The sequence below is a fragment of the Leifsonia aquatica H1aii genome (genome assembly GCF_000633535.1).
In the GTDB taxonomy this organism is placed as follows: Bacteria; Actinomycetota; Actinomycetes; order Actinomycetales; family Microbacteriaceae; genus Leifsonia; species Leifsonia aquatica_A.
Genome location: NZ_AYMR01000011.1, coordinates 225558 through 280327, shown reverse-complemented (window position 1 = coordinate 280327; position 54770 = coordinate 225558). Strand labels below are relative to the sequence as shown.

Here is a 54770-nt window from a genome sequence, read left to right as displayed (position 1 = left end):
GGTCGGGCGTCATCGCCCAGCGCATCCGCGAGAAGGCGGAGGAGGAGCGGGTGCCCATCGTCAAGGACATCCCGCTCGCCCGGGCGCTGCACGCCGGCTGCGCGCTGGGCGACGAGATCCCGGTCGAGCTGTACAACTCGGTGGCGCGCGTGCTCGCGTTCGTCCTGTCGCTGAAATCGCGCGGTGCGGCCACCGGCATCCACACGATGACCCCCACCCCACTAGGAGGGCTCACATGAAGTCGCGCAACGGACTGGGAGCGAAGGTCGCCGTCCCGATCGGCGTCGTCGGCATCATCATGCTGCTGGTGGTCCCCGTGCCCGCCTGGCTGCTGGACACCCTGATCATCGTGAACATCATGCTCGCGCTGGTCATCCTGCTGACGACGATGTTCGCCAAGAAGCCGCTGGACTTCTCCGTGTTCCCGTCGCTGCTGCTCGTGGCGACGCTGTTCCGGCTCGGCCTCAACGTCGCCTCGACCCGGCTCGTGCTGGGGGACGGCTTCGCCGGGCAGGTCATCCAAGCCTTCGGGCACGTGGCGGTCGGCGGGTCGATCATCATCGGCGCGGTCGTGTTCCTCATCCTCGTGGTCATCCAGTTCATCGTGGTGACGAAGGGCGCCGAGCGCGTCGCCGAGGTGGGCGCCCGCTTCACCCTCGACGCGATGCCGGGTAAGCAGATGGCGATCGACGCCGATCTCAACGCCGGGCTCATCACCGAGGAGCAGGCCCGTCAGCGCCGTGCCGAGGTCTCGGCCGAGGCCGACTTCTACGGCGCGATGGACGGTGCGAGCAAGTTCGTCAAGGGCGACGCGATCGCCGGCATCCTGATCATCATCATCAACGTGGTCGGCGGCATCGCGATCGGCATGATCCAGCGCGGCATGGAGATCGGCGACGCCGTCAACACCTACACGCTGCTGACCATCGGCGACGGCCTCGTCACCCAGATCCCGGCGCTGCTCATGGCCGTCTCGACCGGCATGATCGTGACCCGCTCGAACGCCGAGAGCGATATCGGCACCACCGCGAGCGGACAGCTGAGCCAGTCGCGCAACGCCCTGACCATCGCGGGATGCGCGGCGATCGTCATGGCGCTCATCCCGGGCATGCCGCCCATCCCGTTCGTGCTGGTCGGGGCGTTCCTCATCCTGGCCGCCCAGCGCATCAAGACCCGCCAGGCCGAGCAGAAGAAGGTGGAGGCCGCGAAGAAGGCGGTCGCCGCCGCCACCGGGGCGGGGGAGACCACCGACGATCTGATGGACCAGATGCGGGTCCACGCCCTGGAGATCACGCTCGCACCCGACCTCGTCGACATCGTCAGCGGCGCCTCGGACGACCTGCTCGCCCGCGTGCGTGCTCTGCGGCGCAAGATCGCGCTGGAGCTGGGCGTGATCGTGCCGCCGGTGCGCACGCGCGACTCGGCCGAGCTGCCGCCGTCCACCTACGTCATCAAGATCGCCGGGGTGGAGGCCGGTCGCGGGCAGGCGCCCTCCGGCCGCGTGCTCGCGCTCGGCGACGCACTCGACTCGCTGCCCGGAACGCCGACCGTGGAACCCGTCTTCGGCCTGCCGGCCAAGTGGATCCCGAGCGAGATGCGGCACAGCGCCGAGCTCGGCGGCGCCACGGTGATCGACCGGGTCTCCGTGCTGATCACGCACCTGTCGTCCATCATCACCGCGAACGCCGGGCGACTGCTCACCCGGGAGGACGTGCGTCAGCTCACCGAGGGCGTCAAGCAGGTGAACCCGTCGGCGGTGGAGGAGCTCGTGCCGGCCCTCCTGTCCCTCGCCGAAGTGCAGCGCGTGCTGCAGGGGCTGCTGGCGGAGCAGGTGCCGATCAACGACCTCCCGCGCATCCTGGAGGTGCTCGCGCTGCGGGCGAAGGTCTCCAACGACCCCGAGGGTCTGATCGAGGCGGCGCGGGCGGCCCTCGGGCCCGCGGTCGTCGCCCCGCATCTGGACGGCGACGTGCTGCGCGTCATCATGATCGACCCGGGTCTGGAGCAGTCGATGCTGGAAGGTCTGCGGCCCTCGGAGGCCGGGACGCAGATCGTCCTCGACCCGTCGCGTCTGGAGGCCGTGATGGCCTCGGTCAAGCAGACCGCCGGCCAGCTGGACGACCTCGGCGTCTCGGCCGTGCTGGTGTGCGCGCCCGCCCTGCGGCCGGCCATCCGGCGGCTGGTCGCCGGGCAGCTGAGCGGGCTCGCGGTGCTGTCGTACCAGGAGGTCACGGCCGTGCGGGCGGACATCGAGACCGTCGGGGTGGTGAGAGGTGCCGAGTCGATCGCGGCCTGAGTGGCTCGGGCCCGAGTCGGACGACGTCACGCCCGCCGTCTCGACGTCCTCGCACGCGTTCCAGGCCATCCTCGACGACCTCGTGCGGACGCTCGATCCGCCCCTGCCGCCCGTCGCGCCCACGCCGGGGGCCGGGGCCGCCGGAGGCGGAGCACATCCCTCCGCTCCGACCGCCGCCGAGGCCGCCGCTCTCGACGCTGCCCTGCGCGCCGCCGTTCCGGTCGAGCCGGTGCCCGCCGGGCCGCCGCCTGCGCGTCTGGAGGGCAAGGGCGACCTGACCGTGGTCATCGGACTGGGCGCCGATGCGCGCGAGGCCGCCCGCATCCTCGCCGAGGGGGTGGAGGCCGACGTGCACCCGGTCGCCGATCGTCGCGACGCGCTGGCCGCCCGCGCCGACGGTGTGCGTCGCGGCTGTGCGATCGTCGCCCCCGTCGAGCTCGACGCGGTGGACGGGGTGCCCGCGCTCGCCGCGGACCTCGCCGCCATCGCTCCCGACCAGGTCTGGGTCGCCGTCGACGTCTCCCGCCGCCTGGAGGACACCCGCCGCTGGGTCGGAGAGGTGGACGCGGTCCTCGCCGTCGACGGCGTCGCCGCCACCGGAGCCCGCCGCACCGCCGGCCCGCACGGCCTCGCCGGCCTCGGCCGCCCCGTCCTCTGGCTCGACGCTCCCCCCGCCTGACCCGCTCCCTCCGGTGCGCGAGTGGTGAGTCGTTGCGGGTATTCCTGCGGGGATACCCGCAACAACTCACCCCTCGGAGTCCGGCCCCGGCTAGGCTGAAACAATGCTGGTACTGACGCGCAAGCCGGGCGAGCGAGTGCTCATCGGCGACGACATCGTCGTGACGATCCTCGACGCGCGCGGCGACGGCATCCGCATCGGGATCGACGCCCCCCGGGGCATCCGCATCCAGCGCGACGAGGTGGTCAAGGCCGTCACCGAGGCCAACCAGGAGGCCACCGAGCAGGCCGCCGGAACCGACGACCCCGAGGCGCTCATCAAGAAGTCGCTCGGCCTCTGACGCCTCCGGAGCTCGGTTGCACGGGCGGCGTCGCGGGTCTGCCGCTCGCCGAATTCGGATTCCCGGCACGTGTCGCCCGCGGGTTATCCACAGCCCCGCCCCTCCCGCGCCCGTGAAACGACGCGACACGCCCTTTTCCGCGCCGTCTCAGGGCGGAAAAGGGCGTGTCGTGACGTTTCAGCGTCAGTTAGGCGATGCCTCCTCCGTCGACCACGAGGGCGGAGCCGGTGACGTACGACGACTCGTCGCTGGCGAGCCACACCACGGCGGCCGCGATCTCGGTCGGCTCGCCCATGCGGCGCAGCGGCCGGTCGGCGGCCTCTGCGAGGAAGGCGCCCGCCTCCTGGCCGAGCTGGCGGGCCTCGTCGCGCAGCATCCCCGTGTTGACGTCGCCCGGGTTGACCGAGTTGACGCGGATGCCCTGGGGGCCGTGGTCGATCGCGAGGGCGCGGGTCATGTTGACCACGGCGCCCTTCGACGCGCAGTAGGAGATCGCCTGGCCGCCGCCCTTGAGGCCCCAGCCGCTGCCCGTGTTGATGATGGAGCCCTTCCCGGCCGCGGCCATGACCGGCACCACGTGCTTGCACATGAGGAAGATGCCGCGCACGTTGATGCCGAAGACGCGGTCCCACTCCTCGACGGTCGTGTCGATCGCGGTGGTGCGGCGGATGATGCCCGCGTTGTTGAACGCGATGTCCAGGCCGCCGAAGGCCTCGACCGCGGTGGCGACCGCGCGCTCCACGTCGGCTTCGGCGGAGACGTCGGCCGCGATCGCGACCGCCTCGCCTCCGGCCGCACGGATCTCGGCGGCGACGGCCTCGGCGGCCTCCTGCTGCAGGTCGACGACCGCGACGCGGGCGCCCTCCGCGGCGAAGGCGAGGGAGGTGGCACGGCCGATGCCGCCCGCTCCTCCGGTGACGATGGCGGACTTGCCGGCTAGACGCATTCGGGATCTCCTTCGATGGGGGCCGCGGTGGCGGCACTGACAGGGTAGATGCTCGCCGCGGCGGGCCCGGTGACCACCGTGAGGTGGCCGGCCAGCCGCGCGTCGAGCGCGGGGTCGCCGGTGTCGACCAGCAGGGGCCGGCCGGCGAGGTCGATGAGTTTCTGCTCCGTGGCGACCACGAGCAGGGGATGCGGCCCGAGCGCCGCGACCACGCAGGGCGAGAGCTGCTGGTTGCCGCGGCCGAGCACGAAGCCCTGGCCGCCGATCACGGTGACGACCGCCTGGGCGGGGTGCCCGGCGATCGCGGCGAGGGCCTGGTCGGCGGTGACGTCGCGGGCGAGCAGTCGGCCGTCCTCGATGACGTCGACGCCGAGCGGGGTGGTGTCGAGGCCGAGCACGCGGCCGACCTCGACGGTGGTGCCGCCCGGGCCGAGCAGGTAGCGCACGCCGGGCTCCATCCGGGCGACCGCGCCCACCGCGGCGCGGTGCACCGACTCCCGCTCGCTCGCGGGCGTCGAGGCTTTGCGTGCCTGCGTGCGGCCGGGCGCGACGGGGATGGGGACGAGGGCGAACAGGCGCGGGTCAGACCGCCCCGCGCGCAGCGTCTCCTCGTCGAGGTCGAGCACCTCGGCCTCCGCGGTGGGGAGGGGGTGGTCGGTCCAGGACGCGGCCAGCGCCCCGGCCGCAGCCGGCCCGACCGCGAAGCACCCGGAGTACATCTTGACGCCGGCGGGGATGCCGAGCATGGGGGCGCCCGAGGGGAGGCCGCGCGCCACATCCCGGGCCGTGCCGTCGCCGCCCGCGAAGAGCACGAGGGTCGCACCGGCGGCGCCGAGGGCCGCCGCGGCACGCGCGGTGTCCTCCCCGGACGTCACGGAGCCCGTGCCGCCGCCGAAGGGCGCCTCGTGGTCGTCATCCGCGCCGAATGGCCGCAACGACGTGCCCTTCGCCGCACGAGCGGTGCCCGCGTACACGATTCGAGGGGTCAGGCCCGCGGCACGCACCGCGTCCTCGCCCATCGCCCCCGCGGCCGTGAGCACCTCGGCGCCGGGATGCGCCGCCGCGAGCACGGCCAGCGCCTCCTGCGCCCGCACGGACGCCCGCGGGCGTCCACCACGGCGCAGCGCCTCCCGCTGTACGTCCACGCCGTCGCTTCCGGCCAGACCCGCGGGCCCGCCGATCCCCGCGATCGGGTTCACGACGAGCCCGATGGTCACGCGGCGGCGTCCTCGTCGGTCGCCGCGTCGACGGAAGCGTTCGCGTCCCCCGCGCCGAAGTACTTGCGCTGGTACGCCCGCCAGGTGACCGCCCACCGCTCCGGGTCGTCGAGGTCGTCGTGGTGGGTGTGGTGCACGGTCTGGTTGTGCGGGGCGGTGCGCACGACCTCCGGGGTCTCGCGGGCCTCCCGCGCCACCTCGGCCAGCACGGCCGCGTACTCGTCGAGCTCGGCCATCGAGTACGACTCGGTCGGTTCGAGCGTGAAGGGCTGGGGCACGACGTACGGGTGGTGGCTGGTCCAGTAGTGCATCCCGAAGTCGGCGGCGCGGATGCCGATCTCCTCGGAGCTGATGCCGGTCTCTTCGAACAGCTCCTGCCACGAGTAGCGCACCTGCTCGATGCGGCGGCGGCCGGTGGCGTACGGCGCGCTCGCACCCGGGATCTCCAGGATGCGCTTCATCAGGTAGTTGTTGTTGAGCACGGCGGTCTCGGCCACGGCGCGCAGGCCGGGGGCGCCGAGCGCGCGGATCCACGCGTAGGTGCGCACGATGTTCGGGATGACGCCGTAGAACGGCGCGACGGACCCGATCGACTGCGGCCGGTCGCCGTCGAGCACGTACCGGTCGCCGACCTTCTCGACCACCGGGCCGGGCAGGAACGGCACGAGCGCCTCCGACACCGCATTCGCGCCGGAGCCCGGCCCGCCGCAGCCGTGCGGGGTGCCGAACGTCTTGTGGAGGTTGAAGTGGCACACGTCGAACCCGGCGTCGCGTGCCCGCGTGATGCCGAGGATGCCGTTCGCGTTCGCCTGATCGTAGGAGGCGAGGGCGCCGACCGAGTGCGCCAGGTCGACCCACTCGCGGATGCGCGGGTTGTAGATGCCCGTGTCCTCCGGGTTGGTGACCATGATCGCGGCCGTGCGGGGCGAGATCGCCGCGCGCAGGGCCTCCACGTCGGGGTAGCCGTCGGCGTCGGGGAAGATCGTGATCACCTTGTAGCCGGCCATCTTCGCCGCCGCCGCGTTGGAGGGGTGCGAGAAGATCGTCGTGATGACCTCGTCCCGCTGCTCGGCCTCGCCGCGGGAGGCGTGGTAGGCGCGGATCATCGAGATGTTCGCCCAGATCGCCTCCGAGCCGCCGCTGGTCTGCAGCGAGACGCGGCTCATCCCCGAGATCTCGGCGAGCATCCGCTCGGTGCGCCAGACGATCTCGAGCACGCCCTGCGCCGACGCCTGGTCCTGCAGGGGGTGCAGGTCGGTCAGGTCGGGGGTGCGGATGATCGTCTCGTTGACCTTGGGCGCGTACTTCATCGTGCAGGTGCCCTGGCCCACGTCGACGTTGAGGTCGGCGCCGAGGTTCTCCTGGCTGAGACGCAGATAGTGCTTGAGCACGCGCATCTGGCCGATCTCGGGGAGGGCGGGCGGTGCGCTGCGGCGCAGGGAGGCCGGGAGGGTCGAGACGATATCGCCCACGGCCTCCCGTACCTCGGGCTCCGCCTGCGAGGGCAGGACGCCGCGCTCGCCGGGGGTGTGCAGTTCGAAGACGATCGGCTCGTCCCAGCGCGCCTGGTGGAAGCGGCGCAGGGCGGGCTTGGGGGCGATGGGGAGGCTCATGCGGTGTGCTCCTCGGCGGTGGTGGCGGACGCGGTGGTGGCGGATGCGGCGGTCGTCGTGGACGCGGTGCTCGTCGTGGAGGCGGACGCCGTCAGCGCCGCCCCGAACGCGGCCGTGAGGTCGTCGATGTCGGCGCGCGTGTTCTGCTCGGTCACGCACACCAGCAGGCGTGCGTCGTCGAGCGCCAGTCCGGGCTCGAAGCCCTCGGCGCGCAGTGCGGCGACGACCTCCGGCGCCGTCAGCGCGGCGCCGCTCAGGTCGAGCACGAACTCGCGCAGGTGCGCGGCACCGTCGCTGTCGCGGACTCTCGGGAGCGCGGTGAGCGCCTGCCGGGCGTAGGCCGTGCGGGCGAGGAGCGTCTCGCCCAGCTCGGCCATGCCCTGCGGCCCCATCAGCGCCAGGTGCACGCCGGCGGCGATGCCCCAGAGCGCGGCGGCAGTGCCGACCCACTCCTTCCCCTCCTCGCGCAGCGCGAACGAGGTGCGGTCGTAGGCGACGTCACCGAAGCCGTACTCGCCGGGGACGTCCGTCGACGCCAGGCCGAAGAGGCGCGACGGCATCTCCATGACGAAGCGGGTGTCGTCGCGCACGGCGATGAACCCGGCGTGCGCGCCGCCGTACCAGGGGTGGAGGCCGAGCGACTGGATGTCGCCGTGCACGATGTCGGCGCCGGCGTCGGCGGGGGAGGCGAGCACGCCCAGCCCGACCGGGTCGGTCCCGGCCACCAGCAGGGCGCCGGCGGCGTGGGCGGCGTCGGCGAGCTCGGCGACCGCCGTCTCGAGGGCGCCGTGGAAGCTCGGGGTCTCGACCCACACGGCGGCGGTGTCGTCACCGATGAGCGCGCGGGCCGCGGCGACGTCGGCGACGCCGTCCACGGTCGGGACGATCGTCAGGTCGGCGATCGGCTGCACGTAGTCGCGCACCTTGCTCAGCTTGTCGGGGTGCGCGTCGCTGACCAGCAGGATGCCGCGGCGGCCGGTGATGCGGGTCGCCATCGCGAGCGCGGTCGCCGCCGACTGGTAACCGTCATAGGTGGGCACGTTGACCACGTCGAGGTTCAGCAGCTCCGCCATCAGCGACTGGTACTCGAACAGCGCCTGGAATCGCCCGTGGTCCTCGTACGGCTCGCCGGCGTAGGCGGTGAGGAACTCACTGCGGTTGATGACCTCGTCGACGACGGCCGGCACCGTGTGGTTGTACGTGCCGGCGCCCAGGAAGAGGCGGCCCGGATCGACCGCGCGGTTGCGCCGCAGCAGCCCGCCGACGTGGCGCACCAGGTCCTGTTCGGCGATCAGCGGCTCCGGGAGGTCGAGGTCGCGGCCGAGCCGCAGATCGGCCGGGACGTCCGCATAGAACTCCTCGACGCTCGCCGCACCGACGGCGTCGAGCATCGCCTGCCGCGACGCGGGCGCCGTGTTCGGCACGTAGGGATGGACGAAGGGGTGGGTCATGCTTGCCTCTCAGTTGGTCGCAGGGCGGTTCGCGGGATGCGCCACCACGGCGACGCCGAACGCGTCGAGCGGCAGGCCCGCCCCGGCGTCCGCGCCGGTGAGCAGGTCGGTGCCACCCGGGATGCGCGGTGCGGTGCGCGCGTCCCGGCCGTGGTTGAGCACGAAGGTGTAGTCGGTCTCCCCGTCGGTGCGGGTGACGATCTCGAGGGCGGTGTCCGGTTCGCGGGTCGCCAGCCCGGCGGCGGCGAAGACGGAGGAGAGCACGGCGCGCATCCCCTCGTCGTCCAGTCCGGCCGCGAGGTACCAGGCGGCCCCGGCGCCGTGGGCGCGGCGGGTGACCGCGGGCAGCCCGGCGAGGTCGCCGTCGGCGAAGCGGCCGAGCACCTCCGTACCCGCGGCGGTCTCGATCCACTCGCCCCAGACCCGGGTGGAGTGGACGACGCCGTCGACCTCGACCGTGCGGTGCCCGCCGTCCGGCAGCGGCCACCACTCGTCGACCTCGACGCCGAGCAGGGCGCGCAGTGGACCGGGCGCCCCTCCCGCCTGCACCTGTTCGCGGTGGTCGACGACGCCCGAGAACGGCCCGACGACCAGCTGGCCGCCCGTCGCGACGAACGCCTCCAGGGCCGTCGCCTGCTCCTCGGTGGCCGCGTAGAGGTTGGGTACGAGGAGCACGCGGTGCTCGCCGAACGGCCCGGCGGCACGGGCGACGTCCACCGGCTGGCCGAGCGCGAAGGAGGCCGCGTGCCAGGCCCGCGCCTCCGTGAGCCAGTCGAGGCGCTGCGACGGCATCGACTCGCGCTGCGTCAGTCCCCACCACGCGTCCCAGTCGGCGACGAGCGCCACCTCGGAGCAGACGCGCGTTCCGCGCACCGGCTCCAGCCACTTCAGTTCCGCGCCGAACGCCTTCGTCTCCCGGAAGCTGCGGCTGCGCTCGCCGCGGTGGCCGAGCATCGCGGAGTGGAACTTCTCCGGCCCGAACTTCGCCTGCCGCCACTGGAAGAACATGACGCCGTCGGAGCCGTGGGCGACGGCCTGCAGGCTGCCGAGCCGCATCTGCCCGGGCGCTTTCGGCACGTTCACGTCACGCCAGCTGACCGCGCTCGGGGCCTGCTCGAGCAGCAGCCACGGGCGGCCGTCCTTGAGGCTGCGCATCAGGCCGTAGTTGAGGGCGGCGCCGACGTGGGCGAGGGGGTCGGCGGGGTCGGGATACGCGTCGTCGGTGACGAGGTCCTCCGCGTCGGCGAACCGCCAGTAGTCCAGCTCGCGGAACAGGCTCATGAAGTTGGTTGTCACCGCGATCTCGGGGGTGACCTCCCGCAGCACGTCGACCTCCGCCTGGAACAGCTCCAGCAGCGCGTCCGACGAGAACCGCTCGAAGTCGACGATCTCGGCCGGGTTGATCGGCCCGGTCGCCGTCCGGGGCGGTTCGATCTGGTCGAAGCTCAGGTAGTTCTGGCCCCAGCAGCTCGTGCCCCACGCCTCGTTGAGGCCCGCGATGTCTCCGTAGCGCGCCTCCAGCCAGCGGCGGAAGTGGCGGGCCGACTCCGGGCACCAGCAGCGCGAGACGTGGTCGCCGTACTCGTTCGAGACGTGCCAGAGCGCGAGCGCGGGATGCGCGCCGTAGCGCTCCGCCAGCGCCCGGGTCAGCCGCAGCGCGGCCTCCCGGAACACCGGCGAGCTCGGGCAGTACGACTGGCGCGAGCCGAACTCGAGCCGCAGGCCGTCCGCGTTCCACGGCAGCACCTCGGGATGCTCGCGCACCAGCCAGGCCGGCGGCGTCGCCGTCGCGGTCGCCAGGTCGATGCGGATGCCGTGCGCCCAGAGCAGATCGATCACGCGGTCGAGGCCGGCGAAGTCCCAGACGCCCGGCGTCGGCTCCAGCAGCGGCCAGGAGAAAACCGGCAGGGTCACGAGGTTCACGCCCGCCTCGACCATGAGGCGCGCGTCCTCGGCCCAGACCTCTTCTGGCCACTGGTCGGGGTTGTAGTCGCCGCCGTAGGCGAGCGCGTCGAGCCGGATGCTCCGGGGCGCGGGGATCGTCATCGGTCTCCTCTGGTGCTTCGCGTCTTGTGTCGATTCCGTGTCGACTGTATTCTGTATACAGCAACGCTAAGGCGATCGCCACCACGGGTCAACCCCTAAGCTGGCGACCACGGGTCCGGCCGGGAGGGGTCACATGGCGATCGAACGCAAGAATCTGCGTTCCCAGGTGCGCGAGGAGCTCATCGCGCGCATGCGCGCGGGGGACGTCCGCCCGGGGGAGAGCATCAACGAGGTCCAGCTCGCCGCCGAGCTCGGTGTCAGCCGCACGCCGCTGCGGGAGGCCCTGATCGCCCTCGAGAGCGAGGGTCAGATCGAGAGCGAGAACGGCAAGGGCTTCCGTTTCGTGCCGCTGAGCGCGCGCGAGTTCGAAGAGCTCTGCCCCATCATCGTCACACTGGAGGGCCTCGCCCTCGACCTCTCGCCGCTCGACGAGCTCGCCGCCCTCGGCACCCGCCTCGGCTCCCTCGCCGCCGACTTCTCGGACGACGTCGCCCAGCACGCGGTCGTCAACCGCAAGGACGACGAATGGCACAACCTCATGCTGAGCGCCTGCCCCAACCGCAAGCTCCTGGAGCAGATCTCCCAGGTGCGCAGCGCCATCCACCGTTACGAGTCGCTGCTGGTCGGTGGAGAGGTGCTCGTAGAGCGTTCCGCCGCCGAGCACGCGATCATCGCTCGGCACCTCATGGAGCGTGACGTGCCCGCGGCCAAGGCGGCGCTGGCGGAGAACTGGACGAACGGCATGCGCAGACTGCTCGCCGATGCCGGGATCAAGTGGGAGCGGTTGGCGTAGCGGCAACTCATCGGTGACGCTTCGACATCCGTTAGCATGGCGATCGCACCGCTCTCACGGCTGCCGGCGCAGCATGCCGAACACCAGGGAGGCCGCCATGTCCGACCAGACCCTCACCCGACCCGGTGCCACCCTCGCCTACGAGGTCGACGGCACCGGCCCCACTGTCGTGCAGGCCCACGGTCTCACTGCCGGCCGGGACGCCGACCTGGCGATCCTCGATGTCCGCGGTCTGGCCTCAGTCGGTCACCGACTGGTCCGCTACGATGCGGCCGGCCACGGTGGATCCCCGGGTTCGGATGACCCGGAGCGCTACCGCTGGCCTGCGCTGGCCGACGACCTGCTCGCCCTGCTCGACGCCGTCGGTGCGGACGATCCGGTGGATGCCGTCGGCGTCTCCATGGGGACGGGCACCATCCTCACCGCCGCCGTGCGCCATCCCGAACGGTTCCGCCGGCTGGTGCTCGCGCTGCCACCGACCGCGTGGGGGACGCGTTCCGTTCAGGCCGCCGCGTACCGGCAGATGGCAGACATGATCGAGGAGCGGGGCTGGGACGCGCTGGCCGAGTGGATGGCGTCGTCGCCGATGCCGCTGCCGCCGGTCCTGGAGGAACGCGGGGCGGCGCTGCAGACCCAGCTGCGACCGGAGACGGCAGCGACCGTACTGCGCGGCGCAGCTCTCTCGGATCTGCCGGAGCCGTCCGCCATCGCTGCCCTGCGGATGCCGGTGCTGCTGCTTCCCTGGACTGGCGACCCAGGGCACCCGCTCTCGACCGCTGAGCGGCTGCACGAGTTGTTGCCCGCCTCGCAGCTGGTGGTCGCCGAGCACGCGACGGACGCGGACACGTGGCCCGACCGGGTCGCGGCGTTCCTCGAGACGTGATCGGGCGGGATCGGCCTGGTGCACGCTGCCGGTCGACACAGCGCCGAGCAGCGCGCCGTGTGCTCACCTGACCGCGGAGGAGCGGCTCGCTGACGACCGACGCGTCAGTCCGCCGACCCTCCCGGAACGAACGCGTTGCCGGGCCCGTGGAGGCGGCCGGTCGCCGGGTCCACCCAGTTGCCCGATCCCGTGGCCCGGTGCCAGCGCTTGTGGAACGCGAGGTCGGTGTCGGCGGCGTCGACGACGGCCGCACCGCACAGGTCGCAGATGCGCAGGATCACGATGTCGCCGTCCGCGGTCGTGACCGAGACCGCGCCTTCCGGGAATGCGACGCCCATCGAGTCCCCCTTCTCCATAGCCGACCATCGTGCTCCGTAGCCGACCATCGTGGTCAGGTTCCGAGACTGCCACAGCCGGGGCTCTACCGCGACACCTGCACCGCGAGATCCACGAACAGCGCCGCCGACCACCCGAACGCGGTCGTGGCCGTGCGCGCCTTCTCACCCGTCGCCGGGTTGAAGTACTCGTGCGGGCCGCCGCCGTGGATCACGAGCCGCAGCGTCTGCTCGATCAGGTCACGCGCACGCTCGGCCTGCCCCGACACGGCGAGCCCGTCGGCCAGCAGCGCATTGACGTTGACCCACACCGGACCGCGCCACATGCGCTCATCGGAATATGACGGATCGCGGCGCGCCACGGTGGGCACGGTCCAGGGTGTCGCGAAACGGTCGGGGTCGTCGAGCGCGGCGAGGATGCCGGTGACGTAGCGGCCCGGAAGCCGGCCGGTGAGCAGGGGCAGCAGGGAGACGACCGCCTCCGCGCCGACAGGCATCCCCGCGCCCGCCGACCGGAAGAACCCGGCCGACTCGTCCCACATGCCCTCCAGCAGCTCCAGGGTCCGCGCCGAGCGGGCGGCATGGCGGGAGGCGCCGGCGGCGTCGCCGACGACCCGCGCGCGCGTCGCCAGCAGGTCGTCCTGCAGGATCAGGTAGGCCGCGAGATCGGGGGAGGCCACCGGGAGCTCGGCGTCGAAGACAGGGCTGTCGTCGAGGCCGGAGGAATAGGGGTGGCCGTACTCGGGCATCCCGTCACCGTCGAGGTCGGAGTGCGCGAACCACCAGTCCTGGCTGCGCGCGACCGTCGCCCAAGCGGCGTCGAACCAGGCCGGGTCGTCGACGAACCCCTCCAGCCGACGCAGCGCCCAGGCGGCGAGCGGCGGCTTGGTCAGGGGGATGGGCGCCGACGGGTCGGCGATGGCGGAGCCGGCGCGGCGCAGGTTCTCGCGGTCGCCGGGCGGGAGGTCGTCGCTGGAGGCGAGCACGCCTTCGTCGTGGACGACGTCCGGCAGCTGCCCGTCGGCCGTCGGGACGGCGAAGGCGAGTTCCAGCTGTTCGCGGGCGAGCTCGGGGTCGCCGTGGCGGAGGCCGGAGGCGATGAAATAGGCGTCCCACTGCCACAGCCCGACGTAGCCGATCTTCGACGGCACCACGGCGCGTGCGCCGCGGCCGGGCAGCGACACGATGTTGGCGCCGAGCACCCACCAGCAGAAGGCGGTCATGTCGGCCAGGTCGTCGCGCACGACGGGCGTGCGCTCGAACCACGCATCCCACACGCGTGCCGTCTCGTCGAGCGCCCGTCGATGGCCGTCGGCGTCGGGATGCTCCGAGACCTGCCCGGTGAATCGCGCGCCCGGCCGGAGCTCGGCGGAGGCCGGAACCACGGCGATGCGCACCGCGGAGGACGTCCGCACGGCCGGCGCGAAGGCGAGGTCGAGGTCGGCCGACCAGGCGACCGTGCCGTCACCGCCCAGGCTGAGGGCGTCCGGGCCGTCGAAGGTCAGCGTGACGCCCGCCTCCCCGAACTCGATGCGGTCGGGGTGCACGGCGCTCACCGCGGCCGCGCCTCCGTCCGGCCCGAACACGCGCACGGTGCGCACGAGCACGCAATCGTCGAGGCGACGCTCGTACTCGGCCAGCCGCACCGTCACCCCGTCGCCGGCCCGCTGCACCAGGATGCGCGAGCCCGGGAAGGTGAACGGCGCCGACTCGAGGTCGAGGAACGGCGAGACCCGAGCGGCGGTCGCGGCGGCGCGGCTCATCGGCCGCCCAACCCCGACGCGGCCATCGAGTTGAGGATCCGGCGCTGGCCGATCACGAACGCGATGAGCATCGGGATGGTCGCGATGGCCGAGGCCGCCATGATCAACCCGTAGTTGATGGAGCCGAACTGCCCGCGGAAGCTCTGCAGCAGCAGCGGCACGGTGAACAGATCCTGCGAGTTCAGGATGACGAGCGGAAGCAGGAAGTTGTTCCAGGTGCTCAGCGCCACGATGATCGCCAGCGCGCCGAGTCCCGGCTTCAGGTTCGGCAGGATGATGCTCCAGAAGATCCGCCAGCGACCCGCGCCGTCGACGAGCGCGGCCTCCTCGAGCTCGCGCGGCAGCGACAGCACGAACTGGCGCATGAGGAACACGGCGAAGGGGTTGGCCAGCGCCGCAGGCACGATCAGGGCGAGGTGCGAGTCCACCCATCCCAGCTTCGCCATCAGGAAGTAGAAGGGGATCAGGGTGACCTGCATCGGGATCATCTGCGTCGCGAGGAACAGCACGAACAGCACCTTGCTGCCCCGGAACGGGATGCGCGCGAACGCGTACCCGGCCATCGCGGCGGTGACGAGCGTGCCGGCCACCACGAGCACGGCGATGTAGATGGTGTTCCAGTACGCCTGCCCGAACGGCACGTCGTTCCAGGCGTCCGCGTAGTTCTGCAGCGTGAACGGCTGCGGCCAGACGCTCAGCGGGTCGTTCAGCAGCTGCGGCAGCGACTTGAACGAGGTGAGCAGCATCCAGAGGAACGGGAACACCATCGCGAGGCCGCCGAGCAGCAGGACGACGTGCAGCAGCGCCTTGCGGGTGCGGGAGGCCGCACGTCCCGGGTGCGCGTCCGCGATGCGGGTGGGGGATTCGGCGGGGGCCGTTGCGGTGGTCATGCGGCATCATCCTCGTAGTGGACGAACTTCTTCTGGGCGGCGAACTGGATGCCCGTGATCACGAGGGTGATGATCAGCAGGATGATCGACGCGGCGCTGGCCGGGCCGAACTGGAACTTGCCGAAGCCCAGATCGTAGATGTGGTAGACGATCGTGCGGGTCGCGTTGTCCGGTCCCGCGTTCGCGGTGAGGATGAACACGGTGTCGAACGTCTGCAGCGAGCTGATGAACGCGATGACCGTCGAGAAGAAGATGATCGGCGACAGCAGCGGCAGCCGCACCCGGAAGAACAGGGTGATCGCGCCCGCGCCGTCGAGCCGGGCCGCCTCGATCACGGCCGGCGAGATGTTCTGCAGACCGGCCAGGAAGATGATCACGTTCAGGCCTACGGAGGACCAGATGGTCACGATGCAGACGGCGATGAGCGCGAGGTGCGGGTCGCCGAGCCAGTCCGGCGGGGCGATGTGGAACACGTTCGCGATGAACCCGCTGAGCACGCCGTCCTTGCGGAACAGCTGCTGCCAGATCATCGCGACGGCGACCGACGAGGTGACGACGGGCGCGAAGAACAGGATGAGGTAGAGCGTGCGTGTCTTCAGCTTCTCCAGCGCGACCGCCAGCACCACGGCCAGGGCGAGGCCGATCGGCACGGTGATGAGGGCGATGAGCAGGGTGTTGACGATCGAACGACCGAACAGCGGGTCGCTCAGCTCGGTGCGGAAGTTGTCGAAGCCGACCCAGCTGAGGTCGTTGAGGCCGTCCCACTGCGCGAACGCCAGCACGAGGCTCGCGATGAACGGCACGACGACGAAGAGGGCCATCCCGAACAGCTGGGGCCCGACGAACACGTAGCCCCACCGGCGGTCGCGACGCCGCCAGGCGGACTCCTTGCGGAGCCCGCCCGGCGTCGCGGGAGGGGTGTCGGCCTCGGGGGCGACCAGTGCTTCCCTGACTGCGCTCACGCTCGATGCCTCACTTGCCGCCGGTCTTGTCGGCGATCATCTTCGCGACCTCGTCGAGGGTCTCCTTGGTGGAGGCCTTGCCCTGGTAGAGCGCGAGCATCTTGTCGCTGATGTCGCTCGAGAGGCCGGGGACGGACGCCTCGGTGGCGTTGTCCTCGAAGCCGATGTCGCGCATGTCGAGCAGGGTCTGGGCGTGGGCGGGGTAGCCGTCCAGCACCACCGAGTCGGCGCCCGAGATCGACGGGACGGCATTGCCGCCGCCCTTGAGCCGGAAGGTCTGGCCCTGGGCCGAGAGGAAGTTCGTCCAGAACTCGAAGGCGGCGTCCGTGTTCTTGGTCTTCGCGTTGATGGCGAGGTAGCTGACCGCGACGCCGGTGGGCGCGGCCTTGCCGCTCGGGGTCGGCCAGGGCGCCACGTCGTAGTTCTCGGGGTCGCCCGCGGCCTTCACCGTGCCGATCGTGTAGCGGCCCTGGATGAAGAAGCCCGCCTTGTGCGTGACGAACACGCTGTCCGCGCCCGCGCCCTCCGGGAGGGTGTCGGCGACGACGAAGGTGCCGTCCTGGAAGTTCTTGGCCAGTACGTCCATCGCCTTCACGCTGGTCGGGTCGGTGTTGGCGACGAACTTCCCGGAGTCGTCGAACGCCTTGCCGCCCTGGGAGGAGATCCAGCTGTAGTGGGTGGACCAGTAGTTCCAGAACATCGAGCCGGTGAGGCCCGCGTCGTGGAGCTTGGCGTTCATGTCGAGGAACGCCTCGGTCGTCCACTTGCCCTCGGCGGCGAGCGTCGCCGGGTCCTCGGTGACGCCGGCCTTCTTCAGCGCCTCCTTGTCGTACCAGAGGGCGTCGGGGTTGGAGTCGTTGGGCGCCGCGTAGATCTCGTCGCCCTTCTTCGTGGCGCCGAACAGGCCCTGCGCGAAGTCCTCGGGCTTGGTCTTGCTCGCCGACGAGTTCATGAGCGACGTCAGTGGCATGAGCGCCTTGGAGTTCACGAACTGGCCGATCTTGTCGTCGCCGATGTAGAACACGTCGGGGGCGGTGCCGGAGGCCAGCTGCGCGAGGAGCTTCGTGTGGTAGTCGCCGTAGTCGGCGACCGGCTGGAGCACGACCTTGATGTCGGGGTGCTGCTTCATGAACTGGGTGTCGAATTCCTTGTACCTGGTCAGTTCCTCGGGGGTGCCCCAGGTGGACCAGACGACGGTCTTGGTGCCGCCTCCGCCCGATCCGGAGCACGCCGCCATGCTGAGGGCCAGTGCGGCGGCCGCCGTGATGGCCAGCGCCCTTCTCACCTTTGAGTCGACGCGAGACATGAGTACCTCGTTCCTTGAGAGTCTCTGCTGTGATGGTCTGTATTCTGTATACAGTAGGCAGCCAAGCGATGCAAGCCTTCCGCGGATTCCAAGCGAGACGAGGTAGTTTATATATGTGAACGATCTCGCCCTGGACCCGTCCCGTACCGCGCTGCTCCTCATGGACCTGCAGCCCTCCATCCTCGCCTCCCTCCCCGACGCCGACGCCTTCCTCGCCGAACTGCGGCGCGCGCGGGAGGCGGCTCGTGCCTCCGGCGCCACCATCGGCTACGTTCGTGTGGCCCTCTCGGAGGAGGACGCCGCGCACGTGCCGGCGCACTCCCGCTTCGCCGCCGCCGCCGAACGCGTGCACGAGATCGGCCCCGATCACCCGGCCGTGTCGGTCGACCCGCGCATCGCACCCGCCGACGGGGAGATCGTGGTGCGCAAGTCGCGCTACGGCGCCTTCAGCACGACGGACCTGCACGAGCAGCTGCAGGCGCGGGGAATCGACACCCTCGTCCTCGCGGGCATCTCCACCAGCGGTGTCGTGCTGTCGACCGCCCGCGACGCTGTGGACAAGGACTACCGCCTCGTCGTGCTCTCCGACGGCACGTTCGACCGCGACCCGGACGTCCACCGGGTCCTGACCGAGAAGGTCTACCCCAACCAGCAGGCCGCCGTCGTCACCATCGACGAGCTCGTCGCCGCCCTGTCCTGACCGCGCCCGTCGCCCGTGTCCACCGATCGGTGGACACGGGTGACCACCGGGCGCCGGTGCCGCGCGCGGCCGCCGATCGCGAGGCTGGGAGCATGAAGACCTCCTCCTCGTCGCGGCTGGCGCTCGCCGGCCTCATCCTCGCCGTCTCGATGACGACGATCGACCAGACGATCGTCGCCCTCTCCGCGCCCACCATCCAGCAGAACCTCGGGCTCAGCCACGACGGGATGCAGTGGGCGGTCAACGTCTACCTGCTCACCACGGCGGCGTTCTTCCTGCTCGGCGGCCGGATCGCCGACGTGGTCGGCCACAAGCGGATGGCCCTGATCGGCATCGCCGGCTTCGGTGTCACTTCGCTGCTGTGCGGCCTGGCACCGACCGGCGACCTCGCGGAACCGTGGCTGGTCGCCGCCCGCGCTCTCCAGGGCATCAGCGGCGCGATCATGTTCCCCGCCGCGATCGGCATCGTGGTCGAGGGCTTCGCCCGCGAGAGCCGCGGCCGCGCCATGGCGATCTTCTTCGCCATCACGGGTGCGATGACCGCCCTCGGGCCGATCGCCGGCGGCTACCTGACGCAGTGGACGTGGCGCGCCATCTTCTGGGTGAACGTGCCGATCGCGATCGCCGCGTTCGTCATCGTCGCCATCGCGGCCCGCCCGTCGGCGTCGCGTCGCGAGCGCATCGACTGGTTCGGGGCGCTGGTCGTCGCCGCCGGGATGGGGCTCATCGTCTTCGGCCTGCAGCAGGCGAGTCCGTGGGGCTGGGCGAACGCGGCCGTGATCGGCTCGCTCGTCGCCGGCGTCGCGCTCCTCGTGGTGTTCGTGCTGCTCCAGCGCCGCACGGCACAGCCGCTCGTGCAGCTGGCGGCCTTCCGCGACCGCGGGTTCACGCTCTCCACCCTCGCCACCCTGTTCTCGTCGGTGGCCTTCATCGCGACCTTCTTCTTCCTCAGCGTCTACGGCCAGGTGTCCCTCGGGCTCTCGGCCGGTCTCACCGGCGTCCTCTTCCTCAAGTTCTTCATCGGCTTCGTCGTCGCCAGCCGCATCGGCTCGGTGCGGTTCGACAAAGACGGCGCGCGCGGCGTGGTCCTCGTCGGCGGCCTGGTCGGCGCCGTCGGGTTCGCCTGGCTGGCGCTGAAGGCGACGGACCTGAACTTCGACGCCGAGGCGTTCTTCAACCAGCAGACCTGGCCGATCCTCGTCGCCGGAGCCGGCATCGGCCTGATGTTCTCCGCGGTCTCGACCGACGCCGTCAACCGGGCGATCGGCGCCAGCTACGGCGAGGTGACCGCGATCTCGCAGACCATGAAGAACTTCGGCGGCGCCCTCGGCCTGGCCGTCTTCACGACGATCGTCACCTCCCGGCTCACCGATCTGCTCACCACCTCGTTCGAGAAGATCGGCGGGACAGCGGCGGACGCCCAGAGCGCGGTCGACCGGATCAGCGGAGCCTCGGGCGACGGCGGCTCGCTCGCGACGCTGCCCACGGCCGTCCGCGACCAGATCATGCACGCGGTCGCCTCGGACTACGCCGGGGCGGTGCAGTGGGCGTTCTGGGGGATGGCCGGCGCGATGCTCGTCGTCGCCGTGATCGGGGTCTTCTACCCGGCCGGCCGCACGTCGGTCGCCGAGGCCTCACGCACCGAGGCCGTGCCGGCGACTACAGTCTGACCGTGCACCAGCAGCGCAGCACCGACAGCGAATTCCTCGAGTTCCGGGCCTGGCTCGGCTACTCCGCCGCGGCCACCGTCGCCACCGTCGTGATCATCCTGGCCAACCCGTACACGGGCGTCGCGAAGTCGATCGTGGCGGCGGTGATCGTGCTCGCGCTGCTGCCTCTGTTCTGGCTGCTCGTGCGACGGGGATCCGTCCCGGACGACTCGGCCCGGTCGATCGTCTACTGTGTCGTCGCGGCCGTCGGCTACCTGATCGCGCTCTCGCTCAACGACTGGGTGAATGTCGCCCTGTTCGTGCTGTCCCCGCAGTTCTTCCTGCTGCTGTCGCTGCTCCCCGCCGCCGGCGCGATCGTGCTGGTCAACGCGGGCGGGGTGGTGGTGCGGTGGGCGATCGGCGACATCACGCCCGCCTCGCTCGTCGATGTCGCCGGGATGACGCTGCTCGTCATCGCGTTCTCGATCTTCTTCGGTCACCGCGTCGCGGCCGTCAGCAAGCAGAGCGCCGAGCGCGGGCGGCTCATCGACCGGCTGCGGCAGCAGCAGCACGAGATCGCCCAGCTCTCCGAGCAGCAGGGCGCGGCGGCCGAGCGCGAGCGGATCGCGCGCGAGATGCACGACACCCTCGCGCAGGGCTTCACCAGCATCGTCACCCTCGGCCACGCCGTGCAGGGCGAGCTGGAGGCGAACCCGGCGGCCGCGCGCCGTCATGTGGAGCTGATGACGGAGACCGCGCAGGAGAACCTCCAGGAGTCCCGCCGCATCATCGCGGCCATGACCCCCGGACGGCTGAACGGCTCACCGCTGCCCGAGGTGCTGGAGCGCGTCGTCGCGCGCTTCGCCGAGGAAGCCGGCGTCGGCGCGGGATTCGTCGTGGACGGCTCGGCCCGTCCTGCCCCGCCCGCCGTCGACGTCGTGGCCCTCCGGGTGCTGCAGGAGTCGCTCTCGAACGTCCGCAAGCACGCGGACGCGCGCACCGTGGACGTCGAGGTCGCCTACCTGCCCATCGCCGTGCGCCTGCGGGTGACCGACGACGGCACCGGGTTCGACACCGCCTCCCCCCACGACGGCTACGGCCTGGACGGGATGGCCGCCCGTGTCAGGGAGGCCGGCGGCACGTTCGCCGTCGACTCGGCACCGGGCGCGGGCACGGGGATCACCGTCGAGCTGCCCGCCCCGCCCGCCGATGCGTGGTCCGATGCCATCGCCCCCGCGACCACCGAGGAGCCCGCATGATCCGCATCGTCCTGGCCGACGACCACCCCGTCGTGCGCGAAGGCATCCGCGGCATGCTGACCGGCTACGACGACATCGACGTGGTCGGGCAGGCCGCGAGCGGACCGGAGGCGGTCGACCTCGTGTCCGTGCTGCGCCCCGACCTCGTCCTCATGGACCTGCGGATGCCCGGCGGCGACGGTGTGGCGGCGACCCGCACGATCACGGCGTCGCATCCCGGCACCCGTGTCGTCGTGCTCACCACCTACGAGACCGATCAGGACATCCTGCGCGCGATCGAGGCGGGCGCGAGCGGCTACCTGCTGAAAGACATCGCCCCGACCGAGCTGGCCCGTTCCGTCCGCGCCGCCGCGGCCGGCGAGACGGTGCTCGCGACCTCGGCCGCGACAGCCCTGCTGGGGAGGCTGCGCGGCGGCGGGCAGCCGGCTCCGGCGCTCTCGCCGCAGGAGGTGAAGGTGCTGCGCCTGGCCGCCGACGGACGCACCAACGCGGCGATCGGCGCGGAGCTCTTCATCGGCGAGGCGACCGTGAAGACGTATCTGAGCCGGGCGTACGAGAAGCTGGGCGCCTCCGATCGGACCTCTGCCGTGCGGCGTGCCCTGGAGCTCGGACTGCTCGCCGACGCGCCAGAATGAGCCCATGGCAGTGGTGAGGACCGAGCGCGGACTGGATCGGCTCGTCAACTTCTCGGATGCGACGGTCGCGATCGCGATCACGCTGCTCATCCTGCCGTTGGTCGACCAGGCGGATGCCGCGGCGAAGGACATCGGAGCCTGGCTCCACGACAACTTCTGGGAGCTGATCGCCTTCGGGGTCTCGTTCCTCGTGATCGCACGGTTCTGGATCACCCATCACCGCATCTTCGAGTGGGTCGTCAACTACGACGTCCGGATCATCTGGCTGAACTTCGTCTGGCTGGCGACGATCGTGGTCATGCCGTTCACCACGAACGTGCTCGCCGCGAGCCAGTCCGGCCAGTCCGCGGTCTACGCCCTGTACATCGGCAACATGCTGCTCGCCTCGGTGTCGATGCAGTTCATCGCCATCATCCTCCGGCGCTCCCCGGAGCTCGTGCGCGACGATGCGAAGGACGAGATGGACGCGTCACGCGGATGGTCCGCCGACGTCCTGCTGCTTCTCGCACTGGTCCTCGCCGTGATCTTCCCGCACATCGGCATCTGGTGGCTGTTCCTCCTGTTCCTGCAGGGGCCGATCGCCGCGGTGATGAAGTCGTTCCGGCGCCGCGACAGGGCCGCCTGAGAGACCTTTCAGATAACGGCCTCCGGGTGTTCACGGCCGGTTCACGTGCGGCCGCTGGGCTGGTCGGGCCTCACCGACCGAAAGGACTCCCGCATGTCCCTGTTCCGTTCCCGGCTCCGCGCCGGGGCCGTGCTCGTCGCCGCCGGCGGCGTGCTCGCGGCCGCGCTGCTCCCGACCGCAGCGCTCGCCGCCACCTCCGACAACGGCGGCGCCGCCCGCAACCCCGACGACTCGACCGCCGCGCTGCGCCAGTCGATCGTCAACGGCCCGGCCAAGAACGTCATCCTGCTCATCGGCGACGGGATGGGCGACAGCGAGATCACCGTCGCCCGCAACTACCAGTACGGCGCCGCGGGCATGCTCCCCGGCATCGATGCGCTGCCGCTGACGGGGCAGTACACGACGTACTCCCTGTACAAGGACGGCCCCAACAAGGGCAAGCCGGACTACGTGCCCGACTCGGCTGCCACGGGCACCGCCTGGGCGACCGGCACCAAGACCTACGACAACGCCGTCTCCGTCGACATCGACGGGAAGCCGCAGGCCACCCTCCTCGAGCTCGCCCGCGCCAACGGCCTGCGCACCGGCAATGTCAGCACGGCAGAGATCCAGGACGCGACGCCGGCCGTGCAGGTCGCGCACGTCGGAGCCCGCTCCTGCTACGGCCCGGACAGTGCCAGCTGCGGCACGGACGCGCTGGAGGCCGGCGGCCTCGGCTCGATCAGCGAGCAGTTGCTCGATGCGCGCGCCGACGTCACCCTCGGCGGCGGCTCCACCTCCTTCGGCCAGAAGGCCAAGGCAGGTGCCTGGAAGGACCAGACGCTCGTCGACCAGGCGAAGGATCGCGGCTACCAGGTCGTCGGCGACGCCGCGGGCCTCGCCGCCGTGACCGCCGCCGACCAGCAGAAGCCGCTCCTCGGCCTCTTCACGCCCGGCAACTTCCCGACCCGGTACGCCGCCACCACGGCGACCGTCGGCGGCGCCGATGCGGCGCCGGTCACCTGCCAGCCCAACGCCGACCGTCTCGCGCCCGAGCTGTCGCTCGCATCGCTGACGAACAAGGCGATCTCGCTGCTCGACACCAAGACCTCCTCCGGGTTCTTCCTGCAGGTCGAGGGCGCAAGCATCGACAAGCGCGACCACTCTGCGGACGCCTGCGGCCAGATCGGCGAGACCGTCGACCTCGACGAGGCCGTGCAGGCCGCCCTCGCCTTCGCGAAGAAGGACGGCAACACCCTCGTCATCGTCACGGCTGACCACGCGCACACCAGCCAGATCGTGGACAGCACGCCGCCCGCGACGCTCAGCACCGCACTGACCACGGTCGACGGCACGGTGATGAAGGTCGCCTACGGCACCGCGGCGGCCGGCGGCTCGCAGCAGCACACCGGCTCGCAGTTGCGGGTCGCGGGCTACGGCCCGGGTGCCGCAGACGTCGTCGGGCTGACCGACCAGACCGACACGTTCTTCACCATCGCGCGCGCACTGAAGCTCGAGCGCAGCTACGCCGCGCTGAGTGCGGGCGCCGCCGTCTCGCTGCCCGCCACGACCGTGAAGCCGGGCGACCCGCTGACGATCGCGCTCAAGGGATTCGCGGGCGACCGTCAGGTCACCGGGGTCCTGCAGTCCGACCCGGTCGCCCTGCCGCGCACCGACGTCATCGCGGGCGCGGCCACCCTCGCCGCAGTGGCGCCGGCCGAACTGGGCGCGCACACCATCACGGTGACCGGCGCGCAGAGCGGCAAGACCGTGGTGCTCGCCTTCGAGGTCACCGCGGACGGCCAGCCCTCCGGCACACTGCCGCCTGCGGGCGGATCGGGCGCCGGCACGGGAACGGCCGCCGGCTCGACGGCCGGCGCTCTCGCCTCGACCGGTGCCGTCGCCGCGCCGATCCTCGTGATCGCGCTGGGCCTGCTGATCGCCGGTTACCTGCTGTTCGGCCGCGGACGTCGCCTGCGCGACCTCCCGCGCGCCTGACGCCCGCCTGATCGTCGTCGCGCCATCCCGGCCGGTCCGGGGTGGCGCGATGTCGTGTCCGGGGATACTGTCGGCCCCAAGGACTCAGGAGGACCGGATGCGCTTCAAGACTTTCCTCGTTCTGATCGTGATCGTCGTGGCCTACGTGCTCGGCGCGCGAGCGGGCCGTGACCGCTACGAGCAGATCGTCAGCGCGGTGACCTCGTTCTGGAACGACCCGAACGTGAAGAAGACGCGCAAGAAGATCAAGAAGGCGACCCGCTAGGCCGCCTCCCCGCGTTCGTCGCGAGGCCTACGGCGCGTCGGACTCCGTCGGCTCGTCGGAATCCGTGTACTCGCCCTGCGGGGCGTCCGCGGACTCGTCGACGTCCGTGTAGGTTCCCTCGACGTCGGTCTCGGGTCCGGGGTTGTCCTCGGTCTCGGTGTACTGACCGTGGACGGTGCGCTCGTGGGGCTGCTCGCCGTCGACCTCGGTGTAGCTGCCCTCGAGGTTCTCGCGCGACTCGCCGGCCGGCTCTGCTGGGGTGCTCATGCAGCAGACACTACGCCCCGCGAGCCTCCGCGTGTAGAGCGGGATCGAACCCGCGGGCGGCGGAGGCTGGCCGCGGGCCCCCGCCCGGCGGTACCCTGCGCGCGTCGGCGGTGTCGCGCGGGAGGTCTCATGGGCTGGTTCACCACGGTGTTCGGCGCGGGTCGTGACGGCTCCCGGGAGCCGAACATCCTCGAGCTGCGCATCCACGGCATCAAGAACACACCGCCCGCGGAGATGCTGGGCGTCCCCGTCGGCGACGTGCGCCCGGACCAGGCCGACGAGTACGGCGGCTTCTTCGTCCCCACGGTCGATCCGGTCGATCCCACCGACCCGGCCTATCCCCCGACGCGGATCCGGCGCGAGGGGTACTCGTGGGGGCTGATGGCCCGGTACGGCGGCGGAGCCCTCGTGATCATCGGACAGTTCTTCGTGCAGCTCGCCTGGCTGCTCATCCTCCCGTTCGGGCTGTGCAACACCGCGTACTGGACGCGGCGCATCCCCCGGCAGACCGTCGCCGGGGAGTGGAAGGCGGGCCGGGGTGCGGCCGCGCTGCGTGTCTTCGCCCTGTGCCTGACGCTGCTCTACGTCTGCGCGCTGGCCTCGGTGAGCCTGGACCTGATCGGCTCGCAGTGCCTCGCCGGCACCGCCTCCTGCCCGTCGATGCCGGGCTGGCTGAACGACTTCTTCGCCCTGCCCGACTTCGACCGCCGCGGCATCCGGCTGGCCATGCTGTCGCTGGTCCCGGTCCTCGGTGTCGTGGTCCTGCTGGTCGTCTCGCACACCGCCCGCACCCGCTACGAGGCAGGGATCTTCGGGACGGTGGACAAGATGCGGCACGCGGAGGAGCGGGGTGGGGCGTCGGCATCCGCGCCGAACGGACGCACGCCGCTGGCGACGGAAGGCTTCTGGGGCATGACGCGGGTGAAGCTCCCTTCCGAGCTGCTCCACCTGGCCGGCTCCCTCTTCCTGGTCACGGTGCTGCTGGGGTGGGACAACGTGTTCGCCGCCTGCTCCGGCGGCAGCAGCCGCCTCCCGGCCGCCTGCTGGGGAACGGACCCCGCTCCGCTGGCCCGCTGGTGGGTCTCGGCCGCGGTCGTCGTGGCGGCGCTCGGCCTGGTGGTCACGATCGCCCGCGTCATGGCCGACACCGACACCGTGACCCGACCCGGGGCGCAGCTCTCGGCCGCTGCACGCCGCAACCGGGTGCGGCGCACCCTGCGCAGGCGCGAGTCGTGGGCGGGCTGGACGCTGCTGGGGGCCGCTGTCGTCTACGTGTTCGTGTTCGTGGTCGTCGCGCTGCCCGACCAGCACTTGAACTACGCCCGCGTCCCGTTCCTCGGACTCGTCGTCTCGCCGGCGATCGTGACGGGTGTGCTGCTCGCGATCGCGCTCTCCGCCCTCGGCTGGAGGCGGCTTCCCGAATGGCCGGACTCGGCCGCGCGGGTGAAGGAGTGGCTGCCCGCCGTGTCGTGCATCGTCCTGGTCGTGGTGGCCGGGCTCGCCGTCGCCTTCGCCGTGATCCTGACGCCGAGCGGGATGGCTCCGGAACCGCCGTCGCTCATCGCGTACGGGGTGTGCGTCCTCGCTCTGCTCGCGCTCGCGCTGATCATCGCGTTCGGTCCGTCGCGCACCCGTCGCCGGGAGGTGCTCCGATACGAGGGATGGAGCGGAACCGGTCCCGGTGTCGTCTTGCTGCTCTCGCTCGGTGGAGGGATGCTGCTCTCCACGCTGCTCGTGCTGGGCGCGCAATGCTGGCTCAGCTCGCCCGGTGCCGTCCCGGTCTGCCCACTCGCCCCCGGCGACGCCGCCCTGCTGACGCCGGGCGCCTACCGCAACTTCGGCAGCACCGTGCCCGTCCTGGCCGTGCTGCTCCTGCTGCTGGTCGGGGCCGTCGCCGCAGCCCGGATGCGCACCACGCCGCGATTCACGACGCCGCGCACCGAGGGCGGCCGACCGGTGCGGGCACCGTTGCGTCGCTATCGCGACGGGCACGTGCCGGTGTCGTCCTCCGCAGGCAAGCTGACCACGCGGATGCTGCATGCACGCCGTTTCGCCGGGCTCTTCCATCGCGGGGAACCGATCCTCGGGGCGCTCGCCGGTCTGCTCGCCGTCGGCTGCGCCGTCGCCGTCTCCTTCCCCGACACCTGGCGCCCGACCGCCCTGCTCGACTTCGCCCTTCCTGCCCTCGGCCTGATCGCCGTGACGGCCATCGTCACCATCGCCGAGAACGCCATCACCACCAAGGAACGCCCGATCGGTGTGATGTGGGACCTGATGTGCTTCCTCCCCCGGGCCGGTCATCCGTACGGTCCGCCGTGCTACGCCGAGCGGGTCATCCCGGAGCTGCGCGGCCGGGTCGTGGCGTGGCTGGAGACCGATCTGATGGCGGGCAAGGTCGTCGACGGGCGCGATCTGCGCACCGAGGCGCAGAAGGCCGACGACGAGCTCGCCGCACTCGGCACCCCGCAGCGGCGCAAGGTCGTCCTGAGCGCGCACAGTCTCGGCGGCGTCCTCGCCGTCTCCTGTCTCTTCACCCTGGGAGCGGACACGAAGGACGGCCTGCGCAACGTGGGCCTGCTGACCTACGGCACGCAGTTGCGGGCGTTCTTCGGCCGGTTCTTCCCCGAGCTGTTCGGGGGCGACGTGCTCGGGGTGCGCAAGAGCGCCGGCCCGTCGCTGTGGAGCGCCGATCCGTGGCTGCGTCAGGTCAACCGGGACCAGACCCGGCCCCCGGTGCAGCGGCCGGGCGACGGGCCCGAGCCGACCCTGCGGGAGCTGCTCACGCAGCCGGACGGCGAGATCGCCTGGATCAACCTCTGGCGGCGCACCGACTACCTCGGCTTCCCCGACGACTCGTACGACGACAACGACATCGATCGCGGCGCCGACGAGTTCGGTCCGGCGCGCTATCTCGTGAAGGTGGCGACGCACCCCGGGTACCCCGCATCGGCCCAGTACATGACCGCCCTGCGCGACCTGTCGCGGAGGATCTGACGGGAACTCCCTGGGAACCCTCCCGCCGTTAAAACCGAGTGTTGTAAGGTATTGCCCACCAGCCCGACCGCATCGAAGGAGAACCATGGTCGACCGTCTCGTCCGCGCATCCGAACTGACCACCGAGGAGAAGGCGTCGATCACCTCCGGCGCGAGCTTCTGGGAGACCGAGGCCGTGCAGCGCGTCGGCATCCCCTCCATCTACCTCACCGACGGCCCGCACGGGGTGCGCAAGCAGAGCCAGGGCGGCGACCACCTCGGCATCGGCGACAGCGTGCCCGCCACCTGCTTCCCTCCGGCGGTCGCGCTCGGCTCGACGTGGGATGCCGACCTCCTCGCGCGGGTCGGCGCCGCCCTCGGCGAGGAGGCGAAGGCCGAGGGTGTCGGGGTGCTGCTCGGCCCGGGCATCAACATCAAGCGCTCCCCGCTCTGCGGTCGCAACTTCGAGTACCTCTCCGAGGACCCGATCGTCAGCGGCCGGCTGGGGGCGGCCCTCGTCCGCGGCCTGCAGTCGCAGGGCGTCGGAGCCTCCCTCAAGCACTTCGCGGCCAACAACCAGGAGACCGACCGGATGCGGGTGAGCGCCGACGTCGACGAGCGCCCGCTGCGCGAGATCTACCTGCGCGGCTTCCAGCGCGTCGTCCAGGATGCCCAGCCTTGGACCGTCATGTGCTCGTACAACCGGATCAACGGCGTCTACGCCAGCGAGGACCCGTGGCTGCTCACGAAGGTCCTGCGCGACGAGTGGGGCTTCGAGGGCCTCGTCGTCTCCGACTGGGGTGCCGTCAACGACCGGGTCTCCGCTCTGGTCGCCGGTCTCGATCTCGAGATGCCGTCGTCCGGAGGCGTGACCGACGCTCAGCTCGTCGCGGCGGTGCGCGACGGATCGCTCGACGAGGGCGTGCTCGACACCGGCGCGCAGCGTGTCATCGACCTCGTGCAGAAGGCCGTCGACAACGCCGATGCGGACGCTTCCTACGACGTGGACGCGCACCACGCCCTCGCCCGCGAGGTCGCCGGCCGCAGCATCGTCCTGCTGAAGAACGACGGGGTGCTGCCGCTCTCCGCCGGTGCCGGTCGACGCATCGCCGTCGTGGGCGAGTTCGCCCGCACTCCGCGCTATCAGGGTGCCGGCTCGTCGCAGATCGTCCCGACCCGGCTCGACAACGCGCTCGACGAGCTCCGTGCGCTCGCCGGAGACGCGGAGGTGACCTTCGCCGCCGGCTATGCGCTGGACGGCGCCGGCGACGCCGCGACGCTCACCGCGGAGGCCGTGGCGGCCGCGACCGCCGCCGACGACGTGCTGCTGTTCCTGGGGCTGCCCGGCGAGGACGAGTCCGAGGGCTTCGACCGCGAGCACATCGAGCTGCCCGCGGCGCAGACCGAGCTGCTCGAGGCCGTGCTCAGCGCCAACCCGCGGGTCGTCGTCGTGCTCTCCAACGGCGGTGTCGTGCGCGTCTCCGGCTGGGCCGAGCGCGTTCCCGCGATCGTCGAGGGCTGGCTGCTCGGCCAGGCCGGCGGCGGGGCCGTCGCCGACGTGCTCTTCGGCGTCGTGAACCCGTCCGGCCGTCTGGCGGAGACCGTGATCGCGCACCTCGGGGACACCGCGGCGTCGATCAACTTCCCCGGCGAGAAGGGTCACGTGCGCTACGGCGAGGGGTTGTTCGTCGGCTATCGCGACGTCGACGCGCGGGAGGTGGCCGTCAGCTTCCCGTTCGGCCACGGGCTCTCGTACACGACGTTCGACTTCGGCGCTCCCACGGTCGAGGCGACGGCCGACGGCGGCATCCGCGTCGCCGTCGACGTCACCAACAGCGGCGATCGCGACGGCCGCGAGGTCGTGCAGGTCTACGTGTCCGTCCCCGGGTCCGCCGTGACCCGGCCGGTGCGCGAGCTCAAAGGCTTCGCGAACGTCGCGGTCGCGGCCGGCGCCACCGCGAGCGTCGTCATCGAGATCCCCGCCGACGACCTCGCGTACTACGACACCGACCTCGCCGGCTGGATCGTCGAGGGCGGCGAGTACGTCGTCTCGGTCGGGGCCTCGTCCCGCGACCTGCGCGGCACGGTGACGGTCGCCCTGTCCGGAGACGGCAAGGCCGTCCCGTTGTCCGTCGAGTCCACGATCGGCGAGTGGCTGTCCCACCCGGTCGGCGCCCAGGTGCTCGGCGCCGCCCTCGCGCAGACGGGCGATGCGGCCGTGGGAGCCATGCTCGCCGACCCGGGCCTGCGGCGCATGGCCGAGGGCATCCCGCTCATCCGTGCGATCGGCTTCTCCGGCAACGCCGTCTCGCCCGAGCAGCTCGATCAGTTGGTCGCCGCGGCGAACGCCTAAGCTACGCCGCTCCGACGGTGCGGTGAACCCCCTTGCGAGAGCAGGGGGGTTCGGCGTTTCGTGGGGTCATGAGCGATTCGACGGAGCAGGAGCCGGTGGTCGGCCACGACCCCACGAACGGGCTGGCCGGCGACCTCCACGGAGACGATGGGGGTTCGGCCGAGCCGACCGCCGATCAGAACATGATCCAGGACGTCATCGGCGACCTCGACCCCGACAGGGTCGACGACGCGGGCGAGGACGACGCGGTCACGCCGTACAGCGAAGAGGGCGCCCCCTAGCGGGGGACTCGGGAGGAGCAGCGCATGAGCGACACGAGCGGCCTGCAGAATGCGGACAGCGAGGGGGTCCCTGCCGAGGACCGGCCGGAACGCTTCGAGGGCGGCGACCACGACGCGCAGGCGTCCGAGACGGCCGACACATCCGAACCGGCCGAGACGACCGGGCCGGCGGAGCAGGCCGAGCCCAGACGGGAGGCCGACGATGTCAGCGGTGCCGGTGAGACCGGCGTGACCCCGGAAGGGGCCGAAGACGTGACCGCCGGTGCCGATCGGGGCGGCGACGGCGCGGAGCCCCCGCCCGCCGAGTTCGACCCGGCCCAGCAGCCCTCGAATCCCGACCTGGTGAAGGGGACGGAGCCGCCGGACTGAGCACAGACCACCGGTCACGACGGCCGGTCACGGCCGCGGCCCCGCCCTCGTCATCCCGGGCGGGGCCGCTCGCCGTGGCGTGCCATCGCCCGCGCGACCGCCGCTGTCGCCCGCGCGCGACGTCAGGCGTCGCGGCGGCCGCCGTACAGCCAGCCCGCGCCGACCGCGAGCCCGGCCACGCAGAGCCCGATGCCCAGAGCGAGCACCGACACCTCGCCTCCGGCGCGCGGCACGATGAGGCCGACGACGAACAGCAGCGCGCCCACGTTCAGCAGCACGGCAGCGATCCAGCCGAGGGTCCTGCGCAGCGCCGCATTCATCCCGGGTATCGTACTCGCCGCGGCTCCGTGCGGGCTGACCCTGGCGGCCGGTCGCGCAGCGGGTCCGATCACGAGCCGCCGAGATTTCCGGTGCCGCCGGGTTCGGGGCCGGCGTCGAGCACCTCGTTGATGATCGAGCCGACCAGCGTGCGCCAATCCGATCCCTCGCGCAGGGTCTCGGTCTGTCCGGGGGGAATGGTCCCGAAGACGGGCTCGTGCTCTTCGCCCTCGGGGGCCACGCGCACCAGGGTGCCCAGTTCGGCGTGGGAGTCGTCCAGCACCACCCACACCCCGGGCGCCTTCTTCTCGACGTGGTAGATGCGGTCGCGGTAGGGGTACCGGACGCTGGACATCTCGAGCTCACTGGCGGACATCGCTGGCCCCTTCGTTCGGTTCACCGGTCTCACGAAGCATCCAACGCCCGTGAGGGCGGCCTTGGCAAGATCCGGTCAGGTGAAGATCGCCCACACGTCGCGGCTCATCCGGGTGTTCTCGCCGTCGGCGACGACGTGCCAGTCCGCGTCGTCGCGGTAGCGGTACTCGACGAGCAGGGTCGTGTACGTCCAGCCGGACGCGTCGCGCGTCCATCGGATCAGGGAGATGGACTGACCCTGCCGCAGGTAGGGCACCGCGACGAAGTCCTCGTGATGCGCCTCGGAGCGCCGCCGCGCCCGGACCGGCCTGCCGCCATTGTCCACGATGCTCATGCTGCATGCTAACTCCGCGATCGGGCCGGTGGAAGAGCCTGAAATGAAGAAGATCGCGTTCCACGGTCTCGCCGGCTTCCGGGCGCCACGCCGCTCACGTTCACGGTCCGTTCAGCCGGCGGTGGTGGACTGTGCGGGTGAAGACGCGAATCGCGGAGTACCCGCGGCCCGACCACTTCCTGCTGCACATCAGCGACACCCACCTGCTCGCAGGCGGGGAACGGCTCTATGGATCCGTCGACAGCGAAGCGCACCTGCGCGCACTGCTCGACGAGGTCGAGTCCTCGGGCGGGAGGCCGGACGCGATCGTCTTCACCGGCGATCTCGCCGACCGCGGACAGCCCGGCGCGTACGCCCGGCTGCGGGAGCTGGTGGAGCCGGTGGCGGAGCGTCTCGGCTCGCGGATCGTGTGGGTCATGGGCAACCACGACGACCGAGGCGCGTTCAGATCGGGTCTGCGCGGGGATGTGCCGACCGGGGAACCGGTGGACGAGGTCCACTGGATCGACGGCTTGCGGATCATCGTGCTCGACTCGTCGGTCCCCGGTCACCATTACGGCGACGTGAGCGAATCGCAGCTCGACTGGCTGGCCGCGGAACTGGCGAGCCCGGCTCCCGAAGGCACCATCCTCGCGATGCACCACCCGCCGGTGCCGAGCGTGCTCGACCTCGCGGTGTCGGTCGAGCTGCGCGATCAGGCCCAGCTCGCCGAGGTGTTGGAGGGCAGTGACGTCCGCAGCATCCTGGCGGGCCACCTGCACTACTCGTCGACGGCGACGTTCGCGGGCATCCCCGTCTCGGTCGCCTCCGCGAGCTGCTACACCCAGGATCTCAACGTCCCCGTCGGCGGCACGCGTGGCCGTGACGGCGCGCTCGCCTTCAACCTCGTCCACGTGTACCCCACGACGGTGCTGCACTCGGTCGTCCCGCTCGGGCACTACCCGACCCTCGACTACATCGACGCGCAGGAGTCGGCGCGACGGCTCGCGGCGGACGGCATCCGCATCCCGCCGGCCCGTGCGCGGCGGGATGCGCCGACCGAACCGGTCACGATCCCGGTGTGACCTCCCACGGAGCGGCGAACGGGAAGTAGCGCTCCAGGAAGTCGGTCACCGCGCGGGTGCGCACCTCGGCGGGGATCTCGGGCTTCGAGCCGTCGTTCAGGCAGAACATGTCCTGGTCGCGGCGCTTCAGCAGGCGGGTCATCATCTCGGGCGCCTGTCGCAGGGTCGTCTCGATGTAGAGCACGCGCGCCTGGGTCTGGGTGACGGCGCGGCCGGACATCAGCGCGTAGTAGTGGTACAGCGAGTTGGTGACGGAGATGTCGGTCGCCGAGCGGAACGGGCTCGCGGCCGTCCGCCGGAACTCGTCCGCGAACTCCCGCTCCATCTCCTGCAGCACGTCGACGCGCAGCGGGGCCGCGCAGTGCTCCAGATGCCGGGTGGTGACCGCACCGAAACGCTCCCACAGCAGCCGGCGGTTCACCCGGGCGGCGTTCTCGAACCCGCTGCGCGCCGGGTCGGACTCGCCCAGGCCGATCCGGGTGCCCGCCTCGATGAACTTCGTGATGCCGCCCGGCGAGAAGAAGACGTCCGGCGAGATCGGTCTGCCGAAGAACATGTCGTCGTTCGAGTAGAGGAAGTGCTGCGAGATGCCGGGGATGTGGTGCAGCTGCGCCTCCACCGCGTGCGAATTGTGCGTGGGCAGGGTGGACGTGTCGGCGAAGAAGTCCTCGCTGCGCATCACCTGGATGCGCGGGTGCTCGGCGTCGAGCCAGGAGGGCACGGGCGAATCTGTCGCGATATAGATGTTGCGCACCCAGGGCGCGAACATGTGCACGCTGCGCAGGGCGTACTTGAGCTCGTCGATCTGCCGGTAGCGCGCTTCGTTGTCGTCGCCGTCGCCCACGACGTAGGAGGCCATCTGCGCGGCGCGCTGCCGCTGGTACTCGGCGCTGGACCCGTCGACCCACGAGAAGACGATGTCGATGTCGAACGCCACATCGCTGGCGATCGGGTCGAACATGTGCTGGAGCGTGCGCCAGCGCCGCCCGTACAGCTCCACCTCGGCCTCGACGGCCTCGCTGCGCGGGAGGCGCGTGCGCATCAGGGCATTGGGCTGCGGCGCTTCGATCTCGTCGTCGCCGAAGCGCCAGAGCTCGAGCTGGAACGCCGTCTCCGAGCCGTAGCGGAGCCGGCCGACGGGCTCCAGGCGGGGGCGGTAGAGGCGCAGGACGTCCGCCTTGCGGCGGGACAGCCGGCCGTCGGCGATGAGGAGGGCCTCGTCCGTGGTCCGTCCCTCCGCGTCGACGGCGCGCGCGTAGAAGGGCTCACGCGCGAACGCCTGTGCCAGCACCGCCTCCAGCTCCTTGCGGCGCCGGCGGTCGACGGCCACGACCAGGCGTCCGTCGTCGTCGCGGACCAGCAGGAAGTCGAACCCGGCCGTCTCCAGCACGTCGTGCACCGCCAGGAGGTCCTCGATCATCGATTCCCGCGGAGTGAAGGGACCGGAGACGAGGGTGAAGAGGCCCTTGCGCCGGACGATGTCGGGGCGGTCGAAGCGGGAGGCCGACGGATCGGAGTCGCCGGTGAGGACGACGGGCTCGGGCTGGTCCGAGAGGAAGGCGGGAGGATGCTCTGTCATACAGTCCCCACTCTAGGCCGCCCCGCCGCCCCCGCCGCCGCGGGCGGGTGTAGCCTCGCGGCGTGATCCCCACCGAGCTGCATCACGAATGGCACGGCGACCCCGACTCGCCGCATCCCCCGCTGCTCCTGATCCACGGCGGCGGCTCCACGATCGCCTCCAATTGGGGGCGGATGCTCCCGCTGCTGACGCCGGCACGATCGGTGCTCGCGGTCGAGCTGCAAGGCCACGGCCGTACCGCGACCGGAGAGGGCCCGGCAGCGTTCGAGCGCTCGGCCGACGACGTCGCCGCGCTGCTGGCGTCGCTCCGCTGCGGTCCTGTCGATGTGCTCGGGTTCAGCAACGGCGGCCAGGTCGCCCTGCAGCTCGCCGGCCGCCATCCGCGCGCGGTCCGGCGGCTGATCGTCGCCTCCGCACCGTTCCGCCGGTCGGGCATGGTCGACGGCTTCTGGGAGACGCTGGCGGCGGGGACGTTCGAAGACCTTCCCGCTCCGTATCGGTCCGCGGACCTGGCCGTCAGCCACGACCCCGGGCACGCGCGCCGGATGTTCGAGCTCGACCGGGCGCTGATGCTGGGCTTCACGGACGTCCCGGACGCGTTCATCGCGTCGATCGCCGCTCCGACCCTGGTCGTGGTCGCCGACCGTGACGTGGTGCGGGTCGAGGAAGGCGCTGCGCTCGCCGCTCTGCTGCCGGACGCGCGACTGCTCGTCGTTCCGGGGACGCACGGCGACTATCTCGGCGAACTGCTCGCGGCGGGAGGCGATGACGCCCCGCTGCGTCGCACGCTGCCGTTCCTCCTCGCCCATCTCGACGCGCGCTGAGCCGCCGGCTCCCGGGTCCGTCCGACTCTGTGGCTTCTGTGAGGTGGAAGCGGTAAGATGTCAGATTCCCGTTCCCGAATCATCGGAGGTTGCCATGAAGACGTTCGTTCGTCGTGTCGGCAAGCTGAGCGCGGACGAGATCGCGCGTCTCGTCGAACTGCAGCTCGCCGCCCAGCGCAATGGTCGAGCCGCGCTGGAGAAGAGCGCCCGGGTCAAGGTTTCGCGCCTCGACGCCGAGCACGACCTCGTCGCCGAGATCGACGGGGCCTTCCTGGAGTCGGCCCGTTCGGTCGGCTACGTGGGCGCGCGCCAGGCGGCGCAGTCCGCGGTCCGCTGGGCGGGGCTCGGCGAGGCCTACCGGGAGCAGCTGGAGCCCGAAGAGGTCGAGGCCTTGCAGGCGGTCTGGACGGCGGCGATCGCCAAGCGCTGACAGGCAGCGCGCGACGCGCAGCAGTCCCGGCCCGCCGACCGCGGGCCTTTTTCGTACGTCGTATGATCCAGGCATGACCCGCGTGCGAGTGGAGCGGCCACCGGCCGAGCTGGTGGTCGCGATCGTGCTGTCCTATGTGGTCGGGATCGGGCAGATCCTCGTGGGGATCGCGCTCGTGTTCGTGCGCTACCTGCCCGATCTCGATGGCCCGGAGCGGTTCATCGTAACGATGGTCGGTGCGCTGACGATGCTGCTCGGCCTGCTCGTCGTGTCGCTGGCCTCGGGGCTCGGACGGGCGCGGCGGGATGCCCGCGTGCTGCTCACGGTGCTCATGTCGGCGTCGATCGCGCTGGGCGTCGCCGTCCTGATCGTCGCACCCGACGACGTGTGGTTCCACGCCGTCGACCTGGCGATCACCGCTGCGGTCATCGTGGTGCTGTGGACGGGGAGGGTGGCGCGCTTCTTCGCACGAAGCGACGGTGCGCGAACCGGATGATCTCGATCGCGCCGATGGTCGCTGCGGAGACCACCAGCACGAGCACCGCCGTCACGAACGACGGGTCGGCGAACTGCAGGAAGTCGTAGACGATCGGCACCGAGTAGACCAGCACCAGGCCGACCATCATCGCGCCGATGATGAGGATCTTCCAGCCGTCGATCGGGCGGGAGAGCACGGTCAGCACCCACAGGCCGACGATCGTCAGGATGAGCGTCGAGCCGGTCCGGAGCTCCTGCTCCGGGATGCCCGCGGAGGTCGCGGCCCACGCGTACAGCCACAGAGCGGCGGCGATCACCAGGCCGGCCGGCACGGCGAAGCTGAGCGAGCGCCGCAGGAAGCCGGGGCGGTAGCGCTGGGCGTTCGGCATCAGCGCGAGGAAGAACGCCGGCAGGCCGATGGTGAGGCCGTCGATGACGGACAGCTGGCGGGGCAGGAAGGGGAACTGCATCAGCGTCGCCCCGAACACCACCGCCAGCGCCGTGGCGTACGCGGTCTTGGTGAGGAACAGCATCGACACGCGCTCGATGTTCGCGATGACCTGCCGCCCCTCGGCGACCACGGACGGCAGGTGTGAGAACCGGCCGTCGAGGAGGACCAGCCGGGCGACCGCCTTGGTCGCGGGAGAACCGGTCTCCATCGCGATGCCGATGTCGGCCTCCTTGATCGCGAGCGCGTCGTTCACCCCGTCGCCCGTCATGGCGACCGTGCGACCGGAGGCCTTCAGCGCGAGGACGATGCGCTTCTTCTGCGTGGGAGTGACGCGACCGAAGACGGTGTGCGCCTCGAGCACGGCAGCGAGCTCGGCATCGTCCTCCGGCAGCTCGCGCGCATCGAAGCCGGCGGGTGCGTCGAGGCCGACCTCCCGGGCGATGGCGGCGACCGTCTGCGGGTTGTCTCCCGAGATCACCCGGACCGAGACATCCTGCTCGGCGAAGTAGCGGAGGGTCTGCGCGGCGTCGTCGCGGACCTTCTCGCGGAAGGTCAGGAGGGTGACGGGCTCGAGCCCGGACGGCAGCCGTTCGCCGGCGATGTCCTCCGGCGCGAGCACCGCGGACGAGTAGGCGAGCACCAGGGTGCGGCGCCCGGAGGCCGCGAGGTCCACCGCCTGTTCCCTCAGTCGTGTGCCGGCATCGTCAGCGTCGCGCCCGGCGGCGGTGCCGGCCGGGAACACCATCTCCGGACCGCCGAGCACCCAGCTGCCTCCCGCCTCCCCCTCGGCCGGGAACGCGACCGCGCTCCACTTGCGGGCGGAGGAGAACGGGATGCGCCCGGCGGGCTGCCGGGCCACCGGCCGCGTGTACTCGGCGGCGAGGCAGCGGGCGGTCGCGTTGGCGTCGGGGTCGGCGCCGTTCCAGGCCAGCACGGCCTCCCACCCGGCGGGCGGCCGGTCGGCGACGGGATGGGCGCCGTCGAAGACGATGTCGCCCTCGGTGAGCGTGCCGGTCTTGTCCAGGCAGATCGTGTCGACGCGCGCGAGACCCTCCACCGCGGGGAGCTCCTGCACCAGCACCTGCTGGCGGGCGAGCTTCACAGCGCCGACGGCGAAGGCGATGCTCGTCATCAGCACGAGTCCGAGCGGGATCATCGCGACGACCGCGGCGATCGTGTTGACCGCCGCCTGCTGCCAGCGCCCGTCGTCGATCGCGCGCCCCCAACCGCCGAGCGCGATCATCTGGGCGTTCAGCACGAGCAGTGCGATCGGGCCGACGATCCAGGCGATCCAGCGCAGCACGCGGTCGATGGAGGAGCGCAGCTCGCTCGCGACCAGCGAGAACTTCTTCGCCTCGCTGGCGAGCCGGTTCGCGAAGGAGTCGGCCCCCACGGCCGAGACGGTCGCCGAGCCTTCGCCTCCCACGACGATCGACCCGGAGAGCACCCGGTCGCCGGGGGCCTTGTCCACCGCGTCCGACTCCCCGGTCAGCATCGACTCGTCCAGCTGGAGGCGCGACGACGCGGTCACGACGCCGTCGGCGGGCACCTGGTCGCCCGCGCGCAGCAGCAGGAGGTCGTCGAGCACGACCTCGGCGACGGGGATCTCGTGCACCGTCCCGGTTCGGCGCACCCGGGCCTCCGGGGCGTGCATCAGCGCGAGCTTGTCGAGCGCCGCCTTGGCCCGGAACTCCTGCACCGATCCGATGATCGTGTTGGCCAGGGCGCTGATGCCGAAGAGCGCGTCCTTCCAGTGGCCGAGTACGAGCAGCACCAAGAAGCAGACGGCGATGATCGCGTTGAACAGCGTGAAGACGTTGGCCCGCACGATGCTCCACGCACTCCGGCTCGACGCCGCGTCGTATGCGTTGGTCTGCCCGCGTTCGACGCGGTCGCGCACCTCCGCCTCCGTCAGCCCTCCGGCCTCCGCGACCGCCTGTTCGACCATGCGTCCCTCCGCTCCCACGTCGGTGACAGCGTACGGCAGGCGATAGTCTCGGAGGCCCGGGTGCGCCGCTGCGCGTCGCACCGCTCTCCCCGCGCGTCCTGCCGGCATCGCGCGCCACTGCTCGAAAGGCCGCCATGCTCATCGCCTACTGGATCGTCGCCGGACTCTCGGCCGTTCTCTTCTTCGCCGCCGGCCTCCTCAAGGTCGTGCGCCCGCTGCCGGCGCTAGCGGCCTCCGGCATGGGCTGGGTGGACGACTACACCCCGACCTCCGTCCGGCTGATCGGTCTGGCCGAGGTGGTCGGCGCGCTCGGTCTCGTGCTCCCCGTGCTCACGGGGATAGCGCCCATCCTGAGCCCGGTCGCCGCCCTCGCGCTCGCCGTCATCATGGTCGGCGCCATCGTCACGCACGTTCGTCGCTCGGAGCCGCCGGTCGCTGCCGTGCTGCTCGCGCTCGCGCTGGCCTCGGCGGTGCTCGGGTTCCTCGTCGTGCTCTGACGCCACCGCGCGCACGCGCAGAACGAGGCCGCACCCGAAGGCGCGACCCCGTTCCCAGACGGCGGGTGGTGCGGGCTCAGCGCCCCAGCACGGCGCCGAGGTCGCCGGTGCCGGTGACGCCCTTCAGGGCGTCGTCGACCGTCCCCTTCACGGAGTCCGAGATGGATGCGCCGAGGTCGCTGACCGATGCGCCGACGTCGGTGCCGTCGCCCACCGATGCGCCGTTGCCCGTGCTGTTGCCGGAGCCGATCGGGGCGGTGGTGTCGTTGCCGGAGCCGATCGGGGCGGAGTTGCCGCTGCCGACGGCGTTCCCGTTCGCCTCGTTGCCGCTGGCGACGGGGTTGCCGCTCGCGACGTCGCCGACCGTGTTGCCACTGGCCACGTCGCCCACCAGGGGGCCGACGTTCACGTCGCCGACGGACGGCGAGACGTGGACGGAGTGGAGGATGTCGGACACGCTCAGGTAGTCGAGGGCGTCCGTCGCGACGGAGGTGGGCACCGTCGTGGTCGTGCGGGTGTCTTCACTGTCGTTCGTCGCGGCGTTCGCCGGGAGGGCGATCCCGCCCACGATCAGGCCGGTCGCTGCCGCCGCTGCTCCGATGATCCCGACGCGCTTCGTGACGTTCTGCATGGTGAACTCCCTACTTGTCGTGCGGCCGGCGTCCGCCGGCCGTCGGGAGTGCTCCGGAGCCTCGCCCTCACCCGGATCGGATGATGTGCCCTGTTTGAGGGGTTTTCCAGGTTCGGGCGTTCGCGGCTGCGCCCACCGCGAACCGGAGCGTGCGCACCTCGTAGGGCGTGAGCGCGAGGTCGAAGGCGCCGTCGACGGCCGCGTGGAGCGCCTCGAGCGGCTCCTCCAGCAGTGTCGCCGTGTGCGCACCGGCGATCGTGGCGTCCACCTGCAGGCGCGCAGTGGCCCGCCGCCCGATCGGCTCGTAGAGCCGCACGATGAGGTCGCCGCTGCGATCGTCGGCCAGTTTCACGCTCGAGAGCACGGCGCCGCCCTCCAGGCCGACGAGCGGTGCGACCTCGTGGGCGCCTGTGAGCGTGCGCCGGTCCTGGTTCAGGAGGATGCCGGCTTCTGTGGCCTCCCGCTGCCCCGTGCCGATCACGAGCCCGTAGCGGTGGGTCTGGATGCCCTGGTCGGTCTCCGGATCCGGGAATCGCGGCGCGCGCAGCAGCGAGAGACGCAGGGTCGTGGCGACCGCGCCGTCGATGACCAGCCGTTCCGTGTCGTAGCCGTACACCGAGTCGTTGACGAGGGCGACGCCGAAGCCGGGCTCCTCGACCAGCACGAACCGGTGCATGGAGGTCTCGAACTTCGCCGCCTCCCACGAGGTGTTCGTGTGGGTGACCCGTTTGTGCGCGCCGAACTGCGTCTCGGCGATCGTGTGCTCGGCGCGGACGTCGAGCGGGAAGGCCACCTTGAGGAACTTCTCCGTCTCGTGCCAATCCGTCGTCTGTGCGATCGCCAGCGTGCGCGACCCGGGGGCGAGCTCCAGCGTCTGCTCGACCGTGGACGCCGAGAACGACCGCCGCACGGTGACCCGAGCGGTCCCGTCGTCCCCGACCCGCGCGTCGATCGCGTCGACGGTGCGGAGATCCTCGACCCGGTTGCGGTAGAAGCGGTCGACATCCCACGCGTCCCACATGTTCGGGAAGTCCTGGTGCAGCTGCAGCAGGTTCGCTTCGCGGCCGGGGGCGACGGCCTCGCGGCCGTTCGAGAGGTCGACCGCCGAGGTGACGAGTCCCTCCCGGCTCACCGCCACCTCCACGAGGTCGTTGGCGAGCACGAACCCGGCTGCGCTCTCGGTCAGCCGCACCGGCGCGTCCGTCGCGCCGTCGACGGCCCGGATGCCGTGCGCGGGGATCGCCCCGAGCGCGGCCGCGGCCGGGTTGGCGGTGAGCACGACGTCCCCGTCGCCTGCGAGGGCGTGCAGGGCGGAGCCGATGATCTCCTCCAGCTCCTCCACCACCTGGGCGTAGGTCGCCACAGCCTCCCGGTGCACCCAGGCGATCGACGTGCCGGGCAGGATGTCGTGGAACTGCAGCAGCAGGACCCGCTGCCAGAGCGCGTCCACCCGCTCGTACGGGTAGGGCGCTCCGGTGCGGACCGCCGCCGACGCGCACCATAGCTCGGCCTCGACGAGCAGGTGCTCGGCCCGACGGTTGCCCTGCTTGGTGCGGTGCTGCGAGGTGAGCGTCGCCCGGTGCAGCTCGAGGTACAGCTCGCCCACCCAGACGGGCGGGTTCGGAAGTTCGGAGCGTGCGCGGTCGAAGAAGGCGTCGGGATGCTCCCAGCTCACCCGGGGACTGCCCTCGAGATCGGCCAGCCGGGCGGCCGTGCCGACCATCTCGCGTGTCGTCCCGCCGCCGCCGTCGCCCCAGCCGACCGGGGCGATCGAACCGGTGGCCCGCCGGTTCTCGCGGAACTGTCGTGCGGCCTTGGCCACCTCCTCGCCCGAGAGGCGGGAGTTGTAGGTGTCCATCGGTGGGAAGTGCGAGAACACCTGCGAGCCGTCGATGCCCTCCCAGAGGAAGGTGTGGTGCGGGAATTTGTTCACCTGGTTCCAGGAGATCTTCTGGGTGAAGAACCACTCGAAGCCCGCTCGGCGCATCAGCTGAGGCAGGGCGGGCGAGTAGCCGAAGCTGTCGGGCAGCCAGACGCCCTTCGGCGCGATCCCGAACTCTTCGCGGAAGAACCGCTGGCCCTGGCTGAACTGGCGGACGAGGGCCTCGCCGGTCGGCATCACCGTGTCGGACTCCACCCACATGCCGCCGAGCGGCAGGAAGCGGCCGGCCGCCACGGCCGCGACGATGCGCTCCCATACCTCGGGGCGGTGCTCCTTGACCCACGCATACTGCTGGGCGCTCGACATCCCGTAGACGAAGTCGTCGGTCTGGTCGATGAGCTCGGTCATCGAGGAGGTCGTGCGGGCCACCTTGCGCACGGTCTCCCGCAGCGGCCACAGCCAGGCCGAATCGATGTGCGCGTGCCCGACGGCCGAGATCCGGTGCGCGGATGCGTCCGCGGGCGCGGCGAGCACGGGGGCGAGGGCCGCACGGGCGCCCGCCGCCGTCTCCGGGATCCGCTGCAGGTCCAGCGCGTCGAGTGCATCGTCGAGCGCTTGCAGGATGCGCATCCGACGCGGTCCGTCGGGCAGCTCGGCCTGCAGCTCCAGAAGTACCTGGACATCGAGCGCCAGATCGTGGACCTCGGGCTCGAAGACCGCCAGGTCGAATCCGCGCGTCGTGTAGAGCGGCGTCGGCGAGGAGGTCAGGATGTCCCCCTGCTGCGTCGGCAGGAACGGATGTTCACCGAGCAGAACCGGGTTCGATGCGGCCTCCAGGTACAGCTCGACGGGTTCGCCTCCCTGCGCCTCCTCGGCGACAAGCACCCACCGGTTGCGTGGATTGATCGATTTGACCGGCGTCGCGTCGGGCCGGTAGACGAGGGCCTCGGCCTGGAAGCCGGGCATACTCGCGTCGAAGCCGAGGTCGACCACGACTTCGACCCGTCGGCCGACCCATTCGACAGGCACCGATCCGGTCAACCGGAACCAGGTGGTCCCCCAGGCCGGCCCCCACGGCGTCCCGACCGTATGCCGCGTATAGTCCAGCCCCGGCCCCGCCGCGGGTGCCACCGGCTCCCCGGGCAAGGGGGACCAGGCGACGTCGAGCGGGAGGACGGGGCCATGCACGGCGGGGAGGATGCGCTCGCTGAGCACCCGCCGAGCGCGGTCCGTCGTGAGGGAGATGTCGTCGTGCAATCGTTCCTCCAGCCGTCAGGAGCGGTGACGCCCTCATCGTACCGACGTGGTTCCGGGGGAGCGGCTCGGGCCGCATCCTTAACCACGACTTCCGGGATCCGTCAATCCCCCTGACAATGCACCCTGGCCGTGATCGGCGTAGTGCACACTATGAAGATCATGGGAAAACTCGTCTACGGTGCAGGTCAGGAATACGACCTGGACGATCGCGTGCTGAGTCACGTCAAGCTCGCGGTCGTCGCCAAGCTCCGCAGGCACGAGAGCTTCCTGCTCAACTGGGATGTGCCGGTCGAACAGGGTTCGGGCCGCATCTCGCTCTGGATCAGCCGCGAGGTCCCGCTGGCGTTCCAGTTCAGCGGGAGCCGACCGCCGGCGATCAATCCGCAGTGGCTGGAGGCGCTGATGCACACCTCGCAGCGCACCGGCGGAATGGTCGTGATGGCCGAGGATCAGGTCGAGGCGCACCTGCCCGACTAGCTCAGCGGAACATCATCTTCTCGTAGAGGGTGCGCCCGGTGACGTGGTCGGTGAGGTCGTCGAGCGCGATGTCCAGTTCCAGGTCGGCGTTGAAGTCGTAGTACATCGGGTGCTCGCCTGCGTGCAGCACCGCGGCGAGGCCGTGGCGCGGGGTGCGCATGTCGAGCGACTCGATGAGCGCCGGATTCGTGGCCGTCAGGGTGATCGTGCCGCGCTCGGAAGCCCACGACCACTCCATCCGCGTCGGGTACGTCTGGTGGCCCGGGCCGTCCACGTCGCCGCTGGTGGTGAGCCGCAACGGCAGCATGTCGTCGGTGACGACCCGATCGGCGGTGGCGAGGTAGAACGTGGGGAGGTTGATCTCGCCGAGCCCGAAGAGGCCCTTGGTGGTCATGCGCACGTAGACGACGGTGTAGTCGCCGACGTGAGCACGGCCCCAGTACCAGTGGTCGAGGAACGACCCCATCAGGTGGTTGCCCCAGTTGTGGTCGTGGTACGCGCTGCCGGTGAGGGAGGTGGTGGCGCCGTCCTGCACGATCGTCGCCGAGACCGTCCCGTAGGGCACCGGCACGACCCAGGCGAGGAAGTGGGTGCGCGCCGAGTCGAAGTAGTTCACCCCGGCGCCGGGGCGCCAGGAGGGCGCCGCGCGGTCGATGGTCACGTCGGCAGTGATGCCCTCGGCCTCGATGTGGATGTCGTAGTGGTCCAGGTCGCCGGTGACCGTGTTCGGACCGATGCGCACGTCGCACCCCTCGGTCGATGCACTGAAGTCGGTCGCCTCGTACTGCGGCTCGAGGTGCAGGCGGGTGCCGTCGGCGAGCTGTCGGATGATGAGCACGCTCGGTGCGAGCGGGCCCGATGGATCGGTGTGCGGCTTGTTCGCGAACGTCACGACGAGCGTCGATCCGTCGTCGAACTGGCAGTCGAAGTACCACCACTCGAACGTGTGGGCCGGATCGGCGGCGGCGCGATAGCCGTCCTCCCACGGCTGGACCTCGGGGGTGAGGCCGAGTGCGGTCATCGCACTCTGCTGGCTTGCCGCCATCTTCTCGCGGATCTCGGCGGTGTCGGGGATGTCGTGGGCGCTCATGCGACCAGGCTCCCGGAGCGGGGGCCCGGCCGACAAGAGCCGCATCAGGGGGTCAGCCGGCCGTGGCCGCGGCGCGAGCGAGGGCGGTGAACTCCTCGACGCCGAAGGCGGTGCCCTGGATGCCCCAGCCGCCCTCGGCGGCCTCGGTGAGGATGACCCAGGTGCGCACGTCGGAGCCGGCGGCGGCGCGGACGATGTCGGTCGCCTCCCGCGTGATGGTGCGCTGGCCCTCGCGGTCGAGGGATCCGGGAGGCGTCACGATCTGCACACGGACGATCGGCGCTGACGGCGTCGCGGCCGTGCCCAGCGCGGTCGTCGGGAGGCGGTGGATGAAGGCCGCCGTGTTGTCGAGGTGGAAGGCGCCGGGCTGGGCGACACCCTCCGCCCGGAGGACGGCATGGGTGAGCTCGTCGACGAGTCGTTCGTCGGCGTCGGCCGGGAAGAGGGTGGTGGGGGCGTAGACGTCGATCATGGGCATGGGAGCCGCTCCTTCGAAACTATGATGGTCTGCATAGACGGTAGATTATGACGAGCGTCATAGTCAAGGCCTCCCGTCGGATCGGAGCACGCCCATGACCGCAGACGTCCGCTCGCGGATGGTCGACGGCGCCATCCGGCTGCTCGCGACCCGCGGGCTCGCCGGCACCTCCTTCTCCGAGGTGCTGGAGGTGACCGGCGCCCCGCGGGGATCGATCTATCACCACTTCCCCGGCGGCAAGGACGAACTCATCGCGGCGGCGGTCGACCGGTCGGCGGAGAACGCCGTGACCCTGCTCGACCAGCGCGCCGGCGAACCCGCCGATCGTGTCGCCGAGCTCTTCCTCGACACCTGGCGGCTGCTCCTGACCCGCTCCGGCTTCGAGGCCGGCTGCGCCCTCGTCGCGGTGACCGTGGACGCCGACACCGCCGCCCTGCGTGAGCGCGCCGCCGCCGCGTTCACGCTCTGGCGGGGGCATCTGGCCGGGCTCCTCTCCCGCGGCGGCCTCGGGGCGGAGGACGCGGACCGCACCGCGACGCTGCTGCTGGCCGCGGCCGAAGGCGGCGTGATCCTCAGCCGGGCGACCCAGCGGCTGGAGCCCTTCGACACGGTCGCCGCCGCGCTGCTGCAGCAGGTGCGGGCCGCGGTGCACCCCGCACCCTGACGACGGTCCGTCGCAGGAGTACCGTGCACGACGCATCCGTCGAGGGATGCCTGCACGGGAGGAGGGCACCATGCCGGGACGTCAGCCCCAGCTGAAGGACGAGGAGCTGTACGAGAAGCTCCGTGACGAGGGCGACTCGAAGGAGAAGGCGGCGCGGATCTCCAACGCCGCGGCCGCACGGGGGCGCTCGGCGGTCGGCCGTGCCGGAGGCGAGGCCGGCTCCTACGACGACTGGACGGTGCCCGAGTTGAGGAAGCGCGCGAAGGAGCTGGGCCTCACCGGGTACTCGAAGAAGAACAAGGCAGCGCTGATCCGGGAGCTGCGCGACCACTGACCGGCGCGCGTATGCTCGCGACATGGATCTGCGGGAGGTCGCCGACGAGCTCTACGGCGTCGCGCCCGCCGAGTTCGTGGAGCGCCGGGCGGCAGCTGCCGCGGCAGCGGGCGCGGACCGTGACCTTGCGAAGGGGATCCGCGGGCTGCGCAAGCCGACGGCGTCGGCGGCCGTGGTCAACGCGCTGGTGCGCGAGGACCCCGGCGCGGTCGAGGCGATCCTCGAGATCGGTGACCGGATGCGCGCGGCCTTCGCCGAGCGCGATCGGGCGACGATCCGCGAGCTGACCCGCGACCGGCAGCGCCTGCTCCAGGAGGCGACCAGCGGACTCGGGGTGAGCGCCGCGATCGGACGCGAGGTGGAGGAGACGCTGCAGGCCGCGGTGGTCGACCCGTCGGCAGCTTCCGCAGTGCGTAGCGGGATGCTGTTGCGGGCGCTCGAGTCCACCGGTGTCGACGAGGTGGACGTCAGCGAGGTGGTCGCCCTGCCCGTCGACCCGGCCGCCCCGGTGACCGCACGGCCGCGCCGATCGGAAGGGGCGGACTCCACGGGCGGGCGCGCCGTGCACGCCGACGGTGCCGAGGGAGGTCGAGCGGACTCCCCGGAACGGGAGAGCGCCGCCGACCGGCGCGAGCGTCAGCGCCGCATCCGCACGGCCGAGAAGGCCGTCGAGCGGGCGCGTGCGGCGACGGAGACGCTCGATGACGAACTGGACACCGAGGTCGACCGGCGCGCCGACCTCGAAGCGGAGCGCGACACTCTGCACCGTCGGCTGGAGCGCACGACGGAGGAGCTCGCCGAGTCCCGGGCCGCCGAGCGCGACCTGCGGTCGCGGATCACGGAAGCCGGCCGGGCACTGCGCGCGGCGGAGCGGGACCTGCGCGACGCGCGGGACGCGTGACGACCCGTCCCACGGAACGGCGAAGGGCCGCGGCGGAGGCCGCGGCCCTTCGAGCGTCGCGGGTCAGGCCCGCGGTGCCTTGGCTGCCTTGACGGCGGCGAAGTAGTCCGAGGACGGGCGGAGCCAGAGCAGCACCACCGCGATGACCGACAGGACGACCTGGACCGCTCCGACACCGAAGCTCGACAGCACGTTGATCAGCGAGAGGACGGTGAGGACGGTGAGGACGATCCGCGCCCAGTTCGCGCCGCGACGCGCGAAGAACGCGAAGAGCACGAACGTGATCGCCCAGAAGATCAGGGTGATGATCGAGACGGTGACGACGGCGGCCACGGTCGCGTCGGCGACCTGGTCCACGCTGAGGCCGCGGAGGTCGGCGTTGGCGCTCTTCAACTGGTCGATGACCTGCTGGCGTGTGCTCCCGATCGCGACGATCGTGACGATCCCGCTGATCACGCTCACGAGCGCCGAGGCCAGGAACAGCCAGAACGCCGTGTTGACCGTACTCGGAGGGGCGCTCGGGGCGGCGACCGGCGCTGTCGGAGTCGAGGCGTAGGCCGGGAAGGCGGGCGGTGCCGGTGGCAGATCGCCGCCCATCGCGGCGGGCGCAGGCGGTGCGACCGTCGGCGGCACCGGGGGAGCGGTCGGAGGCAGTGGCGCAGCGGCGGGGACATCGGTTCCCGCCGGAGTCGGTGGGACGGGCGGGACCAGCGGCACGGCGTCCGACCCGGCGGGGCCACCGCCGGGCCCCTGCGGTGTGTTCTCGTCGTTCGGATTCGTCATGCCGTGACCCTACTGCGGGACGGACCGATCTGAATAGCCCTCGGCGGGGGACTCCGCGTCCGGGGGACCGTCGGCGCGGCCCAGCGGGGACGGGCCGGGCGGGAGTGGATGGACGGCCGGCCCTTCGAGCACGGCGCCGTCCGGAGCGAAGCGCGACCCGTGCAACGGGCAGTCCCAGGAGAGCTCGGCGTCGTTCCAGCGCACCACACCGCCGAGGTGGGGGCAGACCGCTCCGACGGCGCAGGTGACCCCGTCCACGGTCGAGACGGCGACGGGCGTCGTCCCTCGCCGCAGGACCGTGCCGGCTCCCTCGGCGGGGACGGCGGCACCCCCGACCTCGGGGGCCGCCTCCGCGGCCATCCAGCCGGTCGCCGCGGAGACTCCGACGGCCGCCGTGAATGTCGCGCCCTCGGCAAGGTCGCCCGGCCGGGTGACCCGGTGATGGAGCACGCGGGCCCACTCCAGCGGCTCCCCGGTCAGGTCGGCGGTGAGGCTCAGCGCCGCGGCCACCGCGTTCGTCATCCCCCATCCCGCGTATCCGGTCGCGAGGAAGAGCCGGCCGCGACCGCGGGGGAGCCAGCCGACGAAGGGCACGTGGTTGGCCGAGCGGTAGTCCTGAGCCGACCACCAGCGTGTGCGCTCGGCACCGGGGAAGCGTTCCTCGGTCCAAGCGGTGAGTGCGGCGAGGTGCCCCGCGGGGGAGTCGAAGCGGCCGGCCGGGTGTCCGTCGCCGCCCACGAGCAGCAGCTCGCCGCCCGCGTCCTCGGCCTGGCGCAACGACCGCGCCGGCGACTCCGCAGAGAGGTGCATGCTGCGCGGGATCGCGCCCGGCACCCGGAACGCGGCGACGTAGGAGCGTTCGGCGGCGGTCTTGGCGAAGTAGAGTCCGCGATCGAGCACGGGCGTGCCGGTCGCGATCACGATCTGATCGGCCTGTGTGCGACCCGAGGTGCTCGTGACGACGGCGGGCGTGGAGGCGGACACCCGGGTCACCCGCTCGCCCTCGAACACCCGTCCGCCGAGCCGCCGGAGCTCCGCGGCGAGGGCCGCGAGCACCCGCAGCGGGTGCACCTGGGCCTGCGCGGCCAGGCTCAGCGCACCCTCGACCGCGAAGGGCAGCTCGTCGTTGCGGTCCTGCCGCGTGGCGTCGAGCCCGGCGACACGCGATGCGGCGAGCTCGGCGTCGAGCCGCTCGCGTCCGCCGGGCGTCGTGGCGTAGCTGACGGCGTCGCGCAATTGATAGGGCACGCCCTGCGCCTCCAGAGTGTCGAGAAGCCACCCCTGGCCGGCCGCGTTGCCGTCGACGTAGGCGCAGAGCACCCGGTCGGAGGTCCGCCGTCGGATGCCCGCGAGGGTCGTCCCCTGCAGCAGGCTCACCGTGCCGAGGGCGGCTCCCGTCGTGACCGCGCCGACCGTACGTGCCTCGAGCACGGCGACGTGGCCTCCCGCACGAGCCAGCATCAGTGCCGTCGCCAGCCCGGTCAATCCGGCGCCCACCACGATCGTGTCAAAGCGGCCGTCCCCCTCGAACGGATCCGTCGGGATCGGCGGGGAGGTCTCGTGCCAGAGCGACGTCGTCATGCCGGCAGCATCCTCCGTCGCTCGCCGCTCAGCTGACGATCGACATCAGGAGAGCGAGTCGAAGTCGAACCAGAAGGCGTCGTCCTCGTCGTCGCCGCTCGCGTGATCGGGGGCGGACTCGCGCGGGATGGTCGCGGTCTCGATCCTGACCCGCGTCTGACAGGTGACGAACACCTCGCTCGGCGGGCGGCTCGACTGGGTGATGGCGACGAAATCGCCGTCGCTTCTGCTCGCCTGGACGACCCGCTCCTTGAGCTCGTCGACCGGCGCACGGTCGACGAAGGTGAAGCGGAGATCGTCGATGTAGACGTGGAACACCTGCATGCCCTCTCCCGCTCGCTGTCCGTTCCTCACTGTCCCGCCCGATAGTACGCGGGGATGGATGTTTCACCAGTGCGGTTCGGGATCCGCGCCTTTCGTCCAGTGAACCACCACTGTCAACCGGTTGCGTCCACGAGACGGCGGGAGTTTCCTGCTCGACATGACCGATCGCACCCGCCCGCTCTCCGCTCTGGCCCTCGTCTGCACCCTGACGCCGTCGCCCGGCGAATCCAGCAGCCAGCTCCTGGCCACCCAACTGCTCGACGAGCTCGCCACCCACCAGGTGACCGGGACGGCCGTGCGGTTGGCGGACTACGACATCCGTCCCGGCGTCGGACTCGACGAGGGCGACGGGGACCAGTGGCCGCAGATCCGCGAGCAGGTGATCGCCTCCGACATCCTCGTGCTGGTGACGCCGACCTGGATGGGGCATCTCTCGTCGATCGCCCAGCGCGTGCTCGAACGGCTCGATGCGGAGCTGTCGCAGACGGATGCCGACGGCCGGCCGCTCGTGGAGGGCAAGGTCGCGATCGCCGGCGTGGTGGGCAACGAGGACGGCGCGCACGCCATCATCGCGGACCTCTTCCAGGGGCTCAACGACGTCGGCTTCAGCATCCCCTCGCAGGGCGCGACCTACTGGAACGGCGAGGCGATGCAGACCGTCGACTACAAGGACCTCGAGGAGACCCCTGAGGCGACCGCCGGAACGAACGCGGTCGCGGCCAAGAACGCCGCACACCTCGCTCGCCTGCTGGCGGCGACGCCGTACTGAGCCCGGAGGTCGGACGGCGGGTCGGCGGGTCGGCCGGTCGGCTGGGCCCGCGGCGCGGCGACTAGCATGACCGGGTGATCGATCCCGTCTCCCCGCCCGACCCCGAGCTGGTCACGCGCCTGCGTGCGGCCGGGTGCGTCTTCGCGGAGGACGAGGCGCTGCTGCTGCGCGCGGCGGCCGCCGGCGACGCCGCGGAGCTCGAGCGGCTGGTGGCCCTGCGCGTCGCCGGTGCTCCGCTGGAGCCGCTGCTCGGCTGGGTGGAGTTCGCCGGGCTGCGGCTGCACGTCGCGCCCGGGGTGTTCGTCCCGCGGCACCGCACCGAGCTCCTGGCCGAGCGGGCGGCGCAGGAGGCGGCGGCGCGGCCGGGCGCGACCGTGCTCGACCTCTGCTGCGGCGTCGGGGCGATCGGAGCCGTGGTGCTGCGCCGCGTGCCCGACGTCCGGCTGTTCGCCGCGGACGTGGAGCCGGCGGCGGTACGCTGCGCTCGCGCGAACCTGGAGCCGGCCGGACACGTCGTCGAGGGGGACCTCTTCTCCCCGCTGCCGCGGGCGTTGCGGCGCCGGTTCGACGTGATCGCGGTCAACGCCCCCTATGTTCCGACGAGCGAGATCGCGCACCTGCCGCCCGAGGCGCGCGACCACGAGCCCGCGGTCGCCCTGGACGGCGGCGGCGACGGACTCGACGTGCACCGGCGGATCGCCGCCGAGGCCGGCGCCTGGCTCGCCCCTGGAGGCGTGCTCCTCATCGAGGCCAGCGACGGGCAGGCCCCGGTGAGCGCCGCGCTGTTCGCCGCGACCGGGTTCGCCGTCACGATCGAGCAGGACGACGAACGCGGCTCCACCGTCGTCATCGTTCGGGCAGCGGCCTCCTCCTGACCAGGGTCGGCTGGCGGCGGAACTGGCCGCAGAGCACCAGCACGACCGCGATGACCGTGCAGACGATCCACCCGGTCCAGCCGAGGGGCAGGAGGGCGAAGGGGGACGCCGGCGAGCCCGCGGCAAGGAGCAGCACCCCGATGCCCGCGGACGCGTTGAACGCCCCATGCGCGAACACCGCGGGCCAGACGGAGCCGGAACGCAGCCGCAGCCAGCCGATGAGGACCCCGTAGGCCGTGCAGCCCAGCGTCATCAGCAGCACCCCGAGCAGGTTCGGCTCGCCGAAGTTGTAGCCCAGCAGGATGAGCGGGCTGTGCCAGAGCCCCCAGATCGCCCCGCTGATCAGCAGCGCGGGCCAGGTGCCCAGCGGGCGAAGGCTCGGCAGCAGCCAGCCGCGCCAGCCGAGCTCCTCGCCGACCGTCGCGAAACCGTTGAGCAGTGCGGCGAACGGGATGGTGAGCAGTTGCACCGCCACGAGTACGCCGACCGGCAACGGCAGACCGCCCTGCACGCCGGCCGCGGTGAGCTCGCGCTGGACGATCTCCGCGAAGCCGGAGAAACCGCTCAGGTCCAGTCGCACCGCCCCGGTCGCGGCAGCGAGGAACACCGCGGCGACCGAGATCGCGATGGAGCCGAAGATCCCAGCCAGCGTGAGGCCGATCAGCCGCCAGACGGGGCGCAGGGGCCACATCCCGAGGTACTCGGGCACCGAGCGGGGCCGGGGCCGCTGGACGAGGAAGACGGCGACGAGGGCTCCCGCCGTCGGGGTGAACATCATCGCGATGAGGATCACCGGGGCGAACGGGTTGCTCAGTCCGCCGTCAAGCCAGAGCGGCAGCGCGACCAGCCAGGCCAGACCGAACGCCACCACGAGGTAGGCGCCGACCGCCGGCCACGGCACGCGCGCGGGCCGGTCCGGTCGACCGGACCCGTCGGGCCGGGAGGCCGCGCTCGCGGCGAGCGGCTCTGCGGACGTCGCAGGGTCTCCCGCGGTCGCCCCGGGCAGAGTGCCGCCGGCGGAGCCCTCGGCGCTCATTCCGCGCCTCCCGGCTCCGTCTGCTGCTGAGCAGGGTCGAGCACGAACAGTCCGCCCACCCTCCGGTCGGCATGCAGGGACACGCGGCCGACCATGTCGCCCGCCTCGAAGTGCAGCGGCACATCGACGACCGTCAGCTCGCCCAGCCGGCGCGCCGTCGGCTCGCCCGCGCTCTCGAAGGCTCCGACAGCGCCGGCCACCTGCGCCCAGACGTCGCCGAGACCGTGGGCGTCGAGAGCGTCTGCCATCCGTTCATCGAATCGGGCCGTGACGGCGTCGAAGCGGGCCGATGCCAGCTCGCCGAAGATCTCGGCCGCCAGCTCCCCGGCGCCGGTCAGAGGGGTCGCATCCATGGGTTCTCCTGTCCGTGGGTCGACGGGATGTCCGAAGCGCTGGAAGGCCGCCTGCCGGCTCGTGCCGAGCGTGCGCCCGATGTCCTGCCAGGTCGCGCCGACCTCGCGGGCGGCGTCGACCAGGGCGGCCAGAGCCGCCTCGGCCCTCCGACCCGCGTCGACGGCGCCGGCGACCAGCTCGAGTGATCGTGCGCGGTCGTTCGTCCCCGCCGCGGCGTCGGCCAGAGCCGTCGCCGCCTCGGCGAGGGCGCGAACCGCATCCCGTGATCTCGTCATCGTGTCAAGGCTACCTTGACAACCGCCGCACGCGCCACCGGGTGTACCGCTCGGTTCGCCTTCTCCGGGCGGCGTCGGCGGTCTACCGTGTCGCGCATGAGCACGCTGACCGGAGGGCCTGCGCGGACGATCGCGCGGCCCGTCGCCGCCGACCGGGTGCGGCAGAGCACTGTGATCGCCGCGGCCGTCGTCGCCCTGATCGGCGCGGTCGTGGGCTCGGGACTGCTCGGGGGCACCCCCATCCCGCGCGTCGCCGGAGGAGCCCTCGGCGCGGACGCGACCCTGCTCGCCCCGGCCGGGCCGGCCTTCGCCATCTGGACGGTGATCTACGCCGGCCTCGTGCTCTACGCGATCTGGCAGGCCCTCCCCTCGCAGGCGGGGCGCGAGCGGCAACGGCGCCTGGGCTATTGGATGGTCGCCTCGCTGCTGCTCAATGCCGCCTGGATCCTGTCGGTGCAAGCCGGTCTGCTGGCGCTGAGCGTGGCGGTGATCGCCGTGCTGCTCGCCGTCCTCGTCGTCGCGTTCGTGCGCCTGCGCGACCGCGCGGGCGGCACCATGGCCGACACGATCCTCTTCGACGGCACCGTCGGCCTGTACCTCGGCTGGGTCATGGTGGCGACGGTCGCGAACATCGCGGCCGGGCTGACCGCCTCCGGCTTCGACGGCTTCGGCTGGAGTCCGCACGCCTGGGGGCTCGTCGTCGTCGCGGTCGTCGCCGTGCTGGGATGCGCGCTCGCCGTCTGGGACCGGGGGCGCCTGGCGCCCGCGGCGGCCACCTCCTGGGGACTCGCCTGGGTCGGCGTGGCACGGTTGGAGGGCTCCCTGCCGTCCGCGCCGGTCGCGGTGTCGGCCTTCGCCGCAGCGGGGCTGATCCTGCTGGTCGCGGTGGCGGTGCGCGTCGTGCGCCGCTGACCGCGCGCACCCTCCCGCGCGCGACGTAACGCACACATCCTCCCGTGAGCAGCGGGCGCTAACGTGGCAGCCATGACCGTCGACACCATCGTCATCGGCGCGGGCGTCGTCGGCGCCGCTGCCGCCCGTTCCCTGGCCGAAGCCGGGTCCCGTGTGCTGCTGCTGGAGGCGTTCGAGCGCGGGCACGACCGCGGCTCCTCCCACGGAGCAAGCCGGATCTTCCGGCACGGGTACGACGCGGCCGACTACGTGCAGCTCTCCGTGCGGGCCGCCGCCGGCTGGCAGCGACTCGAGAAGCAGTGCGGGCGTACGGTGTTCGACCGGACCGGTGCGCTGGATCACGGCGACCCTCGCGCGCTGGACGCGATCGCTGCGGCCATGACGGCGGAGGGGCTGCCCTCCGAGCGGCTGCGCGGGGCTGAAGCGGCCGAGCGCTGGCCCGGGCTGGCGTTCGAGGACGATGTGCTCTTCAGTCCGGGCGGCGGGAGGCTGCACGCCCACGACGCCATCGAGGCCCTGCTGGACTCCGCGGCGGCGGCCGGCGCCGAGCTGCGCTTCGGCACGCGGGTCCTCTCCCTCGACTCCGACGGCGACGGCGTCGTGGTGACGACCGACGACGGCGAGCACCGCGCCGCCCGATTGGTGGTCGCCGCCGGCTCCTGGACCCCGGTGCTCGCGCGCCCGTGGCTCTCCCGCCACGGAGCCGAGCTCCCCGAGGTGCGGGTCACCGAGGAGCAGCCGGCCCACTTCCCGCTGCGTCCCGGACCGGCGGACGACGAGGCACTCTGGCCGAGCTTCGTGCACCACCCCACGGATCCTGAGGTCCCGAGCGTCTACGGGCTGCTCACCCCGGGCGAGGGGGTCAAGGTCGGAGTCCACGGCGGTGGCCCGGTGGTCGACCCCGACGCCCGCGACCGGACGATCGATCCGACGCGCCTGGAGCGGCTGCAGCGCTACGTCGCCGAATGGGTCCCCGG

Annotated in this window: 55 protein-coding genes (2 of these 55 cut by a window edge); 30 read left to right on the top strand and 25 right to left on the bottom strand. The window is 71.8% G+C overall.

All coding sequences use genetic code 11. The features are described from left to right. The 4 genes from U870_RS0113670 to U870_RS0113655 all read left to right on the top strand — a co-directional run. Window positions 1-239, top strand: partial view of an EscU/YscU/HrcU family type III secretion system export apparatus switch protein gene (locus U870_RS0113670; RefSeq protein WP_025157949.1) — the 3' portion only. The gene continues 856 nt to the left of window position 1, outside the view; the window shows 239 of its 1095 coding nt (coding positions 857-1095); the start codon falls outside the window, past its left edge; it ends in the stop codon at window positions 237-239. Continuing rightward, a complete protein-coding gene (locus tag U870_RS0113665; RefSeq protein WP_025157948.1) occupies window positions 236-2296 on the top strand; it encodes a flagellar biosynthesis protein FlhA in 2061 nt (686 codons plus the stop codon). Before U870_RS0113670 ends, U870_RS0113665 begins: the two co-directional genes overlap by 4 nt. Continuing rightward, complete coding sequence (locus tag U870_RS0113660) at window positions 2274-2975, top strand: hypothetical protein (protein WP_025157947.1); 702 nt, start codon at window positions 2274-2276, stop codon at window positions 2973-2975. The genes U870_RS0113665 and U870_RS0113660 overlap by 23 nt, the downstream gene beginning before the upstream one ends. Window positions 2976-3078: 103 nt before the next feature. Beyond that, a complete protein-coding gene (locus tag U870_RS0113655) occupies window positions 3079-3315 on the top strand; it encodes a carbon storage regulator (protein ID WP_025157946.1) in 237 nt (78 codons plus the stop codon). Between the two features lie 187 nt (window positions 3316-3502). Here U870_RS0113655 and U870_RS0113650 read toward each other — a convergent pair whose 3' ends face one another. Genes U870_RS0113650 through U870_RS0113630 form a run of 5 tightly spaced genes read right to left on the bottom strand, consistent with a single transcriptional unit; the run spans window position 3503 to window position 10588 of the window. Further along, complete coding sequence (locus U870_RS0113650; protein ID WP_025157945.1) at window positions 3503-4261, bottom strand: SDR family NAD(P)-dependent oxidoreductase; 759 nt, start codon at window positions 4259-4261, stop codon at window positions 3503-3505. After that, window positions 4252-5478 carry an ATP-NAD kinase family protein gene (locus tag U870_RS0113645; RefSeq protein WP_025157944.1) on the bottom strand — a complete coding sequence of 409 codons (1227 nt, stop codon included), beginning with the start codon at window positions 5476-5478 and terminating at the stop codon, window positions 4252-4254. The genes U870_RS0113650 and U870_RS0113645 overlap by 10 nt, the downstream gene beginning before the upstream one ends. Continuing rightward, window positions 5475-7091, bottom strand: coding sequence for an aminomethyl-transferring glycine dehydrogenase subunit GcvPB (gene gcvPB, locus U870_RS0113640; RefSeq protein ID WP_052357712.1), 1617 nt, complete (start codon window positions 7089-7091; stop codon window positions 5475-5477). The genes U870_RS0113645 and gcvPB overlap by 4 nt, the downstream gene beginning before the upstream one ends. Continuing rightward, on the bottom strand, window positions 7088-8542 hold the full coding sequence (gcvPA, locus tag U870_RS0113635; protein WP_025157942.1) for an aminomethyl-transferring glycine dehydrogenase subunit GcvPA: 1455 nt from the start codon (window positions 8540-8542) through the stop codon (window positions 7088-7090). Before gcvPA ends, gcvPB begins: the two co-directional genes overlap by 4 nt. A 9-nt stretch (window positions 8543-8551) precedes the next feature. Then, window positions 8552-10588 (bottom strand): beta-galactosidase, encoded by a 2037-nt coding sequence (locus tag U870_RS0113630; protein ID WP_029947609.1) that lies wholly within the window; start codon window positions 10586-10588, stop codon window positions 8552-8554. Window positions 10589-10721: 133 nt separating this feature from the next. Here U870_RS0113630 and U870_RS0113625 point away from each other — a divergent pair, with 133 nt between their 5' ends. After that, window positions 10722-11381 (top strand): GntR family transcriptional regulator, encoded by a 660-nt coding sequence (locus U870_RS0113625; protein ID WP_025157940.1) that lies wholly within the window; start codon window positions 10722-10724, stop codon window positions 11379-11381. A gap of 97 nt (window positions 11382-11478) precedes the next feature. Continuing rightward, window positions 11479-12264, top strand: coding sequence for an alpha/beta fold hydrolase (locus U870_RS0113620; protein ID WP_025157939.1), 786 nt, complete (start codon window positions 11479-11481; stop codon window positions 12262-12264). Between the two features lie 104 nt (window positions 12265-12368). Here the strand turns inward: U870_RS0113620 and U870_RS0113615 are convergent, their stop codons facing one another. From U870_RS0113615 to U870_RS0113595, 5 genes are all read right to left on the bottom strand, one after another. Beyond that, window positions 12369-12602: a hypothetical protein gene (locus U870_RS0113615; RefSeq protein ID WP_029947608.1), complete on the bottom strand. Its 234-nt coding sequence runs from the start codon at window positions 12600-12602 to the stop codon at window positions 12369-12371. Between the two features lie 83 nt (window positions 12603-12685). Further along, complete coding sequence (locus U870_RS0113610; protein ID WP_025157937.1) at window positions 12686-14362, bottom strand: amylo-alpha-1,6-glucosidase; 1677 nt, start codon at window positions 14360-14362, stop codon at window positions 12686-12688. After that, window positions 14359-15252, bottom strand: coding sequence for a carbohydrate ABC transporter permease (locus U870_RS0113605; RefSeq protein ID WP_025157936.1), 894 nt, complete (start codon window positions 15250-15252; stop codon window positions 14359-14361). The genes U870_RS0113610 and U870_RS0113605 overlap by 4 nt, the downstream gene beginning before the upstream one ends. Then, complete coding sequence (locus U870_RS0113600) at window positions 15249-16214, bottom strand: carbohydrate ABC transporter permease (protein WP_025157935.1); 966 nt, start codon at window positions 16212-16214, stop codon at window positions 15249-15251. The genes U870_RS0113605 and U870_RS0113600 overlap by 4 nt, the downstream gene beginning before the upstream one ends. A 10-nt stretch (window positions 16215-16224) precedes the next feature. Next, entirely contained in the window at window positions 16225-17520 is a 1296-nt protein-coding gene (locus U870_RS0113595) for an ABC transporter substrate-binding protein (RefSeq protein ID WP_025157934.1), read from the bottom strand. Window positions 17521-17635: 115 nt separating this feature from the next. Between U870_RS0113595 and U870_RS0113590 the strand changes: the two genes are divergently transcribed. The 7 genes from U870_RS0113590 to U870_RS24660 all read left to right on the top strand — a co-directional run bounded on the left by U870_RS0113590 (window position 17636) and on the right by U870_RS24660 (window position 24630). Then, the gene (locus U870_RS0113590; protein ID WP_025157933.1) at window positions 17636-18220 is read left to right on the top strand and encodes a cysteine hydrolase family protein; all 585 of its coding nucleotides are present in this window, start codon (window positions 17636-17638) and stop codon (window positions 18218-18220) included. A 92-nt stretch (window positions 18221-18312) separates the two neighbouring features. Beyond that, window positions 18313-19890, top strand: a complete 1578-nt coding sequence (locus tag U870_RS0113585) for an MFS transporter (protein ID WP_029947604.1) — start codon at window positions 18313-18315, stop codon at window positions 19888-19890. A gap of 2 nt (window positions 19891-19892) precedes the next feature. Beyond that, on the top strand, window positions 19893-21128 hold the full coding sequence (locus U870_RS0113580) for a sensor histidine kinase (RefSeq protein WP_025157931.1): 1236 nt from the start codon (window positions 19893-19895) through the stop codon (window positions 21126-21128). Beyond that, window positions 21125-21763, top strand: a complete 639-nt coding sequence (locus U870_RS0113575) for a response regulator transcription factor (protein ID WP_025157930.1) — start codon at window positions 21125-21127, stop codon at window positions 21761-21763. Before U870_RS0113580 ends, U870_RS0113575 begins: the two co-directional genes overlap by 4 nt. A gap of 4 nt (window positions 21764-21767) precedes the next feature. After that, window positions 21768-22388: a TMEM175 family protein gene (locus U870_RS0113570; protein ID WP_025157929.1), complete on the top strand. Its 621-nt coding sequence runs from the start codon at window positions 21768-21770 to the stop codon at window positions 22386-22388. Window positions 22389-22481: 93 nt separating this feature from the next. Further along, window positions 22482-24365 carry an alkaline phosphatase gene (gene phoA / locus U870_RS0113565; RefSeq protein WP_240183702.1) on the top strand — a complete coding sequence of 628 codons (1884 nt, stop codon included), beginning with the start codon at window positions 22482-22484 and terminating at the stop codon, window positions 24363-24365. 97 nt (window positions 24366-24462) lie between these two features. Continuing rightward, complete coding sequence (locus U870_RS24660; protein WP_205288765.1) at window positions 24463-24630, top strand: hypothetical protein; 168 nt, start codon at window positions 24463-24465, stop codon at window positions 24628-24630. Between the two features lie 27 nt (window positions 24631-24657). Here the strand turns inward: U870_RS24660 and U870_RS0113555 are convergent, their stop codons facing one another. After that, window positions 24658-24897: a hypothetical protein gene (locus U870_RS0113555; protein ID WP_029947627.1), complete on the bottom strand. Its 240-nt coding sequence runs from the start codon at window positions 24895-24897 to the stop codon at window positions 24658-24660. Between the two features lie 129 nt (window positions 24898-25026). Between U870_RS0113555 and U870_RS22615 the strand changes: the two genes are divergently transcribed. The 4 genes from U870_RS22615 (at window position 25027) to U870_RS0113540 (ending at window position 30873) form a co-directional block, all read left to right on the top strand. Then, window positions 25027-27891 (top strand): hypothetical protein, encoded by a 2865-nt coding sequence (locus U870_RS22615; RefSeq protein WP_052357710.1) that lies wholly within the window; start codon window positions 25027-25029, stop codon window positions 27889-27891. An 85-nt stretch (window positions 27892-27976) separates the two neighbouring features. After that, complete coding sequence (locus tag U870_RS0113550) at window positions 27977-30223, top strand: glycoside hydrolase family 3 C-terminal domain-containing protein (protein WP_025157927.1); 2247 nt, start codon at window positions 27977-27979, stop codon at window positions 30221-30223. A gap of 68 nt (window positions 30224-30291) precedes the next feature. After that, window positions 30292-30504 (top strand): hypothetical protein, encoded by a 213-nt coding sequence (locus tag U870_RS0113545; protein WP_025157926.1) that lies wholly within the window; start codon window positions 30292-30294, stop codon window positions 30502-30504. A gap of 24 nt (window positions 30505-30528) precedes the next feature. Then, complete coding sequence (locus U870_RS0113540) at window positions 30529-30873, top strand: hypothetical protein (protein ID WP_025157925.1); 345 nt, start codon at window positions 30529-30531, stop codon at window positions 30871-30873. A gap of 122 nt (window positions 30874-30995) precedes the next feature. On the opposite strand, the gene U870_RS0113535 is transcribed toward U870_RS0113540, so the two are convergent. The 3 genes from U870_RS0113535 to U870_RS0113525 form a co-directional block, all read right to left on the bottom strand. Next, entirely contained in the window at window positions 30996-31193 is a 198-nt protein-coding gene (locus U870_RS0113535; protein ID WP_025157924.1) for a hypothetical protein, read from the bottom strand. Window positions 31194-31261: 68 nt separating this feature from the next. Beyond that, a complete protein-coding gene (locus U870_RS0113530; protein WP_025157923.1) occupies window positions 31262-31567 on the bottom strand; it encodes a hypothetical protein in 306 nt (101 codons plus the stop codon). A 75-nt stretch (window positions 31568-31642) separates the two neighbouring features. Continuing rightward, entirely contained in the window at window positions 31643-31900 is a 258-nt protein-coding gene (locus tag U870_RS0113525) for a hypothetical protein (protein WP_025157922.1), read from the bottom strand. 137 nt (window positions 31901-32037) lie between these two features. Between U870_RS0113525 and U870_RS0113520 the strand changes: the two genes are divergently transcribed. Continuing rightward, window positions 32038-32964 (top strand): phosphodiesterase, encoded by a 927-nt coding sequence (locus U870_RS0113520; protein ID WP_025157921.1) that lies wholly within the window; start codon window positions 32038-32040, stop codon window positions 32962-32964. On the opposite strand, the gene U870_RS0113515 is transcribed toward U870_RS0113520, so the two are convergent. Next, window positions 32948-34543, bottom strand: coding sequence for a stealth family protein (locus tag U870_RS0113515; protein ID WP_025157920.1), 1596 nt, complete (start codon window positions 34541-34543; stop codon window positions 32948-32950). The genes U870_RS0113520 and U870_RS0113515 overlap by 17 nt on opposite strands. Window positions 34544-34605: 62 nt before the next feature. Between U870_RS0113515 and U870_RS0113510 the strand changes: the two genes are divergently transcribed. The 3 genes from U870_RS0113510 (at window position 34606) to U870_RS0113500 (ending at window position 36293) form a co-directional block, all read left to right on the top strand. Continuing rightward, on the top strand, window positions 34606-35367 hold the full coding sequence (locus tag U870_RS0113510) for an alpha/beta fold hydrolase (protein WP_052357708.1): 762 nt from the start codon (window positions 34606-34608) through the stop codon (window positions 35365-35367). 94 nt (window positions 35368-35461) lie between these two features. Continuing rightward, complete coding sequence (locus tag U870_RS0113505) at window positions 35462-35797, top strand: hypothetical protein (RefSeq protein WP_025157918.1); 336 nt, start codon at window positions 35462-35464, stop codon at window positions 35795-35797. Between the two features lie 73 nt (window positions 35798-35870). After that, the gene (locus U870_RS0113500) at window positions 35871-36293 is read left to right on the top strand and encodes a hypothetical protein (RefSeq protein ID WP_025157917.1); all 423 of its coding nucleotides are present in this window, start codon (window positions 35871-35873) and stop codon (window positions 36291-36293) included. On the opposite strand, the gene U870_RS0113495 is transcribed toward U870_RS0113500, so the two are convergent. Continuing rightward, entirely contained in the window at window positions 36223-38673 is a 2451-nt protein-coding gene (locus U870_RS0113495; RefSeq protein WP_025157916.1) for an HAD-IC family P-type ATPase, read from the bottom strand. The two genes, U870_RS0113500 and U870_RS0113495, sit on opposite strands and share 71 nt — an antisense overlap. 134 nt (window positions 38674-38807) lie before the next feature. On the opposite strand from U870_RS0113495, the gene U870_RS0113490 reads away from it, so the two are divergent. Next, complete coding sequence (locus U870_RS0113490) at window positions 38808-39170, top strand: DoxX family protein (protein WP_025157915.1); 363 nt, start codon at window positions 38808-38810, stop codon at window positions 39168-39170. A gap of 76 nt (window positions 39171-39246) precedes the next feature. Here the strand turns inward: U870_RS0113490 and U870_RS0113485 are convergent, their stop codons facing one another. Together U870_RS0113485 and U870_RS0113480 are read right to left on the bottom strand one after the other, a co-directional pair. Then, on the bottom strand, window positions 39247-39801 hold the full coding sequence (locus U870_RS0113485) for a hypothetical protein (RefSeq protein ID WP_025157914.1): 555 nt from the start codon (window positions 39799-39801) through the stop codon (window positions 39247-39249). Between the two features lie 67 nt (window positions 39802-39868). After that, complete coding sequence (locus U870_RS0113480) at window positions 39869-42940, bottom strand: alpha-mannosidase (RefSeq protein WP_025157913.1); 3072 nt, start codon at window positions 42938-42940, stop codon at window positions 39869-39871. A 159-nt stretch (window positions 42941-43099) separates the two neighbouring features. On the opposite strand from U870_RS0113480, the gene U870_RS0113475 reads away from it, so the two are divergent. Beyond that, window positions 43100-43417 carry a hypothetical protein gene (locus tag U870_RS0113475; RefSeq protein WP_025157912.1) on the top strand — a complete coding sequence of 106 codons (318 nt, stop codon included), beginning with the start codon at window positions 43100-43102 and terminating at the stop codon, window positions 43415-43417. 1 nt (window position 43418) lies between these two features. Here U870_RS0113475 and U870_RS0113470 read toward each other — a convergent pair whose 3' ends face one another. After that, the gene (locus U870_RS0113470; protein ID WP_025157911.1) at window positions 43419-44507 is read right to left on the bottom strand and encodes a hypothetical protein; all 1089 of its coding nucleotides are present in this window, start codon (window positions 44505-44507) and stop codon (window positions 43419-43421) included. A gap of 52 nt (window positions 44508-44559) precedes the next feature. Further along, on the bottom strand, window positions 44560-44985 hold the full coding sequence (locus U870_RS0113465) for a tautomerase family protein (RefSeq protein ID WP_025157910.1): 426 nt from the start codon (window positions 44983-44985) through the stop codon (window positions 44560-44562). A gap of 94 nt (window positions 44986-45079) precedes the next feature. On the opposite strand from U870_RS0113465, the gene U870_RS0113460 reads away from it, so the two are divergent. The 3 genes from U870_RS0113460 to U870_RS0113450 all read left to right on the top strand — a co-directional run bounded on the left by U870_RS0113460 (window position 45080) and on the right by U870_RS0113450 (window position 46884). Further along, a complete protein-coding gene (locus U870_RS0113460; RefSeq protein ID WP_025157909.1) occupies window positions 45080-45649 on the top strand; it encodes a TetR/AcrR family transcriptional regulator in 570 nt (189 codons plus the stop codon). 70 nt (window positions 45650-45719) lie between these two features. Then, window positions 45720-45983 (top strand): Rho termination factor N-terminal domain-containing protein, encoded by a 264-nt coding sequence (locus U870_RS0113455; protein ID WP_025157908.1) that lies wholly within the window; start codon window positions 45720-45722, stop codon window positions 45981-45983. 22 nt (window positions 45984-46005) lie between these two features. Next, complete coding sequence (locus U870_RS0113450; RefSeq protein ID WP_025157907.1) at window positions 46006-46884, top strand: hypothetical protein; 879 nt, start codon at window positions 46006-46008, stop codon at window positions 46882-46884. 63 nt (window positions 46885-46947) lie between these two features. On the opposite strand, the gene U870_RS24880 is transcribed toward U870_RS0113450, so the two are convergent. From U870_RS24880 to U870_RS0113435, 3 genes are read right to left on the bottom strand one after another with little or no spacing between them, the layout of a single operon-like run. Continuing rightward, window positions 46948-47667 carry a hypothetical protein gene (locus U870_RS24880; protein WP_240183701.1) on the bottom strand — a complete coding sequence of 240 codons (720 nt, stop codon included), beginning with the start codon at window positions 47665-47667 and terminating at the stop codon, window positions 46948-46950. A gap of 9 nt (window positions 47668-47676) precedes the next feature. Further along, complete coding sequence (locus tag U870_RS0113440) at window positions 47677-49248, bottom strand: FAD-dependent oxidoreductase (RefSeq protein WP_025157905.1); 1572 nt, start codon at window positions 49246-49248, stop codon at window positions 47677-47679. Between the two features lie 45 nt (window positions 49249-49293). Continuing rightward, window positions 49294-49572, bottom strand: a complete 279-nt coding sequence (locus tag U870_RS0113435) for a hypothetical protein (RefSeq protein ID WP_025157904.1) — start codon at window positions 49570-49572, stop codon at window positions 49294-49296. 157 nt (window positions 49573-49729) lie between these two features. Between U870_RS0113435 and U870_RS0113430 the strand changes: the two genes are divergently transcribed. Both U870_RS0113430 and U870_RS0113425 read left to right on the top strand, forming a co-directional pair. Next, complete coding sequence (locus tag U870_RS0113430; protein WP_025157903.1) at window positions 49730-50341, top strand: flavodoxin family protein; 612 nt, start codon at window positions 49730-49732, stop codon at window positions 50339-50341. A gap of 77 nt (window positions 50342-50418) precedes the next feature. Continuing rightward, entirely contained in the window at window positions 50419-51216 is a 798-nt protein-coding gene (locus tag U870_RS0113425) for a putative protein N(5)-glutamine methyltransferase (RefSeq protein WP_029947596.1), read from the top strand. Here the strand turns inward: U870_RS0113425 and U870_RS0113420 are convergent. Further along, entirely contained in the window at window positions 51188-52252 is a 1065-nt protein-coding gene (locus tag U870_RS0113420) for a CPBP family intramembrane glutamic endopeptidase (RefSeq protein WP_025157901.1), read from the bottom strand. The genes U870_RS0113425 and U870_RS0113420 overlap by 29 nt on opposite strands. Next, the gene (locus tag U870_RS0113415; protein ID WP_025157900.1) at window positions 52249-52881 is read right to left on the bottom strand and encodes a DUF3887 domain-containing protein; all 633 of its coding nucleotides are present in this window, start codon (window positions 52879-52881) and stop codon (window positions 52249-52251) included. The genes U870_RS0113420 and U870_RS0113415 overlap by 4 nt, the downstream gene beginning before the upstream one ends. 96 nt (window positions 52882-52977) lie before the next feature. Here U870_RS0113415 and U870_RS0113410 point away from each other — a divergent pair, with 96 nt between their 5' ends. Together U870_RS0113410 and U870_RS0113405 are read left to right on the top strand one after the other, a co-directional pair. Next, window positions 52978-53793 (top strand): tryptophan-rich sensory protein, encoded by an 816-nt coding sequence (locus U870_RS0113410; protein ID WP_025157899.1) that lies wholly within the window; start codon window positions 52978-52980, stop codon window positions 53791-53793. Between the two features lie 72 nt (window positions 53794-53865). After that, window positions 53866-54770, top strand: the 5' portion of a protein-coding gene (locus U870_RS0113405; RefSeq protein ID WP_025157898.1) for an FAD-dependent oxidoreductase. Its footprint extends 220 nt past the window's final position; the window shows 905 of its 1125 coding nt (coding positions 1-905); its start codon is at window positions 53866-53868; its stop codon lies beyond the right edge, outside the window.

What these genes read in the sequence shown, in the direction of transcription:
- U870_RS0113665 (WP_025157948.1), top strand. Translation starts at nt 236, where the DNA reads ATGAAGTCGCGCAACGGACTGGGAGCGAAGGTCGCCGTCCCGATCGGC.
- U870_RS0113655 (WP_025157946.1), top strand. Translation starts at nt 3,079, where the DNA reads ATGCTGGTACTGACGCGCAAGCCGGGCGAGCGAGTGCTCATCGGCGAC.
- U870_RS0113650 (WP_025157945.1), bottom strand. Translation starts at nt 4,261, where the DNA reads ATGCGTCTAGCCGGCAAGTCCGCCATCGTCACCGGAGGAGCGGGCGGC.
- gcvPB (WP_052357712.1), bottom strand. Translation starts at nt 7,091, where the DNA reads ATGAGCCTCCCCATCGCCCCCAAGCCCGCCCTGCGCCGCTTCCACCAG.
- gcvPA (WP_025157942.1), bottom strand. Translation starts at nt 8,542, where the DNA reads ATGACCCACCCCTTCGTCCATCCCTACGTGCCGAACACGGCGCCCGCG.
- U870_RS0113630 (WP_029947609.1), bottom strand. Translation starts at nt 10,588, where the DNA reads ATGACGATCCCCGCGCCCCGGAGCATCCGGCTCGACGCGCTCGCCTAC.
- U870_RS0113625 (WP_025157940.1), top strand. Translation starts at nt 10,722, where the DNA reads ATGGCGATCGAACGCAAGAATCTGCGTTCCCAGGTGCGCGAGGAGCTC.
- U870_RS0113620 (WP_025157939.1), top strand. Translation starts at nt 11,479, where the DNA reads ATGTCCGACCAGACCCTCACCCGACCCGGTGCCACCCTCGCCTACGAG.
- U870_RS0113615 (WP_029947608.1), bottom strand. Translation starts at nt 12,602, where the DNA reads ATGGGCGTCGCATTCCCGGAAGGCGCGGTCTCGGTCACGACCGCGGAC.
- U870_RS0113610 (WP_025157937.1), bottom strand. Translation starts at nt 14,362, where the DNA reads ATGAGCCGCGCCGCCGCGACCGCCGCTCGGGTCTCGCCGTTCCTCGAC.
- U870_RS0113605 (WP_025157936.1), bottom strand. Translation starts at nt 15,252, where the DNA reads ATGACCACCGCAACGGCCCCCGCCGAATCCCCCACCCGCATCGCGGAC.
- U870_RS0113595 (WP_025157934.1), bottom strand. Translation starts at nt 17,520, where the DNA reads ATGTCTCGCGTCGACTCAAAGGTGAGAAGGGCGCTGGCCATCACGGCG.
- U870_RS0113585 (WP_029947604.1), top strand. Translation starts at nt 18,313, where the DNA reads ATGAAGACCTCCTCCTCGTCGCGGCTGGCGCTCGCCGGCCTCATCCTC.
- U870_RS0113575 (WP_025157930.1), top strand. Translation starts at nt 21,125, where the DNA reads ATGATCCGCATCGTCCTGGCCGACGACCACCCCGTCGTGCGCGAAGGC.
- U870_RS0113570 (WP_025157929.1), top strand. Translation starts at nt 21,768, where the DNA reads ATGGCAGTGGTGAGGACCGAGCGCGGACTGGATCGGCTCGTCAACTTC.
- phoA (WP_240183702.1), top strand. Translation starts at nt 22,482, where the DNA reads ATGTCCCTGTTCCGTTCCCGGCTCCGCGCCGGGGCCGTGCTCGTCGCC.
- U870_RS24660 (WP_205288765.1), top strand. Translation starts at nt 24,463, where the DNA reads ATGCGCTTCAAGACTTTCCTCGTTCTGATCGTGATCGTCGTGGCCTAC.
- U870_RS0113555 (WP_029947627.1), bottom strand. Translation starts at nt 24,897, where the DNA reads ATGAGCACCCCAGCAGAGCCGGCCGGCGAGTCGCGCGAGAACCTCGAG.
- U870_RS22615 (WP_052357710.1), top strand. Translation starts at nt 25,027, where the DNA reads ATGGGCTGGTTCACCACGGTGTTCGGCGCGGGTCGTGACGGCTCCCGG.
- U870_RS0113550 (WP_025157927.1), top strand. Translation starts at nt 27,977, where the DNA reads ATGGTCGACCGTCTCGTCCGCGCATCCGAACTGACCACCGAGGAGAAG.
- U870_RS0113545 (WP_025157926.1), top strand. Translation starts at nt 30,292, where the DNA reads ATGAGCGATTCGACGGAGCAGGAGCCGGTGGTCGGCCACGACCCCACG.
- U870_RS0113540 (WP_025157925.1), top strand. Translation starts at nt 30,529, where the DNA reads ATGAGCGACACGAGCGGCCTGCAGAATGCGGACAGCGAGGGGGTCCCT.
- U870_RS0113535 (WP_025157924.1), bottom strand. Translation starts at nt 31,193, where the DNA reads ATGAATGCGGCGCTGCGCAGGACCCTCGGCTGGATCGCTGCCGTGCTG.
- U870_RS0113530 (WP_025157923.1), bottom strand. Translation starts at nt 31,567, where the DNA reads ATGTCCGCCAGTGAGCTCGAGATGTCCAGCGTCCGGTACCCCTACCGC.
- U870_RS0113525 (WP_025157922.1), bottom strand. Translation starts at nt 31,900, where the DNA reads ATGAGCATCGTGGACAATGGCGGCAGGCCGGTCCGGGCGCGGCGGCGC.
- U870_RS0113515 (WP_025157920.1), bottom strand. Translation starts at nt 34,543, where the DNA reads ATGACAGAGCATCCTCCCGCCTTCCTCTCGGACCAGCCCGAGCCCGTC.
- U870_RS0113505 (WP_025157918.1), top strand. Translation starts at nt 35,462, where the DNA reads ATGAAGACGTTCGTTCGTCGTGTCGGCAAGCTGAGCGCGGACGAGATC.
- U870_RS0113500 (WP_025157917.1), top strand. Translation starts at nt 35,871, where the DNA reads ATGACCCGCGTGCGAGTGGAGCGGCCACCGGCCGAGCTGGTGGTCGCG.
- U870_RS0113495 (WP_025157916.1), bottom strand. Translation starts at nt 38,673, where the DNA reads ATGGTCGAACAGGCGGTCGCGGAGGCCGGAGGGCTGACGGAGGCGGAG.
- U870_RS0113490 (WP_025157915.1), top strand. Translation starts at nt 38,808, where the DNA reads ATGCTCATCGCCTACTGGATCGTCGCCGGACTCTCGGCCGTTCTCTTC.
- U870_RS0113485 (WP_025157914.1), bottom strand. Translation starts at nt 39,801, where the DNA reads ATGCAGAACGTCACGAAGCGCGTCGGGATCATCGGAGCAGCGGCGGCA.
- U870_RS0113475 (WP_025157912.1), top strand. Translation starts at nt 43,100, where the DNA reads ATGGGAAAACTCGTCTACGGTGCAGGTCAGGAATACGACCTGGACGAT.
- U870_RS0113470 (WP_025157911.1), bottom strand. Translation starts at nt 44,507, where the DNA reads ATGAGCGCCCACGACATCCCCGACACCGCCGAGATCCGCGAGAAGATG.
- U870_RS0113465 (WP_025157910.1), bottom strand. Translation starts at nt 44,985, where the DNA reads ATGCCCATGATCGACGTCTACGCCCCCACCACCCTCTTCCCGGCCGAC.
- U870_RS0113460 (WP_025157909.1), top strand. Translation starts at nt 45,080, where the DNA reads ATGACCGCAGACGTCCGCTCGCGGATGGTCGACGGCGCCATCCGGCTG.
- U870_RS0113455 (WP_025157908.1), top strand. Translation starts at nt 45,720, where the DNA reads ATGCCGGGACGTCAGCCCCAGCTGAAGGACGAGGAGCTGTACGAGAAG.
- U870_RS0113450 (WP_025157907.1), top strand. Translation starts at nt 46,006, where the DNA reads ATGGATCTGCGGGAGGTCGCCGACGAGCTCTACGGCGTCGCGCCCGCC.
- U870_RS24880 (WP_240183701.1), bottom strand. Translation starts at nt 47,667, where the DNA reads ATGACGAATCCGAACGACGAGAACACACCGCAGGGGCCCGGCGGTGGC.
- U870_RS0113440 (WP_025157905.1), bottom strand. Translation starts at nt 49,248, where the DNA reads ATGACGACGTCGCTCTGGCACGAGACCTCCCCGCCGATCCCGACGGAT.
- U870_RS0113435 (WP_025157904.1), bottom strand. Translation starts at nt 49,572, where the DNA reads ATGCAGGTGTTCCACGTCTACATCGACGATCTCCGCTTCACCTTCGTC.
- U870_RS0113430 (WP_025157903.1), top strand. Translation starts at nt 49,730, where the DNA reads ATGACCGATCGCACCCGCCCGCTCTCCGCTCTGGCCCTCGTCTGCACC.
- U870_RS0113420 (WP_025157901.1), bottom strand. Translation starts at nt 52,252, where the DNA reads ATGAGCGCCGAGGGCTCCGCCGGCGGCACTCTGCCCGGGGCGACCGCG.
- U870_RS0113415 (WP_025157900.1), bottom strand. Translation starts at nt 52,881, where the DNA reads ATGACGAGATCACGGGATGCGGTTCGCGCCCTCGCCGAGGCGGCGACG.
- U870_RS0113410 (WP_025157899.1), top strand. Translation starts at nt 52,978, where the DNA reads ATGAGCACGCTGACCGGAGGGCCTGCGCGGACGATCGCGCGGCCCGTC.